At 55.2% G+C, this 55,418-nt stretch carries 61 protein-coding genes and 1 pseudogene (1 of these 62 running past the window's edge); 11 read left to right on the plus strand and 51 right to left on the minus strand.

All coding sequences use genetic code 11. The features are described 5' to 3' along the window. Window positions 1–411: 411 nt before the first annotated feature. From F591_RS0108655 to F591_RS0108710, 12 genes are all read right to left on the minus strand, one after another. Window positions 412–1,107 carry an N-acetylmuramoyl-L-alanine amidase gene (locus F591_RS0108655; protein WP_019534200.1) on the minus strand — a complete coding sequence of 232 codons (696 nt, stop codon included), beginning with the start codon at window positions 1,105–1,107 and terminating at the stop codon, window positions 412–414. Continuing rightward, the gene (locus F591_RS0108660; protein WP_019534201.1) at window positions 1,104–1,508 is read right to left on the minus strand and encodes a phage holin family protein; all 405 of its coding nucleotides are present in this window, start codon (window positions 1,506–1,508) and stop codon (window positions 1,104–1,106) included. The genes F591_RS0108655 and F591_RS0108660 overlap by 4 nt, the downstream gene beginning before the upstream one ends. 60 nt (window positions 1,509–1,568) lie before the next feature. Beyond that, complete coding sequence (locus F591_RS0108665) at window positions 1,569–2,030, minus strand: hypothetical protein (protein WP_019534202.1); 462 nt, start codon at window positions 2,028–2,030, stop codon at window positions 1,569–1,571. A 13-nt stretch (window positions 2,031–2,043) separates the two neighbouring features. After that, the gene (locus tag F591_RS0108670) at window positions 2,044–2,943 is read right to left on the minus strand and encodes a hypothetical protein (protein WP_211217567.1); all 900 of its coding nucleotides are present in this window, start codon (window positions 2,941–2,943) and stop codon (window positions 2,044–2,046) included. A gap of 146 nt (window positions 2,944–3,089) precedes the next feature. After that, on the minus strand, window positions 3,090–3,503 hold the full coding sequence (locus tag F591_RS0108675; RefSeq protein WP_019534204.1) for a hypothetical protein: 414 nt from the start codon (window positions 3,501–3,503) through the stop codon (window positions 3,090–3,092). After that, window positions 3,503–5,062, minus strand: a complete 1,560-nt coding sequence (locus F591_RS0108680; protein ID WP_019534205.1) for a hypothetical protein — start codon at window positions 5,060–5,062, stop codon at window positions 3,503–3,505. The genes F591_RS0108675 and F591_RS0108680 overlap by 1 nt, the downstream gene beginning before the upstream one ends. 12 nt (window positions 5,063–5,074) lie before the next feature. Beyond that, window positions 5,075–5,419, minus strand: coding sequence for a DUF6711 family protein (locus tag F591_RS0108685; RefSeq protein ID WP_019534206.1), 345 nt, complete (start codon window positions 5,417–5,419; stop codon window positions 5,075–5,077). Between the two features lie 12 nt (window positions 5,420–5,431). Beyond that, window positions 5,432–7,654: a hypothetical protein gene (locus F591_RS0108690; RefSeq protein WP_020700410.1), complete on the minus strand. Its 2,223-nt coding sequence runs from the start codon at window positions 7,652–7,654 to the stop codon at window positions 5,432–5,434. A gap of 280 nt (window positions 7,655–7,934) precedes the next feature. Further along, window positions 7,935–8,666 carry a GIY-YIG nuclease family protein gene (locus F591_RS29500; RefSeq protein ID WP_019534207.1) on the minus strand — a complete coding sequence of 244 codons (732 nt, stop codon included), beginning with the start codon at window positions 8,664–8,666 and terminating at the stop codon, window positions 7,935–7,937. A 175-nt stretch (window positions 8,667–8,841) separates the two neighbouring features. Continuing rightward, window positions 8,842–9,570, minus strand: a complete 729-nt coding sequence (locus F591_RS29505) for a hypothetical protein (RefSeq protein ID WP_156829493.1) — start codon at window positions 9,568–9,570, stop codon at window positions 8,842–8,844. Continuing rightward, window positions 9,530–9,838 carry a hypothetical protein gene (locus F591_RS30175; RefSeq protein ID WP_019534208.1) on the minus strand — a complete coding sequence of 103 codons (309 nt, stop codon included), beginning with the start codon at window positions 9,836–9,838 and terminating at the stop codon, window positions 9,530–9,532. Before F591_RS30175 ends, F591_RS29505 begins: the two co-directional genes overlap by 41 nt. 20 nt (window positions 9,839–9,858) lie before the next feature. Then, window positions 9,859–10,248 carry a hypothetical protein gene (locus F591_RS0108710; protein WP_019534209.1) on the minus strand — a complete coding sequence of 130 codons (390 nt, stop codon included), beginning with the start codon at window positions 10,246–10,248 and terminating at the stop codon, window positions 9,859–9,861. 69 nt (window positions 10,249–10,317) lie between these two features. On the opposite strand from F591_RS0108710, the gene F591_RS0108715 reads away from it, so the two are divergent. After that, a complete protein-coding gene (locus F591_RS0108715; protein ID WP_245581004.1) occupies window positions 10,318–10,530 on the plus strand; it encodes a hypothetical protein in 213 nt (70 codons plus the stop codon). A gap of 39 nt (window positions 10,531–10,569) precedes the next feature. Here the strand turns inward: F591_RS0108715 and F591_RS0108720 are convergent, their stop codons facing one another. The 17 genes from F591_RS0108720 to F591_RS0108800 form a co-directional block, all read right to left on the minus strand. Beyond that, window positions 10,570–10,992 (minus strand): phage tail tube protein, encoded by a 423-nt coding sequence (locus F591_RS0108720; RefSeq protein ID WP_019534211.1) that lies wholly within the window; start codon window positions 10,990–10,992, stop codon window positions 10,570–10,572. Continuing rightward, on the minus strand, window positions 10,989–11,402 hold the full coding sequence (locus F591_RS0108725) for a DUF3168 domain-containing protein (RefSeq protein WP_019534212.1): 414 nt from the start codon (window positions 11,400–11,402) through the stop codon (window positions 10,989–10,991). Before F591_RS0108725 ends, F591_RS0108720 begins: the two co-directional genes overlap by 4 nt. Before the next feature lie 2 nt (window positions 11,403–11,404). After that, window positions 11,405–11,830, minus strand: coding sequence for an HK97 gp10 family phage protein (locus F591_RS0108730; RefSeq protein ID WP_019534213.1), 426 nt, complete (start codon window positions 11,828–11,830; stop codon window positions 11,405–11,407). A 28-nt stretch (window positions 11,831–11,858) separates the two neighbouring features. Next, the gene (locus tag F591_RS0108735) at window positions 11,859–12,065 is read right to left on the minus strand and encodes a hypothetical protein (RefSeq protein ID WP_019534214.1); all 207 of its coding nucleotides are present in this window, start codon (window positions 12,063–12,065) and stop codon (window positions 11,859–11,861) included. 2 nt (window positions 12,066–12,067) lie between these two features. Continuing rightward, a complete protein-coding gene (locus F591_RS0108740; RefSeq protein WP_019534215.1) occupies window positions 12,068–12,403 on the minus strand; it encodes a phage head closure protein in 336 nt (111 codons plus the stop codon). A gap of 8 nt (window positions 12,404–12,411) precedes the next feature. After that, window positions 12,412–13,578 (minus strand): SGNH/GDSL hydrolase family protein, encoded by a 1,167-nt coding sequence (locus F591_RS0108745; protein ID WP_019534216.1) that lies wholly within the window; start codon window positions 13,576–13,578, stop codon window positions 12,412–12,414. A 4-nt stretch (window positions 13,579–13,582) separates the two neighbouring features. Further along, window positions 13,583–13,867, minus strand: coding sequence for a head-tail connector protein (locus F591_RS0108750; protein ID WP_019534217.1), 285 nt, complete (start codon window positions 13,865–13,867; stop codon window positions 13,583–13,585). Next, window positions 13,851–14,054: a hypothetical protein gene (locus F591_RS0108755; protein WP_040741346.1), complete on the minus strand. Its 204-nt coding sequence runs from the start codon at window positions 14,052–14,054 to the stop codon at window positions 13,851–13,853. Before F591_RS0108755 ends, F591_RS0108750 begins: the two co-directional genes overlap by 17 nt. Before the next feature lie 41 nt (window positions 14,055–14,095). Continuing rightward, a complete protein-coding gene (locus F591_RS0108760) occupies window positions 14,096–15,289 on the minus strand; it encodes a phage major capsid protein (protein WP_019534219.1) in 1,194 nt (397 codons plus the stop codon). Window positions 15,290–15,330: 41 nt separating this feature from the next. Next, the gene (locus tag F591_RS0108765) at window positions 15,331–15,960 is read right to left on the minus strand and encodes an HK97 family phage prohead protease (RefSeq protein WP_019534220.1); all 630 of its coding nucleotides are present in this window, start codon (window positions 15,958–15,960) and stop codon (window positions 15,331–15,333) included. Then, on the minus strand, window positions 15,896–17,224 hold the full coding sequence (locus F591_RS0108770; RefSeq protein WP_026326473.1) for a phage portal protein: 1,329 nt from the start codon (window positions 17,222–17,224) through the stop codon (window positions 15,896–15,898). Before F591_RS0108770 ends, F591_RS0108765 begins: the two co-directional genes overlap by 65 nt. A 46-nt stretch (window positions 17,225–17,270) precedes the next feature. Next, window positions 17,271–17,606, minus strand: coding sequence for a hypothetical protein (locus F591_RS0108775; RefSeq protein ID WP_026326474.1), 336 nt, complete (start codon window positions 17,604–17,606; stop codon window positions 17,271–17,273). Between the two features lie 5 nt (window positions 17,607–17,611). Then, the gene (locus F591_RS0108780) at window positions 17,612–19,180 is read right to left on the minus strand and encodes a terminase large subunit (protein WP_019534223.1); all 1,569 of its coding nucleotides are present in this window, start codon (window positions 19,178–19,180) and stop codon (window positions 17,612–17,614) included. Then, complete coding sequence (locus tag F591_RS0108785; protein WP_019534224.1) at window positions 19,170–19,676, minus strand: phage terminase small subunit P27 family; 507 nt, start codon at window positions 19,674–19,676, stop codon at window positions 19,170–19,172. Before F591_RS0108785 ends, F591_RS0108780 begins: the two co-directional genes overlap by 11 nt. 10 nt (window positions 19,677–19,686) lie before the next feature. Continuing rightward, the gene (locus tag F591_RS0108790; RefSeq protein WP_019534225.1) at window positions 19,687–20,985 is read right to left on the minus strand and encodes a DNA modification methylase; all 1,299 of its coding nucleotides are present in this window, start codon (window positions 20,983–20,985) and stop codon (window positions 19,687–19,689) included. 164 nt (window positions 20,986–21,149) lie between these two features. Continuing rightward, a complete protein-coding gene (locus tag F591_RS30180; protein ID WP_019534226.1) occupies window positions 21,150–21,527 on the minus strand; it encodes an HNH endonuclease in 378 nt (125 codons plus the stop codon). A gap of 502 nt (window positions 21,528–22,029) precedes the next feature. Then, window positions 22,030–22,251 carry a hypothetical protein gene (locus tag F591_RS0108800; RefSeq protein WP_019534228.1) on the minus strand — a complete coding sequence of 74 codons (222 nt, stop codon included), beginning with the start codon at window positions 22,249–22,251 and terminating at the stop codon, window positions 22,030–22,032. 390 nt (window positions 22,252–22,641) lie between these two features. Between F591_RS0108800 and F591_RS0108805 the strand changes: the two genes are divergently transcribed. Continuing rightward, window positions 22,642–24,279, plus strand: a complete 1,638-nt coding sequence (locus F591_RS0108805; protein WP_019534229.1) for a recombinase family protein — start codon at window positions 22,642–22,644, stop codon at window positions 24,277–24,279. A gap of 12 nt (window positions 24,280–24,291) precedes the next feature. On the opposite strand, the pseudogene F591_RS27665 reads toward F591_RS0108805, so the two are convergent. Both F591_RS27665 and F591_RS0108815 read right to left on the minus strand, forming a co-directional pair. Beyond that, window positions 24,292–25,155, minus strand: a pseudogene (locus tag F591_RS27665) (protein prkA); the annotation flags it as partial. A 944-nt stretch (window positions 25,156–26,099) separates the two neighbouring features. Beyond that, complete coding sequence (locus tag F591_RS0108815; protein ID WP_156829494.1) at window positions 26,100–27,449, minus strand: sn-glycerol-1-phosphate dehydrogenase; 1,350 nt, start codon at window positions 27,447–27,449, stop codon at window positions 26,100–26,102. A 339-nt stretch (window positions 27,450–27,788) separates the two neighbouring features. Between F591_RS0108815 and F591_RS0108820 the strand changes: the two genes are divergently transcribed. After that, the gene (locus tag F591_RS0108820; RefSeq protein WP_019534232.1) at window positions 27,789–28,568 is read left to right on the plus strand and encodes a DUF2161 domain-containing phosphodiesterase; all 780 of its coding nucleotides are present in this window, start codon (window positions 27,789–27,791) and stop codon (window positions 28,566–28,568) included. 258 nt (window positions 28,569–28,826) lie between these two features. On the opposite strand, the gene F591_RS32680 is transcribed toward F591_RS0108820, so the two are convergent. The 3 genes from F591_RS32680 to F591_RS0108835 all read right to left on the minus strand — a co-directional run bounded on the left by F591_RS32680 (window position 28,827) and on the right by F591_RS0108835 (window position 32,766). After that, window positions 28,827–29,912 (minus strand): NAD(P)/FAD-dependent oxidoreductase, encoded by a 1,086-nt coding sequence (locus F591_RS32680; RefSeq protein ID WP_051109158.1) that lies wholly within the window; start codon window positions 29,910–29,912, stop codon window positions 28,827–28,829. Window positions 29,913–29,997: 85 nt separating this feature from the next. Beyond that, complete coding sequence (locus tag F591_RS0108830) at window positions 29,998–31,281, minus strand: MFS transporter (protein ID WP_019534234.1); 1,284 nt, start codon at window positions 31,279–31,281, stop codon at window positions 29,998–30,000. Window positions 31,282–31,467: 186 nt separating this feature from the next. Continuing rightward, window positions 31,468–32,766 (minus strand): ABC transporter substrate-binding protein, encoded by a 1,299-nt coding sequence (locus F591_RS0108835; protein WP_019534235.1) that lies wholly within the window; start codon window positions 32,764–32,766, stop codon window positions 31,468–31,470. A gap of 491 nt (window positions 32,767–33,257) precedes the next feature. Between F591_RS0108835 and F591_RS0108840 the strand changes: the two genes are divergently transcribed. Continuing rightward, window positions 33,258–33,923 carry an IclR family transcriptional regulator gene (locus F591_RS0108840; RefSeq protein ID WP_026326475.1) on the plus strand — a complete coding sequence of 222 codons (666 nt, stop codon included), beginning with the start codon at window positions 33,258–33,260 and terminating at the stop codon, window positions 33,921–33,923. 680 nt (window positions 33,924–34,603) lie between these two features. On the opposite strand, the gene F591_RS0108845 is transcribed toward F591_RS0108840, so the two are convergent. Together F591_RS0108845 and F591_RS0108850 are read right to left on the minus strand one after the other, a co-directional pair. After that, on the minus strand, window positions 34,604–35,440 hold the full coding sequence (locus F591_RS0108845; protein ID WP_019534237.1) for a carbohydrate ABC transporter permease: 837 nt from the start codon (window positions 35,438–35,440) through the stop codon (window positions 34,604–34,606). Further along, a complete protein-coding gene (locus F591_RS0108850) occupies window positions 35,440–36,321 on the minus strand; it encodes a carbohydrate ABC transporter permease (RefSeq protein WP_019534238.1) in 882 nt (293 codons plus the stop codon). The genes F591_RS0108845 and F591_RS0108850 overlap by 1 nt, the downstream gene beginning before the upstream one ends. Window positions 36,322–36,567: 246 nt before the next feature. Here F591_RS0108850 and F591_RS0108855 point away from each other — a divergent pair, with 246 nt between their 5' ends. The 4 genes from F591_RS0108855 to F591_RS0108870 are packed head-to-tail and all read left to right on the plus strand — an operon-like array spanning window position 36,568 to window position 41,545. After that, window positions 36,568–38,388, plus strand: coding sequence for a cache domain-containing sensor histidine kinase (locus tag F591_RS0108855; protein WP_019534239.1), 1,821 nt, complete (start codon window positions 36,568–36,570; stop codon window positions 38,386–38,388). After that, window positions 38,389–40,023, plus strand: coding sequence for a response regulator (locus F591_RS0108860; protein WP_019534240.1), 1,635 nt, complete (start codon window positions 38,389–38,391; stop codon window positions 40,021–40,023). Beyond that, window positions 40,020–40,457 carry a hypothetical protein gene (locus F591_RS0108865; protein ID WP_019534241.1) on the plus strand — a complete coding sequence of 146 codons (438 nt, stop codon included), beginning with the start codon at window positions 40,020–40,022 and terminating at the stop codon, window positions 40,455–40,457. The genes F591_RS0108860 and F591_RS0108865 overlap by 4 nt, the downstream gene beginning before the upstream one ends. Window positions 40,458–40,474: 17 nt before the next feature. Beyond that, window positions 40,475–41,545 (plus strand): phosphodiester glycosidase family protein, encoded by a 1,071-nt coding sequence (locus tag F591_RS0108870; protein WP_019534242.1) that lies wholly within the window; start codon window positions 40,475–40,477, stop codon window positions 41,543–41,545. 211 nt (window positions 41,546–41,756) lie between these two features. On the opposite strand, the gene F591_RS27675 is transcribed toward F591_RS0108870, so the two are convergent. Continuing rightward, on the minus strand, window positions 41,757–42,749 hold the full coding sequence (locus tag F591_RS27675) for an NAD-dependent epimerase/dehydratase family protein (RefSeq protein WP_019534244.1): 993 nt from the start codon (window positions 42,747–42,749) through the stop codon (window positions 41,757–41,759). 208 nt (window positions 42,750–42,957) lie between these two features. After that, window positions 42,958–43,137, minus strand: coding sequence for a hypothetical protein (locus tag F591_RS0108885; protein WP_019534245.1), 180 nt, complete (start codon window positions 43,135–43,137; stop codon window positions 42,958–42,960). A gap of 366 nt (window positions 43,138–43,503) precedes the next feature. Between F591_RS0108885 and F591_RS0108890 the strand changes: the two genes are divergently transcribed. Further along, the gene (locus tag F591_RS0108890) at window positions 43,504–45,006 is read left to right on the plus strand and encodes an alpha/beta hydrolase (RefSeq protein ID WP_245581005.1); all 1,503 of its coding nucleotides are present in this window, start codon (window positions 43,504–43,506) and stop codon (window positions 45,004–45,006) included. A gap of 73 nt (window positions 45,007–45,079) precedes the next feature. On the opposite strand, the gene F591_RS0108895 is transcribed toward F591_RS0108890, so the two are convergent. Continuing rightward, the gene (locus F591_RS0108895; protein ID WP_026326478.1) at window positions 45,080–45,331 is read right to left on the minus strand and encodes an AbrB/MazE/SpoVT family DNA-binding domain-containing protein; all 252 of its coding nucleotides are present in this window, start codon (window positions 45,329–45,331) and stop codon (window positions 45,080–45,082) included. A 156-nt stretch (window positions 45,332–45,487) separates the two neighbouring features. Next, window positions 45,488–45,952, minus strand: a complete 465-nt coding sequence (gene trmL, locus F591_RS0108900; protein ID WP_019534248.1) for a tRNA (uridine(34)/cytosine(34)/5-carboxymethylaminomethyluridine(34)-2'-O)-methyltransferase TrmL — start codon at window positions 45,950–45,952, stop codon at window positions 45,488–45,490. A gap of 168 nt (window positions 45,953–46,120) precedes the next feature. Between trmL and F591_RS0108905 the strand changes: the two genes are divergently transcribed. Next, window positions 46,121–46,837, plus strand: coding sequence for a response regulator transcription factor (locus F591_RS0108905; RefSeq protein ID WP_019534249.1), 717 nt, complete (start codon window positions 46,121–46,123; stop codon window positions 46,835–46,837). A gap of 301 nt (window positions 46,838–47,138) precedes the next feature. Here the strand turns inward: F591_RS0108905 and serC are convergent, their stop codons facing one another. Then, window positions 47,139–48,227 (minus strand): 3-phosphoserine/phosphohydroxythreonine transaminase, encoded by a 1,089-nt coding sequence (serC, locus tag F591_RS0108915; protein WP_019534251.1) that lies wholly within the window; start codon window positions 48,225–48,227, stop codon window positions 47,139–47,141. A gap of 344 nt (window positions 48,228–48,571) precedes the next feature. Between serC and F591_RS0108920 the strand changes: the two genes are divergently transcribed. Further along, entirely contained in the window at window positions 48,572–49,111 is a 540-nt protein-coding gene (locus F591_RS0108920) for a hypothetical protein (protein ID WP_156829495.1), read from the plus strand. A 52-nt stretch (window positions 49,112–49,163) separates the two neighbouring features. Here F591_RS0108920 and F591_RS33230 read toward each other — a convergent pair whose 3' ends face one another. From F591_RS33230 to F591_RS0108975, 10 genes are all read right to left on the minus strand, one after another. Beyond that, entirely contained in the window at window positions 49,164–49,298 is a 135-nt protein-coding gene (locus F591_RS33230) for a hypothetical protein (RefSeq protein WP_019534253.1), read from the minus strand. A 162-nt stretch (window positions 49,299–49,460) separates the two neighbouring features. Beyond that, window positions 49,461–49,769, minus strand: a complete 309-nt coding sequence (locus tag F591_RS0108930; protein WP_019534254.1) for a helix-turn-helix domain-containing protein — start codon at window positions 49,767–49,769, stop codon at window positions 49,461–49,463. Between the two features lie 32 nt (window positions 49,770–49,801). Beyond that, the gene (locus F591_RS0108935; protein WP_019534255.1) at window positions 49,802–50,626 is read right to left on the minus strand and encodes a hypothetical protein; all 825 of its coding nucleotides are present in this window, start codon (window positions 50,624–50,626) and stop codon (window positions 49,802–49,804) included. Continuing rightward, complete coding sequence (locus tag F591_RS0108940) at window positions 50,623–50,814, minus strand: VanZ family protein (protein ID WP_019534256.1); 192 nt, start codon at window positions 50,812–50,814, stop codon at window positions 50,623–50,625. Before F591_RS0108940 ends, F591_RS0108935 begins: the two co-directional genes overlap by 4 nt. 3 nt (window positions 50,815–50,817) lie before the next feature. Further along, window positions 50,818–51,519, minus strand: a complete 702-nt coding sequence (locus F591_RS0108945) for a hypothetical protein (RefSeq protein WP_019534257.1) — start codon at window positions 51,517–51,519, stop codon at window positions 50,818–50,820. A 3-nt stretch (window positions 51,520–51,522) separates the two neighbouring features. Then, complete coding sequence (locus F591_RS31940; protein WP_019534258.1) at window positions 51,523–51,693, minus strand: hypothetical protein; 171 nt, start codon at window positions 51,691–51,693, stop codon at window positions 51,523–51,525. Window positions 51,694–51,869: 176 nt separating this feature from the next. Continuing rightward, complete coding sequence (gene galU / locus F591_RS0108960) at window positions 51,870–52,763, minus strand: UTP--glucose-1-phosphate uridylyltransferase GalU (protein WP_019534260.1); 894 nt, start codon at window positions 52,761–52,763, stop codon at window positions 51,870–51,872. Window positions 52,764–52,797: 34 nt separating this feature from the next. Next, the gene (wecB, locus tag F591_RS0108965) at window positions 52,798–53,961 is read right to left on the minus strand and encodes a non-hydrolyzing UDP-N-acetylglucosamine 2-epimerase (RefSeq protein WP_019534261.1); all 1,164 of its coding nucleotides are present in this window, start codon (window positions 53,959–53,961) and stop codon (window positions 52,798–52,800) included. A gap of 41 nt (window positions 53,962–54,002) precedes the next feature. Next, window positions 54,003–55,292, minus strand: a complete 1,290-nt coding sequence (locus F591_RS0108970) for a nucleotide sugar dehydrogenase (protein ID WP_019534262.1) — start codon at window positions 55,290–55,292, stop codon at window positions 54,003–54,005. Window positions 55,293–55,401: 109 nt separating this feature from the next. Continuing rightward, window positions 55,402–55,418: the end of a lipopolysaccharide biosynthesis protein gene (locus tag F591_RS0108975; RefSeq protein ID WP_019534263.1), read on the minus strand. It continues 1,270 nt past the right edge of the window; 17 of the gene's 1,287 nt are visible here — the last part of the coding sequence; the start codon falls outside the window, past its right edge; it ends in the stop codon at window positions 55,402–55,404.

Raw genomic sequence — 55,418 nt, forward strand, 5'->3', positions numbered from 1 at the left:
TGTTGTCGAATGTGACCGGTCTCAACTTCTTCATGATCTGCTTGATTCGGCGACGCTCCGCAAGAATTTCAATTCGGCGTTCGCGGCGTGATTTTCGTTCTGGCGCATGGTTCGTTGCTTGTGGTACCATGTTGCTAGGGACACTTCCTCTCGTTGGTTATTCGTGGTGGTTTAACCTTTGACAAGAGGCTTGCAGTGTCCTGTTTATTTTGCAAAAAATTGGCAACTTTTTATGACGAAAATGCCTTGTCACAACGTGAATCTCTCAGATTTTGGCTAGGCTACATTCCGAATTCATGTTAAAGGTAAATATTATCGCCGTGTTGCAAATGCAAAACCAGTCGCACGAGATGACGACCCTGTATAAGTTGTCAATCCCCGCCCAGCCACAACGGCCAAGCGGGGGTTTGTTTATTTTCCGCCGTTCATCCGCCACAGCATCGTCCAAACCTCTTCCCGGGTTACGCCGTCCCGCGGCCGGGTGCCGTCGGTAATGCCTGCCGACACGGCCCAATCACGGGCTGCACGCGCCCACTCGGACACAGTATCGACCGGGGCAGGTACAACCGCAGCGGGCAGCCCGAAAGCCTCAGCGACGCCGTCAGCGGTGGCCGTGGCGATCTGCTCCAAGAATGCCTCCGTTTTGAGCAGGGCGGCATCCTTGGCCGTGTCGATAAAGCCGTATTCGAGCAGCGCCGCGGGCATGTTCGTCTCCCGCAGCACCGCCAGGTTGGCCTGCTTGCGGCCGCGGTCAGGCAGACCGGAGGCGACGAACGCCGCTGCTACCTTGCGATGGATGACGTTCCGGAGAGCGGCCGTAGCGCCGCTGGTGCCAGTATACGTAAACGACTCAAAGCCCGTACCTCCGCCGGCATTAATATGGATGCTGAGGAAATAGTCGACCTTGGCGGTGTTTGCGGCTCGAGCCCGGTCGCTCAGCTCTACAAACGTATCGTCCGTCCGGGTGTACCGCACGTCCGCACCGCGAGCGGCCAGCAGTTGCCCGATCCGAAGGGCAAGCTTGAGCGTCAGATCCTTTTCGCGCAGCCCGTTGCCGATTGCACCCGGGTCCTTCCCGCCGTGTCCTGCATCGATCATGATTTTCATTTCGGCTCACCTCTCCCTCTCAGCACTTCAACGGCCTGCTTCACGATCGGCGGGATCGGCGCTCCGAGCTTGCCGCCATTTTCGATGATGGACAATAGCTCATTGGCGATGTAAAAATACGCGATCGCATCCCGAAACAGATGCGCGTCGCCCAGCACGCGATCCACCAGGTGCCCTGCCGCCACCATCGCGAAAATGAACACCTTGCGGGCAATGCCGATTAGTCCCTTAGTGCTTCGCAGCTCCCCGGCCGCTCCCGCCGCCGCCATGCCGGTAAAATAGTCAATGACGACGAAAATAAGCAGCGCATTTAAAATGGCCGACCAACCCCCGAAAAAGTATGTCGTAGCACTCGAAAAGGCCGCCACTCCCCATTTAACAAGCAAATACCATCTTTCCATGGCACCAATCCCTTTCCGCCCTTTCGGGCAATAAAATAGCTACGCACACTGCGGAGCTGATTATTCTTCCGATGCTGTATCCGTTTCTTCTGGTTGTGATTCTTCCGGCACTTCCGTCGCCTCCACGGCCACCGCTCCGTAAGCCGTAAAATCCGGCCCGGTGCAGCGGATTGTGTACGTGCCAGCCTTGTCCGCCGTAAAGGTGTATGTCGCGCTGCCGTCAACAGCGTGCACGGTCAGCTTTTTACCGGCGACATCCAGCTCGACATCACCGCTGTACATGGACGGCTGATCATCCCACGTCTTGATCATAATCGCCACCGTCGCCTCGTCGGCTCCGTCCGCTACGATCTCCGTCTTGTCGACGGTCAGGATCGTCTTGTAGCCGACAAACTCGCCGTCGATGTATTTGCAGCCGAGTAGTCGCGTGTCTTGTGTGTTGATCGGTACCATGATGGATACGAGCTGCGACACGGATACGACGCGTCCGCTTTGGATTTCTGCGTAATAATAATAGCTCATGTTTAGTCCTCCCTTAGTAAGATTCAATGACTTCCCAGGATATAGGTCTCAAATCATCGCCACCAGGTGTGCGGTTCACTGGCAGCGTCCACTCGACGCGAATTGTTGTAGCGCTAATTAATCTAATTGACACGTTATGCAAATCAATCGTTGGGTTGCCGACCACCCCTACGTAAGATGCGCTCGTTAGCAAGTTTAGCTGCGCCTTAGCCGGATTGACCGCGCTGATTGAGATGTCGTGATATCTGCTGGCGTTATTAGTGCCGAAGTTTACTGACGTATACCCACGTTGTACACCTTTAATCCCTCCCACGGGTGTCCACACCCCCCCATTGTTGTATTCGAGCACGCCGTTGTTGACGCGCAGCATTGAGGCGTCCCAGACTCGATTTCCGTCAGCAGTTAACGGGCCGCCAACGTTAACGCCATTTGCAAAATCCCGATTAAAATTGATGCTTAAATAGTTACCGTCTGCCGTGTTGAAGGCAACCAACGCTCTCTTCCCGTGCGCTGCAAAGTCACGTCCGTTTGTTTGCCAAATGCCTCGGCTAAGGACAAAATCCACAGAATGAAGCCCGTCGAGCGTATCCGCATCGAGGCCGCTACCGGAGCCGTCATTGATCGCATTCCAGACTCGGGCCCCTTTAAAAAACATATCGTCAGGCCTGATACGTACACGATTTTCCCAATTCTGCATTATGCGTAGTTCATCGTTATAAACGTCAATAATCCAAAGCGGATTCCCATTCGATCCGTCCATTTGGATTTGACCGCCTTCGCCGGTATCGTTTTCCTTTCGGATAGTCAGCGTTGATGGAACAGACAGCGGTCCAGTCATCGTGCCGCCAGTTTTCGGCACAGCCGCATCTGCTGTAGCTTGTGCAGTCGCTATCCCCTGCTCGATCTTGTTCATGTTCCCCGCGCTAACCGGAGTACCCGGTTCATACACCGTCCCCGGCGCAGGGATAAGCGTCACCGTGCCGTCAGGGTTTTGCTGCAGGTTGTACGTCCTCGGCCGCTCAACGGCACGATCTTTCCAATCTGTCTTTACGTAAGGCATTAGTAAATATCACCGTCCTCTCCAGCGCTGAATGTGCCGCAGTACCTCAGATTGTTGATTGTCTTAAGGAGCAGATCGTACAGGAGCGCCAGGTTTCGCTCCAGCCGGATCGCGTCCCGGTAGTCAAAAACCTGACCGGACCGCCAATTAAGTTTTGGCGTCTCCCAGCCGACGGGAGCATAAAAGTTATCGGCCAGGTACTTGATGTTACCCTCGATCCGATTGAGCGAGTCAAAAAACTCAATCTGGCGCATATCGCGATTAGTCACGGTCGTGATGGTGATCGGTCGCCCGGCATACTCGGCCAGGATCTCTGCAATGACGCCGGAGTTATTTTCGACGCGGTTGAGGTCGCCGAAATTATAATAATCCTCGTCATCCCAATCCGTTTTTGGGTTAATCCATGTTGCCATCAGATCGACCCCTTGCTCTTTGTTTTACCGGCCAGATAGCCTCTGTACTCATATTCTTGATAAGTGATCCGGCTTTGCTTATTGACTCCGTATGCGTCCTCAATGGTGACGATATCATTGCACTCCAAGGCCGGATTCTGCCTCCAATTGACGTCATACAGGGCCCGCTTGTTGGCCTCAGCCATGATCCAGTTAGCGACGGCCTGGGCATGAGCCTGGGTGTTGATCAACGTGTTTTCGATCTTAAGAGTTGCCCCGTCCGGTTCCGCGCCGGTCAGGACAACCGTGCCGGCGACCGTATCGACGCTGCTGTAGTAGTTTACCTCGACACGACTAACGAGCTTTTCGAGCTTAATCTGCGGCTCCTGATAGATATTGTCAAAGTCGATCGTATCCACGGGCGATCCGGTCGACAGCCGTACGATATTAATAAAGTCGTCCCTGCTCCCAAACATGGCGCATTGGCCGGCGACGGCGATATTTTGGAGTAGCTGCCTGTAGGACTGCTTTCGGTACATGCCCTGCGTCGTGATGGACGCAAGCGCCGGGTCAAGCCGATAGTTTTCGATGTCCGCTAGGTCCAGCACATATAGCGCCAAGTCTCGCAGGTTTGTGCTTTGAGGGGACAGGCTCTCAATCTCGATGGCCGGAATAAAGTCGATCCGGTTGCGCGCCGTAAAAGTCGTCGTTAGCGCCCCCTCGTCGCTCTGCCACTCGTACAGATAGTACGTACCGACGTTGACCCACTCATAAGTGCTTGGCGCTACCATAACGGCCAGCTCAGCGACCATAGCCTGGCGGCGTTGGAGGTAGCGATAAAACCCATCTGGATTCAGGATGTTAAACTCGCGGCTGCTGTTATCGACGATGAATTTAAACTCGCTCGACGGTACCGTGGCCGATGTCGTGTCCAGCTGCTCGACCAGGCTCAGGCTGATAAGCTCGTCATCCCCGTATTCCCTCACCACTCCAAAACTGACTTCCGTCACTTTGGCACGCCGGTTTGGCTTGCACCACCGCAGCAGCGTGACCGTAATGCGCCGGTAGTCGGCCAGCTGCTCCCGGTCGATGACGTAGCGACTTAAATCGTTGTCGCGGACGTTAAACGTCTTAATGATGCCGCCGCTGCCGTCGTACACTACGATGTCAAAATCAGTCGCGTATTCGCCGGCCGGCGTATCAAAAGTCAGTGTGAGGCCGATGGACGAGTGAGGCTCCGTAAACGAAAAATCAAGTACCTGGGCCGGCGAAAACGCCCCGTCAGCGCCGGAAAAAGTGTTGGAATACCAACCGACCTCAAATCCCGGCTCCGATGTCCTGGGCGGCAGCACAAACGACCCATCCAGCCGCCAATAGTCGGGCTCAAACGTAGCGTAAGCCGGACGGTCGCGCGTCTGGTTGGTAAGCTGCGCCTTGCGACTGATCTCGGCCTCGCTGGTAACGGTCACGCTGGCATCGTCGGCCGCTGTAACGTCGCTGATATCAAAGGTGACGCGGCCAGATGTCCGCCGCGACGGTGCATACACTGCTGCCTTAAATGCTGGACTGGTTTGGATCATCTGCCTCGCCTCCTATCGCTCGATAATGTTGCACTTGATGTCGACCCAGCGGGGCACGCCATTAATGTAATCGAGAGCCCCGACGGATCGGTCACCAGCGTAAAAAGTACCGGTGCGCGTTCGGTTGTCGTGAGGGTCGATAAACTCGACGTCGAAAAAATTATTGGACAAGGCTTGGAGCAGCCGCTGTAGCTCATCGTTGGGGAGATATTTCCACGCCATCTCAAGCTTGCGCTTTGTGGCAATTATCTCCTTGATAAGCGTGCCGCGGGCATTACGCTCGGCTTTGGATAGGTCCATCTCGCCCCATTTGTACTCCGATGGTGTCGGCATCTGCGACCCGTTGATTTTAAGCATGTCCGACCCTCCTTAAACCTCTCGTATAACGGTCGGCCCCTGGCGCTGCTGCTCCCGCTGCGTGTACGGCAGCAGGACCCTAGCCAGAGTCGCCCCGTCCAGGTTGACGACGATGTCCCCGCCGGTGCCGGCTGCCTGGTTGCCTGCGCCGGCCATCTGCATCGCTGTGACGACGGCAGTCCCGACCGCGCTGCCGATCGCATCCACAAAAGACGTATCCTCCAGCGGCACAACGGCCTCCGTCCCTGCTTCGCCGATCATTGCGAGCGTTGGGCTGGACACAATGCCGCCTTTAGCCATCTGCGGCACAGCGCCTAGGCCTTTGACGGAGTTAATCAAGTCGTCAAGCCACTTAGATATAGCGCTGGCTGCCTTGCTCGCACCTGCAACGCCGAGTCGGCCTGCATTGGCTGCTCCCGCGCCGGGGATCAGGACTTGCTCCGAGATAGGTTTGAGCGGCTCCGAGATGTTTTCGGATATCCACTGCGCCGCAGCCACATACCCCTCGAAAAGCCCCTTTAAGGCATCGACAGCCGGCGTGTCAAGCGTGTCATTAACCCGCTGCCGGAACGACGGCTCCGGTGCTGGCGCCGGTGCCGTCACTGGAGCGCTGACGTAGTCGTAGGTGTTAGCTCTCGACCTAGACCGGGAGCCGGACAGTTCTGATTGCAGAGACGCCCAGGCGCTGATGATCTCGTTGATCTCACGAATGATCGACCGGGCGGTCTGCTGGACTTTGGACAACATGCCCTCCAGAGCATCGGCCCAAGCCGACTTTATTGTCGCAAGTGCTGGAGCTACACCTAGGACAGCCATACCGATCATACCCCAGCCTGCCTCCAGATATGGCCTGTAAGCGTTGAGCTTAGACTGCATGTCATTGAGCGTATCGTGCCATAGCGTCCTGATGCTCGCTAGCGGCGTGGCGGTTTGCTGGATAATGTTTTGGATCAACTGCCACCCGTACTCAAGGTACGGTCGGAAGGCGTTAAGCTGTGTCTGCATGTACAGTAGCGTCATCTGCCAAGCCGTGCGAATGTTTGATAACGGCACCTCGGTCTGCTGTACGACAGTCTGCATCGACCGCCAGTCCGCCTCAATGGTTGGCCGGTGTAGGTTGAGCTGCGACCGCATATAGTCCAACGTCATCTGCCAAGCGTTACGCACAATGCCTAGCGGCACCTCAGTCTGCTGTACGACAGTCTGCATCGACCACCAGCCGAGCTCAATCTGCGGTCGGTAGGCGTTAAGTTGAGACAGCATGTAATCCAGTGTAAATTGCCAATTTGCCCGCAGGTTGGCGAGAGGGTTAGCTAGCTGCTGGATCGCTTTTTGTAGCGATGACCAGTCCGGTACCATGGCAGACACGTAGCCTCTCAAAGTGGATTGCATACCCGCCAAGGACTCAGACCACAGCGCGCGGACAGACGCCAAAGGCACCTCAGTCTGCTGGATAATTTGTTGGATTGCTTGCCACTCTGGAGTGATTGCCGACCTAAAAGCTGCTGTCTGCGTGACAACCCCTTGCCACATGCTATCCCACATCCGCTTAACTTTAGCTGTCATCTCCGTTACGGTTGACACAACAGCCGTAGCCACCGCACCGATGCCTGCATCCGGCGGCACTGGCGGATCGAACTCGAGCCTTAGCCTGGGCAGCTCTGGTAACTTGGGCACCTCAAAACCGTCACGGCCGGAGCCTCCGCTGCCACCACCGGACCCGCCTAGCCCACCGGAGCCTCCGCTGCCGCCCGAACCTCCGCCGCTACCGTAGTCGCCGATCTGGTTAATCTCGTCAAACGCTGCGAGCTGATTGCGAGCTTTAGCAGCCGATTTAGCCAAATCGTCGTAAGATTTACTTTGATCGTTGACGGCATCAGTCTGTTTGTCCGTGCCTTTGGTCATTTCGTCATAATCCCAACCGCGGAGCCAATACGCAAAACGGGCGAGTTGCTCGGTAAGGTACGCCACTCCCTCAGCCATCCGGGTCAGCGCCGGTAGGACGGCATCCCAGATCGGCAGAAACGCTTGGGATAGGTTAAGCTTGATGTCCTTAAGCTGGCCGATAAGATTGCCTTGACGAGTCATGACGTTTTGCTGGAGCTGATTGCCGTAGCGTGCATACGCCTGCTCCAGTATGGCCGCAAGCCTGATCTGCTGCTGCACTTGGAAATTGAGCTGATCCCAAGACTTGCCGTTCGCAAACTTTTTAAAGGCATTGGTCGACTCGATCATCGAGACATTTACGAAGATTCCGAGGTCTTCTCATTATGTTATCGCAGAAGCTTTTTATCTTCTGCTTCCGGGGGTTTCCCCCATCGTCATTAGGCTACTGCTGGTCGATTCCAGCCCGGTTCAGCGTACATTTTCACCCTCGACTTTACGTTAGGGGTCGGAGACTCTTGGCAGGATTATTGCTCCCTTAGCGCTCACCTGCTACGCGTTACGGTGCCGGGTGGTGTTCCCGGTTACCTCGGTATTAGCATGTCAGGGAAATAAAAAGAATCCTGTGCGGTCAGGATTCGTTGAAAATATAACCTTTATATGATTTCCACTTTCCATTCAAAACGGCACAAATTCCTGTTCGGTTGAAACCGTGTTGCTCAGCCTCTTTTCTACTGCTGAACCGAAGCACCTCACCAGTTTCAACGTGGGTTGCCGTCAAAGGTTTGGGAGGGCGTCTTGTCATCCCTTTAAACCTATCGCTTAGCATCTTCTTATGCTCTTCAGAATGTTTTCGTCCGAAAAAGGAATTCGCCTCTCCTGTCCTTCGCGAAGCAATTTCGCTCATTTTTCTTCTAAAGTCAGAATCTCGACGTTTTCCTGTGTTGGACTTACTTCTTTTAGCGATAGCTTCGGGAGAATTGACAAAAAACTTCACTTTCCTGTGGTAATGAACCTTGTTTAAGCGTCCGATTTTCTGCCTGGTCTCATCAGATAGTTTCTTATGACGATTCCCGCCGTTTTCGAGATTAAACCCCTTCATCTTATTGGTGGAATCATAGAAGTCTATCCAGTGCCTTTCTCTTTCGTCGGCGGCTTCCTGCGAACACTGTTCGACGACCGTGAATTTGAAGTTCGCTTCTCCAAATTTTCTCCATGCTCGTTGTAAGTGCGTGGAATGGTGTATCCCTCGACGCAATTCGTACTTATGCTCATCCCATCGCTTACGCCTATTTTTAGTTTGGCCGATATAAACCTTTCCATTAGCCAAACATTCGATTTTGTAAATCGTGATTTTGGGCATAACAAATACACCGCCTATCGTGTAATTTGCCTATTATGAATTGCAAGGGAAAGCGTCTTAGGCTGGACGCCTTTCAGTTCGGGTAGCTAATCCGAACCTATCCCTTACCCGCATTATACCATAAATCCCCTGATTTAGCCTCTACCGATTTTCCCCGATTTCTTGCAACGTATTTCTACGCTGCGGCGACAGAAATGTTTATCGCCTCTGTATTACCAAGCAGACCGGAGCGCATGCGCTCCAACGTATCCTCTATGGATCGGCCCGTCGCCGACGCCACGACACGGGTTGCTTGCGTGAGCTGCTGCACCTCTTGCTGCAAGGTTTTAGTGTCCTTGATAAAGGATGACAGCAGGACGCTGTACGTCGCCCCCATCTCTGCAGCCTCTGTTTTGGCGAGGCCCTGAGCCCTGGCCCAGTCCATAAAATCCCGCGATCCGCCTTTAAGCTGCATGTTGAGGCGCCCTATGGTCGCCTCAAACTTTACAGCCTCCTGAGCAGCCACTCCAATCGCACCGACCATTGCGCCAAGTGCTGCGGTGACGACGCCTATCGCTAGACCCATCGGGCCGAGAGCGGCAGCGGCGCCGCCTGCAGCCGTACCGAGCCCGGCAAGACTCGCCGTAGCTGCACCGACCGCAGGGCGCAGCGCAGACAACCCGGACACGATGCCGCCGAGCCCTTTAGCACCTCGTAGCTCAGATACAGCCGAGGTTACGGAGGAGCTGGCAGTTTTAAAGCTGTCTCGCATACCGCCGAGCCCGCGCTTGCCGCTGACTGCGCTAACGGTGCGCTCCGTGTCCCGGCGAAACCGAGATAGCTCCCGAGTCGCACCATCCATGGATTTTTTAGCGGAGCTGTAGTCAGCCCCTATCCGTATCATTAGGTTGCGTACAACCGCCATTTTTGCCTCTCCTCTCCGTCAGCGCTCGGTGTATCATCTTGGTGATCGCAAGCATCTGCTCCGGCGTCTGCACCTTAGCCGCAGCACGCGGGCGGCTGTCCTCCAGCACCTTTTTAAGCTTGGGCAACTTACGTGTCCGCTGCCATGCTGCAGTCAGATAGGCCTGCGTGAGCATCTGCTCGCGCTCCTGCTGACGTCGATCATTGTAAGCCTCGACGGCGAGCATAAGCTCGTGTGGCGTTATCTCGTTGTACTCTGCAACGGACATGCCGCAGCGGAGCGCCACCTTTAAGCTTTCGGCGAAGTCGAATCTTTTTCGCTGGCCCGCGGCTGCTGCGCCGGTTGCTGCTGGTTTCCCGCTTGATCCTGACCCGGCTCCGCCCCAAAAGCCGCAAGAAAAGCCTTGGTGACAGCATCAATGACATGCTTGTAGCTAGGTGCCATGTCGATCAAATCCTCGATCTGCTCCAGCTTGAGCGTCTCGGCGTTGTCCCGCGCATCTTTAAGCAGGCCGCAGTAAATGAGCTTTTCCACAAGCTCGAAATTGCCGAGCCCTTCCTGCTCGATCTCCTCCAGTGATTTGCCCGTCAGTGCGACCAACGTTTTGAGCGCTTTGTACCCGTAACGGAGCTCGCGCGGGCGATCCAACTGGACAAATACAACGTCGCTACTATTCATGTTACGTCCCCTCTCGTATGGTAAATTAATCCGGCGTATGGTAATATTGAGGTAAAACCTTTGCCGGAGGTGCTGCTGGTGAAATGGTACTTTTTAACTAAAATTTTGATTTTCATTACTTTCTTGGTTATGTGGGGAGCCGACGCTAAAACGGACGCCTTCCTTGGCATCGCGATCTTGCTGGACTTTACGATAGTTCCCATAATTTTCCTGATCATCTTCCGCAAACGCAGACTTGCGCCAGGTGAGTACCGGGTCAAACCGGAAGGAAGAAGACTCTAAAGAGCCCGGATAGATATATCTCCGGGCTCTTTCATTTTTTTAGTTACCCCCACCGCTACTAGGAAGTGTCAGCGTCGGCTGGCCGGTTACACGGATCGTCACCTCGAAGCCGATGGCCTCCTCAAGCTCGGTGGTAACTGTAAAATTTTTAACGAAACCCTCAAAAGCCCAGGATGCGCCCATCGGGTACTCGATCTCACACTCCTGTATCTCCCCGGACTCCAGCGCGGCATAGGCAGCCGCCTGACCGGCATCAGTCGGCACGAAATATCCCGACAGGGTAACCTCCCCGGCATCCTTAAAGCCGGAAATGTACTCCCGGTACGCCCCAACGCTGTCGAGCGTCGTAACGTCAATTTCCTCCGTGTCGACGTTGGGCGACCCGATTGCAGTCAAGTCGCCGATAGGAGTCGTCCCAAGCTTAAATGTTGTGCCGATCGATCTTGTTGCTCTTTTGGTCATGTCTCATCCTCCTCATTAAAATAAACCGTAAACTCGATCATGCAGCGATAAAGCCCCGGCTGGTTTTCATAGATTTCAACAGGGTCTTGTCGATATGTCAGTTCCTCGATAAACGGGCCGTCAGTGCCGATAACCCGGCCCTCCATACCGATAAGTAAGGCGCTCACCTGTCTCGCGATCGCCTTCATGTCGCCGTATCGGGCGGCTACGATATTAACCTCAGCGTGGACGGCCTTGCTCTGCATGTACCCGTCCAGCGCCTTATCCCGCAGCCCCTCGCTGCTGGCATAGATCAAATATGGCACTCCCTGCCCGGCGGTCGCCTCAGGCGCTGTCAGCGGATATACGCGGTTTTCGAGGGCGACAATGTTGGTTTTCAGCTCATGAGTCAATGCTGCTTCAAAATCCATGATTAACCTCTCTTTTGCAGGGCTTTGTCGACTTCTCTCCCTGTCACTTCAAGGATTTTTCGTTCAACGGCCTTCTTGTTATCGTCGGCCGCACGGCGGAGATATCGATATCCCGGGATGTAACGGCCGTCGACAGTCAAATAGCCGTATTCTTGCGACGCCGGGTAATATGACCGCTTGCCGCCTTTACTCTCTTTGACGAAGACGCTATTCATGGCTCGGTCAAACGTCACCTCGTATACGGCTTTGCCCTTGGTCCGGCTACGCTCCCGCTTCATGACGATTCCGCGCTTAAGATCTCCCGTATCCACTGGAGCGTTGCGCTTGGCGGCTCTCAGGGCAATTGTACCACCGGCGCGCGCCGACTTGGTGGCGACCGTCTGCGGGACTCGTCCGAGCGCTCGAAACGACTGCTCCAACTCGCGCATACCTTTGATATCCCTATGACGTGCCATGTCATTGCCGCCACAATGTCACCTGGAAGCCGGTGACCCTCTGCCATTCCTTCTTTCCTATCCGCCACTTGAAGGAGTGCTTAAGAATAGCATTGACCATTCGTTCGGCAGTTTTGAGCGGAATAATGCGGCAAACCGCGATGAAATAGACCGATTTTATCGCTGGTTTCCACCACCATGCGGACTTAAAACAAACCTTAATATCCATAGTCACTGTCGCTCCTTACACATAAGCTGCAGTTCCTTCTTGCCGAGCTCCGGATGAATGATATGGAGGATCTCAAACTCCGTTTCCCCATGCTTCACTCGCATCGTGCGATCGATCCCCTCACGGTACCGGATCCGGATTCGCGTCGTCACTTCGGCATGCTCACTCATGGCCGAGAAATACTCCCGGCCTCTAAGCGGTTCGATAGCAGCCCAAACCGTTGCGACCGGTATAGGCTCATCCAGCGGCTGGCCGTACTCGTCCACATCATCCGGACCCGGCGGACGCAGAATTGTAACGCGCTTGTTGAGGCGGTTGACGAGTAGCTTGTTTGTCATAAGCGCACCTAGCTTTTGAGCTGCCGCAGATAACCGGCGACGCGCCTAGCCATCAGATCGTGACCCGCATCGTTTGGGTGCACTCCATCGGGGATAAGGGCCGTCTTTTGCGCTGGGATCGCAGGACAGATAGCAAGCTCCCTATAATTGTCCAGCGTCGGTATGCCGTAAAATCCGCAAACCTCTTTGATGATATCGACATAATCCTGCAGGGTGAGGCCGTTGCCGTTTTTGGCATCCGGCGCGTCCAGCGGCGGGTAACTCCGCTTGATTGGCGTTAAAAAGAGCAGCTGCTTACCCGTGTACTTGTCGAGGAGCCCAAGACATAGGTTATGGAGCGCCCCGTAAAAGTCGTTGTTGCTGCGGCTTGCCATCGTACCAACCGGCGTATGCGTGTAAAACCAGTCGTTCGTGCCGCCGGCTACAACCACTAAATCGGCGGTCGCTGACATACTGGCATACCGCGTAACCATCGGATTGCGATCCGCAGGGGCTGACTCTTTAACAGCGATTGTGCTGCCGCTAATCCCGTAATTATTTTCGACCAGGCCAAGTAGGGTGGACGCCCGGGACGAGTACCGGTATGCGGACGAGGACGCGCCGACTCCCTGTGTAATGCTGTCGCCTAAAAAGTTTGCCTCTTTTCCCGGCCAATAACTACCGATATTCGCCACCTGGGCGCCACCGACGTAAATAACGCGCAAGCTACCGGTAGTGCGGCCGGAGGTGTTTGTCCGCAAGCTGATGTGCGTCCACGCGCCGTTAAGGGCTGGAAAATTGGATGCGTCGATAGTGAGATCAGCGCCCGCAGCCAGGCTAGGAAAATCGGCTTGAGCCCTGTGGAGTTCTGTGCCTGCCTCATCTCGTAAAAAACCGTAGGCGCGAATGTGTGTAACAGGAACGTCCGTTCCATTTTTAATGATGATCTGAATCCCGCGCTTATCCCCTACTGCGAAGCCCAAATTGCTTGCACTGCTATTGATCTCGTCACCCCAAAACAAAAAGTTGGCTACCTCAGACGTTGCGTCTCGCAGCACCTCGACAGGGCCGCTACCGCCCCCAGCTATTGGCTGCCCATTTTTAAGGATCGCACCGGTGCCGACAAGCTCAATCTCGCCGCCAATAACCCACTTGTCGCCGCGCATCCTGTAATTTTTAGCCGTCGATCCCGACATACCATCACTCCTCCTCCGTATATGCGTGTTGTAGTTGAGCCATGATGGACTGGACCGTAAAACGCACTTTATCCGACGGCTGTTGACCGATCAGATCGCGGTTTTCGTACCAGTCCGCGCAAAGTACAAGGCAGAAGAGTTTTGCAAGCTGATTTGTGCTGTCAAACTCAACCTCAGTCGCATTATGCAGATACGTCTCCGCAGCGCCGATCAACATCTCGATCAGACTGTCTTCGTCTTCCCCGTCGATGCGTAACCAGGTTTTTGCTTCCTCAAGCGTCAGAATCATCGGCATCAGCGCCTTTCTTACCGCGCTTCGGTTTCTCGGCGGGCTTCGGTTTCTCGGGCTCGACCAGATACCCCGTTTTCACAAGATATGTCACGCGCTTCTTGTCGTCATCCGGGTAATCGTCGCCGACGCTATACCGCTTCATGTCGTGGTAACGCTCACGAAAAGCTTTGATCACTTTTGCCACGCTATCACCTCCAAAAAGAGGCGGGATAGCCCCGCCCCTCATTACGGCGTATCCGAAATGTCGAGTTGGCCGAATACGGCAGCCGCGCCATCCCACTTGACATAGTCATCGCGCATGATGGTACGCAGCTCCGTGGTGTCGCGTCTCCATGCGTCGCCGCCCTCGCGGGTGCTGGCGAGCTCGAAGAAACGGCGGTTGAACAGCACCATGAACTGCTTGAGATTGCCGATGATAAGCGGCGCAAGCGCGTTATCTGTATCGGTAGGAAGGTTTCGGTTGCTAACCACGACAATCTGACGACCCTTGTACAGCTTACGTCCAGGCTGGGTAAAGTCATCTTGCAGGATCGGGCGACCATTGCCGTCAACTTGGTTATCGAGCCAGTTCCAGCCGTCTTGGTTGGTCAGGATGATCGACGTGCGGCTGATTGCCGGATCGAGCGTGACGTTAAGCACCTTGTTGATTGCCGTGAGATCAGCCAACGTTTGCGGCGTCAAGGTATTGAGCAAGTTGATGATCTGCGTGTTGCGCGTATGCGCTGCTTTGCGTGCGATCCAGTTGGTGACGTACCCGAGCAGGTTTGCGTCATTGTCGGCCAATAGCTCGTTCGTGAGCGGCAAGTATCCAGCACGCTTTTTGACCTTGTACGTAACCGTCGTAAATTTCGGGTTGTCCGTCGGCTGAATCTCGCCGTACTCATCAACGACCGCAAAAGGCGTCATGTCTGCATCAGTCTCCAGTACACGGGAGCCGGATAAAGTCGAGACGTTCTCAACTGTCACGTACTGCGACAAGTCGTTCCATTCGCGCATCAGTGTATTGATCTGCGTCTGGATGTCCTGCGGCACAACGATACCGACATCACCATCCGGAATGGCCGGGTTGGTGTTGCCTTCATTCATAACGGCGCGGCGCTCGTATTCAGCGATGATGGAGCGCTGTTCTGCCGTGATCGGGCGGCGGCGGATGCCCTGCAGAAAGATTCCGCGATATTCAGCTTCGAGTTCCTTCATATCGCGTTCTTCGACGTTCCCGTTTTCGTTCAGTTCAGTTCCACCTAGCGCGCGGGCTTCGGTTTCTTCGAGTTCGCGTTGCAAGTCAACTTTAGCTTGCAAAGAGCGTACTTCTTCCATCTTGTCTTTCGCTTCTTGTACCTTGTCCTCAGCCAGCAGGCTACGGACTTCTTGCTTTGCCGTGTCCAGTTTGGACAGCAGTGCTCTCAGTTCTTTGGTCACTTTTCGTTCACCTCGAAATAGATTTTTGTCAAACAAAAAGCTCAACCGTAAAGGTCGAGCTCAAGAGATAGCTTTTCTTTTTCGTACTGATCGGCGGCTCGTTGTTCAGACTTCTTAAACTCCTCCAAGCCGCGAGCACTGACTTCGTTCGCCGGGTATGCCGGAAATGCGACTGGACTGATTTCGTAAAGCTCTGCGTCAAGTATCGTTCGGCGGTATATTTTCCCGTCGTCTCGATCTTCTGTTGACCACTTATCCTTGGTCACGCGCATACCAAAGCTTACACCGTCAACATCTCCGCGCTGGATCAGTTCCCATGCATCATTCCCGACGCTTGTGTTGGGGATGTCGAGCTCGAATCGTAATTCTTTTTGTCCGTCAAACACTCGCAATGTCCCGGATTTCGTGTTACCGAGTACTTGGCTTGTGTCATGGCTCCACAAACCGACAACATCCCGGACTTTCAGACTCTCAGAAAATGCGCCTGTCGCAATTTGCTCCACGATGATGTCGTCCCACCAATCACGCATTTCCGCGCTATCTGTTTCATACTTAATCGATCCGGTGATGGTACGCTTACCGTCCTCACCTTCGGCGGCCCGAATCTCAATCGTCGTTGGTAGTGCTCGGATTTCCTTCTCCGGCACCTTCTTCTCCTTGTCCAGCTCCATCACCTCCCTTCCGGTATGCTGCGCCGACCTCCGTCAGTTTCACCATATTGCCGTTGACGATCAATACATCGCCGCCTTCCATGGGCGGGTCCTCTTCGAGCGCCCGAACTTCATTCGGCGTCTTAAATCCAGACTGGATCGCCGTCTTGTACGCCTCATACCGAGACTTGATGTCCGCTCGAAGTATAGCATCAGCGTTTGCGCGAATAAAAAAGCCGTCCTCGATCTCTTCGTCGAGAAACAGCTTATATGTCGACTCCTGCTCGTATCCGGTGAGGATTGGCTGGAGTGTGTCGGTATAAAACTCCTTCTGTTGCTCAGTCGTGTTGTTGTACGTCGCTCTGGACAAGTCATTGAGCTGGTGCATCTTGATGCCAAATGCCGCGGCGATCTGCCGGATAGTCAGCTGTGCGTTTTCGATAAATTGAGCGTCTTCAAGAGTGATTGCAATCGGCTCAAACTTGTACCCGATCGGCATGAGCGCAATTCGATGCGCGTTGTTCAGGCCACTGGACATCGACTCGAATTTCTCACGGAAGTTGCGTTTAGCCTTTTCATCCAAATCCCCGACATACTGTATGAGCCCTTTAACCTGCAAACCTTGCTTGTAAAACCGGTTGATAAACTCGTTAGCCTGTCCCTGATTTTCAATCGACGCTCGAAGTTGGTCAATCGGCGACAATCCAACAATCCCGTTAAGCGTCAATCCGCCGCGAAAGTGCAGCATCTCATCAGCCGGCACCTTACGCTGCTCATAGCCGAGATCAACCACGTACCACAGCCTAGAGCGCGGTTGCATGATGTTTGACAATCCGGTGTCGTCATCGACGTAGATCGTGACTTTGTTGTAGTCGATCGGCCAGAGGGCGACTGGCTTACCTGTACGTGGGTCGAACTCGATGTTGACAAACGAGTTGCCGTAAATACAATTCTGCGTCTCCGTGACTTTCCAAAAGTCGTATGCCGACATAAATGGGTTCGGCCGGAGGCGTAAGAGTTTCGCAACGTGATGTTTACTATGCTTGCGCACCCCGTAGTCGTCTTCCTGGTACACCTTAAAAGGAAGTTTTGCCACCGACTCAGAGCGAATCCGGACGCAGGCATATACGGTATCGATCTTAAGAGCACCTTTTCCTTTGACGCTAATTTCGTCTAGATCAATTCCCAGTACTTCGGCAAGTCGCCGATCGTCCACATTCAGTTCCAACGATTCTCGTTTCTCTTCAATTCCGAGCCATCGCCGGGCAAGGTCTTTGATTGCCAGTTTTCTCACCGCCTTTCAGACAAAATAAAAAGCCGCTTATAGCGGCTTAAATCTCTTGAATGATAAATGAAGCATAGTTTGCGGACATTGTCGCTGAAGAAGCACCTGTATTTCTTACCGCAAAACTATCATTGTCATCATCCCAATCGATGTCTGGCAGTTCGCCAGGATCGATCTTACCGCCGCCGATGCCCCTCAATAGCTCAACTAAGTCATAGACCTTCCCATCCGACCCTGTAACGAGCGCGGTTTGCGGTGTGTATTTTCGGGCACTCACTTCGTCAGACAGCGGAGTGCCACCGCCGAGCAAATCCACGATGTTATGGACCGTGCCATCACTTGCCACAATGTCCCCCGATTTTGGTGTGTATCGTTTAGTCAACTTAGTCACCCCCAAAGTTTGTTCAGGAAATCCTCGTTCGCAAACTCGGAAACATCCAAGCTGATTTCCTCAAACAGCATCGCCGTCGCCATCGCGTCAATCAACGCAACGGTAAGGTCGATGCGGTCCGCAGACTTGTTTTTCATCGGCTTAATGTTTTCGTTCCCGTCCACGGCTACAACGACATTCCCCCAACACCAGCGGGCAACCGGGTTTTCTTCGTGCGTGATCAGTCCACGCTTCATGAGTTGCTCGATTAGTTTCATGGCCGGGCTCATGCTCGCCATGTTCTGCGGGATCTCCACCGTATCAACGCCCTGCCTGATAAGCCGTTGCGTGAGCATTCGGCTATTCCACGGGTCAGCGCCGACGGTGTGCAGGTCATATTGCTTGCTCGCAGCGACCAGGCGTGCCTCGACAAAGTCGTAATCGACGACGTTCCCTGGTGTGGCGTGAAGATATTTCGCATTAACCCAGCGATCATACGGCACTTTGTCCCGAAGTACACGCTCACGCATGTTTTCCTCCGGAATCCATGCGTCGTGGATGAACCGCCAATCCGGGATACCTTCCTGCGGCGGGAACAAGTAAACCGCCCCGGTGAGATCGATCGTGCTGGACAAATCCAACCCGACATAGCAACGCTTGCCTACCAACTCCGACAGCGACCATTCGCCTTTCGTTTGGTCCCACAGCGTCAGCGGCATCCAACCGGTACGCTTGAGCGACACCCACTGGTTAAGACGAAGCCAACGAAAAAGACGCTCTGCAGCTTCGCTATTGCGGGCTGCAAGCGCCTCTTGTCTAACACTCTCTATGCTGATCGTATGTCCCAGACTTGGGTTGGCCTGGTACCACGTTTTTTCATCGAAAATATCTGCATCCTCGGGAGCGCTGTATATTTTGACGTACCAGTATGGATCGTCAAGTTCCCCGGCGGCGATCTTAGTTGCCTGCTCGTGTATTTCCCAGCCGATAGACTTCCGGTCTGGGTCGTCGCCAGCCGTCGTAATAACCCACCAAATCGGCTCTTTCCGGGCAGCTCCGGCGCCGAATGTCATCACATCCCACAGGTCGCGGTTTGGCTGCGCGTGCAGCTCGTCGAAGATGACGACCGTCGGGTTAATGCCGTGCTTGGTGTATGCTTCAGCCGACAGGACTTTCAGTGTCGTGCCAGTCAGCTTGTTTTTAATCTCCTTGCGACTATCCAGCACTTTCAGTACGCCATCGAATTCCGGCTCTTGCTCGATCATTCCGATCGCAGCCTTATAAACAAGCTCGGCCTGTCCACGGTCGGCCGCACAACAGTAAATTTGCCCGCCGGGACCATCACATACCAGGTGATAGAGTGCAATGGCAGCGATCAGGGACGTTTTCCCGTTTTTCTTTGGGATTTCGAGGTATGCATATCTATATTGTCGGTACCCATCGTCCTTTACTGTGCCATAGACATCCCAGAGGATCTCATGCTGCCAATCGAGCAGCACGAACGGCTGACCGTAAAAATCGTCGACAGCATGGAGCATCTGCACGAATTCGATAACTTCGAGCGCGCGCTGCTTGTCATGAGCCATGAGCACCACGCCTGTTCAGGAACTGCGCCATCGGGGATTTCTTCTCGTTATCAGATTTCACCATGCCTGCTCGAGCGCGGGAAACCGGATCGAGTAAAAGCACCTCCCCATATTTTTTCATCTGCACCGCGGCTTCATTGGCGACAGTCAACCATGGATTCTTTCTTACGCGGTTATCACTTCTGCTCACATACACTTCCGAAGTCTCTCTAACCTTCTCCATTGCCTTTCTGTATGTTACCAGCGCTTCGCAGTATATCTCAAGTGCGTTGACGTCCAGATCGGTTACAATCGGTTTGTCCAGTTCGCGATAGAGCTTTACAATCCTGCGCCACTCCTTCTTGGCTTCTGGACTGAGATGAGCGGGACATCGCAACTTTGCCGAGTCGATATTCGGCTCATTCTTCCTTCTGCTTTCGATATCCTTTTTTGTCAGGCGATTATTGTCATTTGTCAAAACCATCAGCTCTACAGGATATGCCTTCCGACCAGCCATCTTCACCACCTCAAATCAGTTTGACTGCTTTTTGTCCCGTGAACTGTTCCCACCTTTTCACGATAACATCGCAATACCGCTCGTCCAGCTCCATCGCAAAGCATTTGCGCCCCAGCTGCTCGGCGGCGATCAGCGTCGAACCGCTACCGCCGAATGGATCTAGGACGATATCTCCTTCGCGCGAAGAGTTACTGATCGCCCGCGCACATAGCTTGATCGGTTTCATCGTAGGATGTTCGCCGTTCCGTATTGGTTTTTCAATCCGCCAAGTCGTAGTTATCTCGTCTGACAACGCTTCAAGTACGGTATATTCTGGGACCTTCAAAACAACCTTCTTCGTCCCGTTATTGAAGGTAATCTGGAAATTGCCGTCCACCTTGTTCACGAACACACCGTCTTCACTTTGTATGATTGTTGATTGTTTTCTCCCGCCATACCACGCATGCTTCGCACCTGGTTTCCAACCATAAAGAATCGGCTCATGCTGCCAGTGATGGTCTTGCCGCCCCATGACGATAGTATTCTTCACCCATATGATCGTCTGTTTCAGAAGCCATCCGGAATCTTTCAAAGCTTTCCGAAAGTTCAGACCCTCGCTATCGGCATGGCAAACATAAATCGCAGCTCCCGGCTTCGCTACCTGAAACATTGATGTGAATGCGTCATATAAAAAGGCGTAAAATTTCTCATCAGCCATTTTGTCATTTTTGATTTTCAGCTCGTCCTTCGTCTTACCTACGTAGTTTACATTGTATGGCGGGTCCGTGAACACCATATCCGCCTGACTACCATCCATCAGCACACTCATATCTTTTTCGAGCGTTGCGTCGCCGCACATGAGTCGATGCTGACCAAGCTGATAGATGTTTCCGGGCTTTGTTTCTGCGACCTCAGGCAAAGCTTCGTCGACATCGAAGTCATCCTCCTCCGGCTCCGGTTTCGGAGGTTCAAAACCGAAGGGCTGCATGTCGAAGTCGGCATTATAGAGGTCCTCAAGCTCTTGCCCGAGCAGATCAGCATTCCATTCCGCAAACTCCGCAGTCTTGTTATCCGCCAAACGGTAAGCTTTCACTTGCTCAGGTGTCAGGTCTGTCGCGTATACAACCGGCACCTCGGTCAAACCTAACTTTCTGGCTGCCTTCCAACGCGTGTGTCCTGCAATGATAACGCCATGCGCGTCAACAACGATCGGCTGTTTGAAGCCAAACTCCTTGATGCTGTTTGCAACCTTATCAACTGCCGCATCATTTATCCTCGGATTGCGCTCATACGGTTTGATGTTATCGATCGAAATGTTCTGCACCTTCATAGTTGCCCATCACCGCCCCAAAAATCGTTTCAAAAATCGAAAAAAATTTGCGTGTGGGTGGGGGCGCGGCCTTCCGCGCGGCCTTTCAAACATTTTACCCTCCCCCTCGGGTTTTAAATGACGTGAGCCCAGTACCTTCGATGACAAATATCCTTAACTTGCACTCACCCCAACTTGCTATGATCAATCTTCGCATGACATCTATCACATAACGAAACTAGGTTGTCTAACCGAAGTCTCAAGTCCCAATTAACTTTAACTGGTACTTTATGGTGTACCATGTCCGCTGGTGTAATCCTCTGCTCAAACAGGCACGCCTGACATAGTCCTGCATCACGCATCAGCGCTTGCTCTCGTACTCGACGCCATGGCAGCGACTTGTAAAACGCAGCTGCCTGCTTATCCCTCTGCTGCTCGTCATATCGCTTATGTCGTTCCTTGCGCTGCTGTTCAGCTAAGTACACATGCTCGGCGCAATACCGCTCGGCTGTAAGGTTTCGGCAGCCTGGTTTGTTGCATGGGCGCATTGGTTTACTTGGCATGGTCCAACCTCAACCGGTCATTGTGTCGTTCCGCCCAGCTTAACGCTGCCGGCAGGTCCATGTTTACGAATGGCAGATTCCAACCGTATGACCAATGAATGTGATGTACGCGGTGAATGCCTGTTGTGCGTTGCAAGAACCGATAGATTTTCTTTTTCACTTCAATCCCTCCAGTTTTATAAAATAAAAAACCACCCTCGCGACCCTGGGGAGCGAGAATGATTTTGATGCACAAATGTGAGATGTTCACAGGTATATATTTCTTTATAGTTTTCTTTATAGTTTTCTTTAGGCATCGCGCTCTAATGAAGGAAAAATTTCAACTGTACTCTAATTAGCGGACAGTAGTGTACTCTATTTAGAGGACAGTCTGTACTCTATTTAGAGGACACCTGCAACTGTACTCTAAAACGAGGACGCTTTGCCGAAATTCCTTGATACATAAGGCTTTTTACGCTTAGGTGTACTCTAATTAGCGGACACCCGAAAAAGTGTACTCTATTTAGCGGACAGTTCGAGGGCGAAGAAGTATCTCCGCATCGGCAACACCAAACAATTCCGGGCGCTCGTTATCCTTGTTCCTGCCGCCGCATTCCGGGCAGACGATCCGCATCGGCTTCACGCCTCGCTGGACGAAGAAGTATGTGTCACATGGGTAACAGACGAACGCCAGCACTTCGTAACGGACCGGCTTCGGTAGCTGTACGACGTTCTTCGGCTTCATCGCTCGTTCGTCACCTCTTCGAAGTGGTAGTGAAGCGCTAGTATTATGCTCTGGCGCATATTCCGCCACCACGCATGATATAGATGCGGCCATTATTGACGCTGGCCGCTGGCGTTCCCGATCCGCACCTTACCGCCTGGGATCAACGGGAAAGGAGGTTGCAGCACGCTTTTGACCTTTGCCCCGGTCACGCGGGTGCTAAAGCTGCATTTGGGGAGGTGCGGAGTAAATACAAAAAGCGCCCTTTCGGACGCTTCTGCTGATGATATAATCATAACGCATAAAAATAATCATATCTTATGCGTTTTATCTATAATTCGTCGATGATTTTTCTTTGCCTGCGTTTTTGGTTTGGAGTATAATCTAGTCAAAAACCAAAGGAGGATATACATGCTTAAAGCGGATTATCTCTCATCCCTCGGCATTGAGAGCATCATCAATTACTTGCGCAAGTCCCGCGCTGACGAGGAGCACGAACGGAAAACCGGCGAGGACGTGCTGCGGGCGCAAAAAGAGCTCATGGATAGGTTTCTTGATCCGCTCGGCATCCCTTTTGAGCAACGGCTTGAGGTTGGCAGCGGTGACAAAATTGCGACACGCCCTGTTTTCCAGTCTGTGCTTCAGGAATTGCAGGCCGGAAAATACCAAGCGATCGCCGTCAAAGAAATCTCCCGCATGGGCCGTGGATCATATACCGATATGGGCATCATCTATGATCTGCTCGTCGAAAAGCGCATTTTCGTGATCACACCCTACAAACTGTACGACCCGGCGAATTCGGCTGACCTGCGGCAAATTCGGTTTGAGCTTTTCATGAGCCGCGAAGAATTTGAAACGACGCGAGAGCGCCTCTTTGGCGGCCGCGTGAACAATGCGATGGAAGGCCGCTGGGTAGCTGGCGCAGCTCCGTTCGGATTCGTGTACAACAAAACGACCAAGAAGCTCGAAATTAACGAAGATGAAGCCGCTGTCGTTCGGCAGATATTCGATTACTACGTAAACGGCGTACCAGATAAAAACGGGAAAAAGCGTGATGTCAGTTTCCGCGCCCTGGCCACCTACCTGAAACGCTACACGCCGATCCGCACGCCCCGCGGGTATCGGGAATGGCGACCTATTCAATTGCGGCAACTTATCACCAACGAACGCTATATCGGAACGATGCGCTTCCGCACTACAAAGCGTGTCGGCGGAAAACAAGTGCCGCGCCCGGAAGAGGAGCATATCATTGTGCCGGATGCCGTGCCAGCGATCATCGACCGCGAAACGTGGGAGCGGGCGCAGGCTAAGGTGGCAGATTCTGCACATAAGCCGCGCACGCGCATGGATTTTTCGCCGTGCGAGTTGGCCGGACTTTGCATCTGTATGCGCTGCGGTCGCCGCATGGTGAGACAGTACAGCGTACAGCACTATCGCAAACAAAACGGCGAGGTCAACGTCTATCACAAGGAATTTTTATGGTGCACGACGGCCGGGTGCACATTTGTAAAATACCGGTCCATCGAGGAAGACTTGCTGGAATTGCTCCGCCACTTTCGCGATCTGGACGCCGACCGCTTGGAAGAACAAATATCGGCCATTCTGGCGGCCGAGAAGGCCCCGCAGAGCCACGATGATATGACGGAATACATTGACCAACGGGAACGCGAATTGAAGGCCAGAATGCGGTTTATTTACGAGAAATACGAAACGGGGATTTATACCGACGAAATGTTTATAGAGAGAAAGACAGAGATCGATGTGGAGCTGAAACAACTAGAGGAAATGAAAGCGCGGGCGGAAACGGCTGCGAACGAGGAGCAAAAGGCGGAGATCGACACCCAAGCAGTCAAGAAGAACTTAACGAGCATCCTAGATGCCTACAATGCAGCCGATGACAAAAGCGACCGAAACAGGATTTTGCGCGCGGTATTTGACCACATACACGTCGAACTGATCGAGCGTGGACGCGGCAGAATCCCGGCGAAATACGTGCTTTATCCAGTTCTAAAAAAAGACTTGACTCGCTCGGGATTTTTGGTATTATGAAGACATAACCTATTCGTCTGCGGAGATGAGCGCGAATCTGCCCGCTTTGAAATTGCCTTCCTGGGTCAGCGAAAGCAAATTCCACAAAAATTTCTCGTCGCACTTGAGCATCTCCTGGAATTCCATGAGGCCGCGGTTGGCCTTGTTCAGCTCGCCGTCGAACCGGTACGCCCGCGGGTCCGATTCAGAGCCGTATTCGGTGATCGTGGAAAAATCGATGCTGCCCGTCAAGTCGGCAATATCCTGCGACTTCGGGTCGGACGGGCTGAAGGTGCCGATGCCGATCCGGTTTTCCTCCGAAATGAGCACGCGCTCCACAAGCACTTCTTCGATGCGGCCGTTATACTGGTCCCGCAGCCGCTGCTGGCATGAAGGGCACAGATTCCCCTCGATCTTGACGCCGAGCTCCTGCTCCACCTCCGGACGGAGCTCGTTTGGAATCAGATGAAGCGGCTCCTCGTGCATCGGGCAGCCCTTGATCGCGTAGACCGCCCCTTCGTCCGTGCGCGAGAACTGCTCCAAGCCCCGCTTCAGCATCGTCACGATCGTCGATTTGCCGCCGCTCACCGGCCCCATCAGCAGCAAAATCCGCTTGCGAACGTCCAGCCGCCGCGCCGCCGAATGAAAGTATTCCTCGACCAGCTTCTCGATGGCGCGATCGAGCCCGAAAATTTCCTTGTCGAAAAAATGATATTTTCTCCGCCCGTTCTCCTCCGTGATGCCTTGGGAGGCGATCATTTCGTACACCCTGGCATGCGCGGTCATCGCCAGCCGCGGATTTTCGCGAATCTTGCGAATATAGTCGGCGAACGTTCCGGTCCAGGCCAATCTTTCGGTTTCTGTTCGGTGTTCGGCGATTTTTTTGAAAATATCCATGGGTTGGGTCAACCTCCTCAAGGCTTTGTCAAAGGAAAAGCTTCCGATCCCCGGGAGCCTTCCGGGTACAAGCGCGCCGCCGCGCCCGCCGCCATTCTCCTGCGATATAGAACCGATGAACCTCTGTTCACCCGCGAGCCTTCTATATCGGAAACGAAGCCCGCCCGCCTCCGATGCTGCCTGCGCCGGACGAGGACAGCGGCCTTGCAAGACGCGAACGCGTCCCAGGCTCCGCTAGCCGGCACCCCGGCGCCGCCCGCCGCGTCCAGGAACAGGGATGAACGCCGCCGGCGGTTCGAGCTCTTGTCTTTCAAAAACGAAGTGTATTAAATACCTATGCAGGTGCCGATTCGAAGTTTCCGATATTTTAGACAAAACGGTAAGAAAAAGTCTATCGACACCCCTTTCGAGGAAGCGCGACCGCGGTTTAGCGGGGGGCTTGGTACTCCCAGCGCCCGGTTTGCTGCATGGCGGCGGTCAACCACATGTCTAACGCAAGTGACAAACGCTATTTTGCTGAAACGCCGCCTTTTTAAAATGTAACGCAAGTGGATAGCGCTATTTTGTCTAGAACGCTGAATTGGGTAGCCCAAAATGCCGAATAAGGCTGCTTGCTTGCGTTACAATTTCAAATCGATCGTTCCCGAGTGAAATAAGCACTCTGGCTAGCGTTAGCTTAAGGTCTGCCCGGCAAAACGTGAGCCCACGGCATGCCAAACGAGGCTTGCAGCGTGAGGCAAGCAAAGCGAGCAAGCCATTCCCGGCAGCACGGGTCCGCCGATCGCAAGTGCTTCGTGCTTGGCCGCAATCCGCTTCTAATTACCTTGATGCTTCAAGGCCGATTCGTTTCACCGAGGCCGGGAAGCCTTATGGCCCGTTATTTTTTTAAAAAAGACGGGCTGCGCGCCCGTCTCGTCTGTCCGTTTCGTTATTTGGCTAAAGCTTCATTGCAGCCACTGCATCAAACGCATGACCGTATACCGGTTGCGCACATACAGCGCGTATTTGGCGCTCTCCTCCTGCAGCTCCGCCGGCACGCCGAGCTCGCCAGCCGTCACCGGTCCGCCGACCTCCGCCAGCATGGCGGTCAACCGTTCGGGAGCGGGAACGGAGCGCGCGATCTGCCGCACATCGTCCCACCGCTCGGCAATTCGGGCGGCCAGCTGCTCGAGCTGCGCGGCGTGCTTATCCGGATTCAGCGATTCCGCATTCTCGGCCAGCACCGCTTCGGCGATCGCTCCGTAGGCCTCGCGGATCTCCGCCTCCATGCGTTCCACCGACAGCCGGCCCGGCTCGGCCAGCCGCCGAAGGACAAGAGCCTGCGCTTCCTCTGCATCGATTTGCGCGATGCCGGCGTACAGACGGCTCATCGTGACCGTGGCGGCTCCCACCTTCGCGCCGTGCAGCAGCGCCGGTCTGCCCTGCTGCAAATATTTCATTTCCCAATAATGGGACAAATGATGCTCTCCCCCGGAGGCAGGACGGGAGTGGCCTGCGATCAGCATCGATATGCCCGACAGCAAGAGCCCTTCCATAAGCCGCCTCAGCCCCGCTTCCGTCCCTCGCGCGATTTCGCCTGTATGGCTTATGCAGAGCTCCAGCGCGCGGAAGGTCATCAAGGCGGCCAGTTCGCACTTCTCCTCGCCCAGCAGGCATGCGCCGAGCGACCAGTCGGCCAGCGACGTATATTTGCCGAGCATGTCGCCGAAGCCGGCGGCAATCATCGGCCGCGGCGCTTGCGCAAGCAGCGCGAGGTCTGCGAAGATGGCCTCGGGCGCGCAGCAGGCGACCGTCTGCTTGAAGCCGCCGATCACGAGCGGAGCGCCGACGGAGGCGAAGCCGTCCACGGACGGCGCCGTCGGCACGCTGAGAAACGCGCGGCCGGCGCGATGGGCGACGAAGCGCACGATATCGTGAATCGTGCCGGAGCCGACGGCAACAAGCGCCTGAACCGATTCGTTCAGCTGCAGCATAAGTTGCACGATGGCCCGTTCATCGGCGGCAAGCTCCCCGTTGTGATCGTCCTCCAGCAGGCATATGGGCGCCTCGACTCCGGCCTCGCGGCAGCGCTCTGCCAGCTCCCGCCCGGCCTTCTCCTCCGTCCGCCGGTCGCAGACGACGAGCAGCTGCCGGTAACCGCGCTCCGCCGCATAGGACGGCAGCGCGGCCAGCGCCCCCGCCTCGATCGAGATATGCCGGATCGGGACGCTGTGCTCTTTTCCGCATACGCAGGTGAACGTCCGCCCGAGCCACGGCTCGATGCGGCCCGCTTGCTCCAGTAAGTTCATATCCATTCTCCCCTCTTGAAAATTTGACGGTTATCTGCCGGCGAATTTTCAATAACCGCAGGCGACGACCGATGGCGATTGATTCGCTCGTCATAGGCGTCCTCTTGAAAATTTGGCGGTTATCTGCCGGCGAATTTTCAATAACCCAAGGCGACGACCGATGGCGATTGATTCGCCTCTCTATAGATACTATAAATTCCAGACTTGTTATCTATCGTACCAAACCCTGTGGTATAATGACAGCATCCGAATTGATGTTCTCATCCTGCGGCGCTTTTCGCGGCGCAACGTGCGTTATTGGGGGACGATATAGATGAACGACGATGGAAGGAGTTAGGAGAATCGATGGCGGTACGAACGGAAACCGAGCTGTACGCTCCCGTCAAAGCTTACCTTGAGGAGCTCGGTTACGAAGTAAAGGGGGAGGTGCGGCACTGCGATCTGGTGGCCATGCGGGGAGACGAGCCGCCGCTGATTGTGGAGCTCAAGCGCAGCTTCTCCATCCCCCTTCTGCTGCAGGGCATCGATCGGCTGCGCATCAGCCGGAGCGTATACGTCGCTTTCGAGCTGCCGAACAAAGGCCGCGCCCCGCATGGCGCCACCTGGCCGGAGCTGCGCAAGCTGTGCGCGATGCTCGGCCTCGGCATGCTCACGGTGCGATTCTACAAGACGCGAAAGCCGCGCGTCGAGGTGCAGTGTCATCCGCCGGGCGACGATTCCCTGCTCCTGTCGCCGCCGCGGCTGAGCAAGCCGGCCGCCGGCCGCCTCATTCACGAGTTCCGCGAGCGCGGAGCGGACTACAACGTCGGCGGCAGCACGCAGCGCAAGCTGGTCACCGCCTACCGCGAGAAGGCGCTGCATCTGGCTCTGCTGCTTCGCGAATACGGCCCGTGCAGCCCGCGGCAGCTGCGCGATTTGACCGGCAACGTGAAAGCGGCCGGCATGCTGCAAAATAACGTATACCGCTGGTATCAGCGGGTGGAGCGGGGCGTTTACCGGCTGACCCCGCTCGGCGAGGAGGCGCTGACCGTCTTCGCCCATGTCGTCGCCGCGCTTCCCGTACCGACTCAGGAGGAAGTACAGGCGGCTGCCGGCCGCAAAAGAGCGAAGGCGGTGAAAACCTGACCCGCTTGTACCCAGGCAGCGAGCCGGAGCGAGGAAGGCTTGACCCGCTTGTACCCGGGCAGCGAGCCGGAGCGAGGAAGGCTTGACCCGCTTGTACCCGGACAACGAGCCGGAGCGAGGAAGGCTTGACCCGCTTGTACCCGGGCAGCGAGCCGGGGCAAGGGGGGCCTGACCCGCTTGTACCCAGGCAGCGAGCCGGGGCAAGGGGGGCCTGACCCGCTTGTACCCAGGCAGCGGGCAGGGCGGAGAAGGCCTGCCTCAGCGGAGGAGCGCTTCGCCGGAGGCGGCAGAGCGCCCAGGCCGCAGCTTCAGCAGCTCCTTATGAATCCAGATGGCGGCCTGGGCCCCCTCGCCCATAGCGATCGTCGCCTGCTGGGAGTGCACGGCGATGTCCCCTGCAGCCCAAATGCCGCGGACGCTGGTCATTTTGCTGCGCGGATCGACGACGATATGGCCGTTTTCCATCCGCTCGACGCCGAGATGGGCAAGCAGCCCGGAATGGACGGCATTGCCGCCGAAGGCAATAAAGCCGATATCGGCAGGAATGACCCTCCCGCTCGTCAGCCGCACTCCGCTAAGCCGGCCGCCGACCGCCGCGGCGGAAGCCGCTGCGCCTGCGGGCGCTTGCCACGCGGATGGCGATGCCGCGGCGGAAGCGACAGCGCCCGCGGACGCTTGTCCCGCAAACGGCGATGCCGCGGCTGCCGGCCCGATCCTTTCCGCTTCTTCCGGCCCGGTCAGCACTTCCGCGATTTCCTCTTCGATATATTCGATGCCGAGCTCCTTCAGCCGGCTTAATCGTTCGCTGCCCAGCGCCTGGCGCTCATGGTTCACGTAGACGATCCGGTCGCACCAGTACGTAAGCGCCGTTGCCATGCCGTACCCGGCAACGCCGGAGCCAAGGACGACGGTGCGCCTGCCGGCCGATTCATAGCCGTCGCAATCGGAGCAGACGAAGATCGTCCGCCCGAGGCAGCCTTCGAGGCCCGGCAGGTCGGGATAACGGTCGCTCACGCCTGTGGCGATGAGCAGCGTCGCCCCGCTGACAGCCCCCTGCCCCGCGTCCAGCATCACCTGGAAATGGCCGTCCGCGATCCGGGCGACCGCCGTCGCCTCCGCCTCGCGGAATTCGATGCCGAGCCGCTCGGCATGCAGCCGGCCAAGCCGGCGCAGCTCGGGGCCCGATACGCCGTCCGGCCAGCCCAACATGTTGCGGTACCCCTGGCATAACGTCGAACGCCCGCGCCCTTTGTCCACGACAAGCACTTTATGCCGGTATCGGCCCAGCTGAATGGAGGCCTGAAGTCCGGCAATGCCTCCGCCAATAATGATGCAATCGTACATCATGCAGAACGAAACCGCCTTTCCGCAAGCAGCCTGTTTAGGTATAGGTTGCCCCGATTGGCGGCTTTTTCATTCCTGGTTGCGGTTATCGGGATGCGGCTTTGCGGCCCAAGGCCGGTTTGCTCCGCGAGGGCCTCCCGCCGGAGACGCTCGTCTCTCCGCGGCTAAGCAGCCATACGAGGCTCAGCTGCAGCACGGAGGCGACGGCCAGCACCCATGGCAGCAGGCCGCTGCCGCCGTAGCGGACGAGCACGATCAGCGCGATAATCGAGATGACGCGCCCGGCGTTCAGGAACGTCTCGCGCATGATGACCGATTCGACGCGGAGCTGTCCTTTGAGCGGCAGCGTGCCAATCATCCTGTAATAATAGGAAGTAAGCGTATTGCCCTGCAGGGGAGCGCAGATCGAATAAAGCACCATGAAGGCAACGACCGTCGCCAGGGACATTTTCCACATTATAAACAGAGTGCCGGCCACAAAGCCGGCCGCGGCGACCAGCACGAACCGCCTTTCTTTCGCTTCGCTGCCGTACCTTGAGATGAACATGCCCGTGGCGATGCTGAGACTGGCATAGACGACGCCCAAATAGCCGACCAGATCTTCCCTGCCGACGATCTGAAACAGCAAAATATTCGGCAAAAACAGCATGATGCCCTGGAACAATCCCATCGCCGTAAAGGCAAACAACGAGCGGCCCCAGTCCGGGCTGCGCTTCATCAGCAAGCCGACAAGCCTCAAATAGTACGCTTTGTGATGGGACTCCTGCGAACGGATGCGCAGGCTGCCGAGCGTCGCCAATAGAAACATGACGAAAGCGATTCCGAACACGATCGTATAGCCCTGCAGCCCGTCGTTCCGCGCGATGATCGCCCCGGCCAAAGCCGGGCCGATCAGCCCGCCCAAGGTGAACACAATCGTATTGATAGCAAGAAAACGAATCCGGTTCTGCTCGGTCGAGACATCGTACATCAGCGTCAAATATCCCGCCCAATAAAAAGCGCCGGCTGCGCCCGCAAACAAAGCGAACAGCACGTAATAATCGACGACCCGCTCCTGCGCGATGACGACGGCAAGATAAAACAACGCCGTCAGCGCGATCCCGATCCGATACGTCACCATCCGGTCCTTGCGCTTGATAATCAGCCCGCCGAGAGCGAAGGCGAACGGAGCTGCCGCATAGTTGATCACGTTGTACATGCCGTTAATCCACAAGCTTTCCGTAAGCCTCCACAAGTACAGAGTAAGAAACACGCCCGACATGGAGGCGCCGAACTGAAAGAAAAAATGAATGTAAAGCGCTGTCACCGCTTCCGGAGACAGCCGTTTGTCCGGCGGCACGAGACCCCGCCTCGCCTCAAGCCAATCCATCCACCGATTTCTCCACGCCCCGGTCCGCATACCGCACCTCTTCTTGTTTTATGCTGTTGTCATTTTTTTCGGTATCGTTATAAGCTCAAGCTTCTCTCATTGTAGCAAGGTGCGGAAGCAGTGCAAACGTCAAAGGCCCCAGCTAAACGCGCTGAGGCCAAGCCTGAAGCCGATAAGGCGGGATTCCTATTTGCTCTTGAGGTTATCCCACGTTTTTTGGAAGTCTGCCAGCATTTGCTCCTTCGTGCTCTTGCCGGCGATATACGCCTGCATCGAGGCGCCGAATTCCTGCACCGCGCCGTCCGGGTATTTGAACCAGTTCCAGCTCAGCACTTTGTTTTCGCTCGTGTACTTCATAATGTCGACGGCGATATCGCCCACATCGCTTTCGCTTGCCGTAATGTTCGTGAACGCCGGGATGAATTTGAACTCCTTGGTCATGTACTGCTTGCCGATGTCGGATGTGACAAGCCAGTTCAGGAATTCCTTCGCCTCGGCCTTCACCTTGGAGTTCTTATTGATGACCCAGTTGTTCGGCACGCCGACGAACAGCTTGTCGTTCGCCTCGGCGTCTTCGTTGATCGGCATCGGCAGGACGCCGACCTTGATGTCCGGGTTGATCTGGTTGATCTGCACCTGCGTCCAGTTCCCCTGCTGCATCATCGCGGCTTTGCCGGTCGCGAAATTCGTTACCTGCGTGTTGTAATCCGTCGTCAGCGGGTTCGGCTGCCCATACTTCAAGGTCAAGTCAACGAGCCGCGTCCAGTCGTCAAATATGGGGCCGCCGAACTTTTGCGACCCGTCGTTCAGACCGGCGATGAATTGGTTCGGATCCGGCTGCCGGGCGACGGCCACGTTAAACGTATGGTTGCCGAGAATCCACCACTCCTGATAGCCGTTGGAAAACGGCGTGACGCCGATGGCCTGCAGCTTCTTGGCCGCTTCTTCCAGCTGGCTGAGCGTCTTGGGCAGCTCGGTGATTCCCGCTTTTTGGAACAGCTCTTTATTGTACAGGAAGCCATAGCCTTCGATGTTCATCGGCTGGCCGTAAATTTTGCCGTCCTTGCTCATCGGTTCTTTCGCGACCGGGGCGATATCCTTCACCCACGGCTGGTCGGACAAGTCCTCCAAATGCTCCATCCAGGTCTCCATCTCGCGAAAGCCGCCGTTATTAAAAATATCGGGCGCATCGTTAGAGGCAAATTTCGTCTTCAGCGCCGCTCCGTAATCCGCCCCGCCGCCGACCGTCTCGATCTGCAGCTTCACGTTCGGATGCGTTTTTTCGTATTCGTCCTTCAAACGGTTCAAGGCTTCGTTAATTTCCACTTTAAATTGGAAAATTTTCAGTGTGACCTGATTACCCTCCGCCCCGCCTCCGGCATTGTTCCCATCCTGCGCCTGATTGCCGCCGCAGCCTGCCGCCAGGCCGGCCAGCAGCGCCGCGCTCATCGTCAGGGCAGCCGTTTTTTTGAATCCTTGCTTCATATGCCGATTACCTCCCCTTTTTCACAAGCTTGGAAGCATGTTGCTTATATATTGTTTTCACTGTCTCTATTTTAAATTCAGTTTGAAAGCGCCGACACCGAGGATATTGAACATTTAGGTGGAAGGTGTTGATGTATAAAAAGATACCAGTTGAACGAGAGAAACCATCAGCGCGGCTTGGCCATAGTGTGACGTGTTCTGAAGAAGCGAGCGTTCGCCTTTGTTCCCGGATTTCTACCTCTACGATTGGAATTAGGAATCTGGGAACAACAGTGATCGGAAGAACATGACACACGACGACCCCGGCTGAAAACATTCGTTCAACTTTTATAGATAGTACGGATTTGTTAGCTGTTTACGCTTGAGGGCTTCTTATGCTAAAATATGGACACGGTCTGTGAAGCACACGCCGCTTCGTTCTTTGGCAGTCATCCGCTGCACAGGAATGGGGCGGCTGTTTTCATTTTACAGCTTTTGAGGGGGAATTGGCGTTGAATTTCGAGCAAGCTTATGAAGCGTTCCTTGACGATCATGCAGGTAGACGAGCGGGAGAAAGACGGAGAAGATTGCAGGAAGGACATGCCCATGCGGAAAAATGTTTTTTGCAGGAGGTATGGTGGCCGGTATTCAAAAGCTTTGACTATTTGCATCCCGAATACGAAATCGCCGATTTCAAGGACGGGTTTCGGTATTTGGACTTCGCGTTTATCCGGGGACAGCTGCGGCTGGCGCTGGAGATTGACGGCTACGGACCCCACTGGCGAAACATTAGCCGTGCGCAGTTTTCCGATCATTTGATGAGGCAAAACCATCTGCTGATGGACGGCTGGAAATTGCTGCGCTTCTCGTACGACGACCTGACGGAGCGTCCGCGTTATTGCCAGCAGCTGGTGCAGCAGTTCATGGGCATTTGGCTGAACGGGATGCCGCATGCCGGCGAGGGACTTAACGCGGAACAACGCGAGATTATACGGTTTGCATCGGGTACAGCAAAACCCATTGAACCTAATGATGTATGCCGTCTGCTGGGCGTTCAAAAAGCGAAAGCGCGAAAACTGCTTCATTCGCTTGTCGAGCTGGATTGGTTGGCCCCGGACGGAGGCGGTACGGTGCGGATTCGGCGTTATAAGCTGAATCGGGTGCGGGAGTTTGCTTAAAGGGTAAGCGGCCGGGAGAGTTATGATAGAAAGCACGCTAGGGAAGGAGGTAAAGAGTTAGTATACGGGAGAAGGTAGGCAGGGAGTTGGTAAGATGGTATGTTTGCTTGGTTAGGAAGTATGAGGCTTATGGGGAGTTTTGGAGTTTGCGTGTATAGGAACTATAAGGCGTGTGTGTATAGAAACTGTAAGGCGTATGCAGAGTTTGCGGGGTTAGGAAGTGTAATGAACATGGAATAAGATTGTTTTTTGCGCTTAGTTTGGTGTAATTTAGTTAATTTGTCTGAATAAGAACGTTTTTCATTCTTAATGTTTATGTTTTTATTAAATTAGGGCTGTTTGGAAGAAATTAAGATAAAAAAACAACCTTATTTCTCCGAAAAATGAAATTTCCGGAGAAATAAGGTTGTTTTTCGTTCTTACTGCCAGAGTGGTGCTTTACTCAACGCGGGAAACCAAGGGTTCGGGCGGGGCGCCCTAATCTTGCACCTCGTGGGCTCGGCGCCTCGATCGAGCTCGCGCGCTGCGCCACCACGCCCGGCTTCGGGGCAGGCGCCTGCGCTCGCCGCCGGCCTTGCGGCGCCTCGGGTCGGCGGCCTCTCCATCGGCACGAAGCCGCGCCATCTCGGACGCCCTCGCCTCGGCCCCCTCTCGTGTGCCCTAGCCCCGCTCCGCGCAGCTTACCCCTTGACCGAGCCTGCGGTGATGCCTTCAATGATATGGCGCTGCATCGCCAGGAAGAAGATGACGATTGGCGTGATGCCGAGCACCAGTGCGGCCAGCGCCAGATCCCACTGCTTCGTGTACTGGCCGAAGAAGGAGTTCGTCGCCAGCGGGATTGTCCGCAGATCCGGGCTCTGCAGGATGAGGAACGGCAGCAGGAAGTCGTTCCAAATCCACAGGCTGTTCAGCAGGATGACGGTGACGGCGATCGGCTTCAGCAGCGGGAGCACGATGCGGAAGAACGTGCCGTAGGCGCTCGCTCCGTCCACGGAAGCCGATTCCTCGATTTCGTGCGGGATCGATTTGACGAAGCCGTGGAACAGGAACACCGACAGCGGCGCGCCGAATCCCATGTAGCAGACGATCAGCCCCGGGATGCTGTCGAACAGGCCGACGGTGCGAGCGACCCGGACCAGCGGGATCATGATCGACTGGAACGGGATGACCATCGCCGCGACCAGCAGCGAGAAAAACAGCCGGTTGAAGCGGGTTTTGTGCCGCACCATCCGGTAAGCCGCCATCGCGCTGATGAGGGCGATTGCCAGATTGGCCAGCACAGTGATCACCAGCGAGTTGGTCAGTACGGTCGGAAACTTCATGATGCGCCAAGCGTTGCTGAAGTTGCTCCACTGCAGCGCCGTCGGCAGGCTGGTCGGGTCTGTCAGCAGCTCGGCGAACGTTTTCAACGAGTTGACGATGACGAAGTAAAAGGGCACCAGGAACAGCAGGCCGAGCAGCACGGCGACGATTTCGACAACCAAGGTGCACGCCGTATATCTTTGCCGCGCTTCCATCACGCTTCGACCTCCCTGCTCTTCGTAATCCTCACCTGAATCGTCGTTATGATCGCCACGACGACAAAGAAAATAAGCGCCTTGGCGGTCCCGAGCCCGAACCGGTTATTTTGGAACGCCTCCGTATAAATGTTCAGCGCCAGCGATTCCGTCGATTTGAACGGCCCGCCTTTGGTCAGCGACAAGTTCAGGTCGAACATCTTGAACGTGTTCGAGATCGCCAGGAACAGGCATACCGTCACTGCCGGCATGATGAGCGGGACGATAATCCGGAACAACACCTGGGCCGGAGATGCGCCGTCGATCTGGGCCGCTTCCAGCACATCCTTCGGCACATTGATCAGCGACGCGATATAGATCACCATAAAGTAACCGGCCGACTGCCAGACGAAGACGATGACGATGCCCCAAAACCCGGTCGTTTCGTCGCCCAGCCACGGCAGGTTGAAGAACGGAATGTTCGTCAGCTGCCCGATGGCGGGAAAGCCTTTGACGAAAATAAACTGCCAGATGAACCCGAGCAGCAGCCCGCCGATCACGTTCGGCAAAAAGAACACGGTGCGAAGCGGGTTGCGCAGCTTGAGCGGGCGCGTCAGCAGCAGGGCGAGAATGAAGGCCAGCACATTCGTCAGGATGACCGCCGCGATCGAGAAACGGGTCGTGAACCAGAACGAGCGCATAAAGTCCGGATCGTTAAACAAAATTTGCTTGAAATTGCCGAGGCCGATGAAGGTCACCGTCCCCGAAACGCCGTTCCAATCGGTAAAGGAATAATACATCCCCAGCAAAAAGGGAATCATCACGATCAAGGTAAACGAAATGAACGCCGGCCCGATAAATACGAGCTGTTCCAGCCAAGCCGACAGTGGGCGTCGTTTCATCATCTATTCCTCCTCCACATGCTTTGGCGATTGCCGCTATTGCGCCGTCAATTCCGGTTGTAGTACGCTGTATGAGTTCTCTTTAGAAGCCGCAATCGGATGGAGCGGGCATTGGGCCATCGACGGATTCGGCTATCCTTTTCGTATATCCCATTATAAATACGGGCATAACGCACCGAAACGGAAGATGATGAACCGATAGGTGCAAAATATTGACCATTCCCGACAAGGAGGCACCCGAAGGTTATGGGCCGCAGCAGTTTCCGCTTTCGTCTGATTCTTGTGCTGCTCATTGCAACCATTGTCCCGATCAGCGCGTCGATGGTAGTAACGAACGTGTACACGAAACAGTCCGTCCGGCAGAACGCCATCCGCGAGAGCACCCGTCTGCTCGAGCAAGGGCGGCTGAATCTGATCAACTATATGGATTCGCTGAATCAGCTGTCCTTCTCCATTTACAGCGATTCGTCCTTCATCCGGCTGACTACTCTCGGCTTTACCGGCTACCAGAGCGAGCCGGAAATTTATCGCCTGATGCAGACGATATCGCTGAACAGGGACGTATCCCAGGTTTATATGAACATTTTCGAACGGGGTCCGGGCGAGGCGCGTTCGTTCCTGGTCCGCAACATGAGGCGATATCCGTATTCAGATATCAGCTACCAGCTGAAACCTCCTTATTTGCCCGAATCCTTTGATGCGAAGGTCGAGCCGGCTCATATGAGCCATACATACGGCATTCCCATGTCTTTCTACTATGCCCCCGAGCCGGTAATCAGTATTCACCGCGCCATCTTCCGCATTCCGTCCATGAAGCGGATCGGCACCTTCTCGATCGATGTTCGGCTGACAGGCCTAGCGGAGATGATGGACCGGCTCCGTACCGAGCAGGAGGACGTTTATTTGCTGGATGCGGGCGGAACGGTGATCTACAGCTCGGAGGCGGGCTGGACGCCGGGCGAAAGCCGGCAAGGGGAGGAATGGGTCGGCCGCATGCTGGCGCAGCCGGAAGCGTCGGGCCACCTGGAAGCGGGGCAGAGCATGCATATATACGAGAAGGTGGAGACGCCTTATTTGACATGGTATATGGTCAAGCGCATTCCCTACGACCAGCTGTATCAAGGGGCCCGGGAGCTGCTGCGGATTCAGTTCGTTATTTTGGCGGTGCTGATGGCGGTGGTCGCGCTGCTCACCTTATGGATCAGCGTTCGCTTTACCCGGCCGATCAAGGAGCTGATCGGCTACATGAACCGGATTCGCTCAGGCCAGCTCGATGTGGACATCCAGGTGAGCTCGCAGGACGAAATCGGCATCCTGGCCCGCCATTTTCGCGATATGATGGGGACGATCAATCATCTTATTACTCAGGAGTACAAGCTCAAGCTGGCGAACCGGACGAACCAGCTCAAGGCGCTGCAGGCGCAAATTCATCCGCATTTTCTGTACAACTCCCTGCAGTCGATCGGCACGCTCGCGCTGCAAAGCGGCGTGCCTAAGGTGTACAAGCTGCTCTCGGCGCTGGCCAAAATGATGCGCTACAGCATGAGTACGGGCGAAACCGTCGTCCCGCTGCGGCGGGAGCTGGAGCATGTGAAGGCGTATTTGCAGCTGCAGACGCAGCGTTTTGAGAATGAGCTGAACGTGCGGTATGATATGGATGAGGCTTCTGTCGACATTTTACTACCGAAAATGACATTGCAGCCCCTCGTGGAAAATTATTTCAAGCACGGCTTCGACCCGCGGCATCAGACCGGCGAGCTTACGCTGTCCAGCCGCATCGATGCCGAGGCTTCCCCTCCTCTCTTGACGCTGGTCATAGAGGATAACGGCCGGGGAATGCCGGCGGAGGAGATCGACAGGCTGAACCGTCTGCTCTCCGAGTCGTCCGCCTCGGCCGCAGGGGAAGCGGGCGCGAAAGACGAATCCATCGGTCTGCTCAACGTCAAGACGAGGCTGGAGCTGTTCATCAGCGAACGGGCATCGCTTCGGCTCGAGCCCCGTCAGCCGGCGGGGCTGCGCGTCGTCATCGTCATCCCTGCGGAATCGCCGCAGCGAGAGGAGGCGTAAATGATGAGAGCGATTATTGTCGACGACGAAAAGCATGTCCGGGATGCCGTCATGCTCCTCGTGCCCTGGGAGGAGCTCGGGATCGCCGAGGTGCTCGAGGCGCAGGACGGCCTGGATGCGATCCGGCTCGTGACCGAGCATAAGCCGCAAATCGTCATTACCGACATGATGATGCCGCTCGGCAGCGGCAAGGAGCTGCTGGAATGGCTGAGCGAGCATTATCCGCAAGGCAAAACGATCGTCATCAGCGGCCACGACGATTTCGATCTGGTTCGCCACGCCGTCAAATACGGGGGCGTCGATTATATTTTGAAGCCTGTCGACGGGAAGCAGCTGCGGGCCGCGATGGAGCGGGCCATCCGCAGCTGGGAGGCTGAGGAAGCGGAGCGTCGCAAGGAGCGCGAGCGGAGCATGGAGATGAATCGGATTCGCCCGGTGTTCTGGGACAAAATTTTGTCCTGCCTCATCTCCGAGCCCGCTTCCTACGAGCAGCACGCCGCGGCGCTGGACAAGGAGTTCGGGCTCGGCCGCCAGATCCGCGAATGCCGGGTCGCTATTGTCAGTCTGGATACGATGTCGCCCAGGCTGAGAGCCAAGTTCGAGCCGGACCTGGACCTGCTGTTCTTCTCGCTGACGAACGTATGCAACGAGGTGCTGCGCGACGGTACGGCCCGCAGCGGCGTCGCCTACCGCTACTGGAACAGCGAGAGCGAGATTATTTTGCTCCTGTACGGCCGGCAAGGTGAAGCGGCGCCGCTGCTGGAGAAGCTGGAGCGGGCGCTCGTCGCCACGTTCCGCAGCAGCCTGGACATCGGCGCAAGCCGCGTGCGGGCATTTCCCGCGGAACTGCCTGCCGCCTACCAGGAAGCGAGGCAGGCGCTGAACCTGCGCAATTTGCTGCAAAGCGAAAAGAAGGTGCACCTGTACGAACCGGGAGCTTCCGCTCCGCTGGGCGATTTGGCCTTCGGCGATTACGCCGAGTCGATCCGGCTTGCCGTTCGCAGCGGCAGTCCCGAGCAGATCCGCAGAGCCGTCGCCGGGTGGATGCAGAGGGTGAGCCTGCTGGAGAGGATTACCGCCGAGCAGCTCGAGCTCTGGTGGCATGAATTCCATGTCGCGAAGAACAAATGGCAGGCCGAATGGTTCGGCAGCGAAGCGCCGGCGCAAGCGGCCGCCGAAGCCTCCTTCGGAAGCATGCCGCTGTCCGCGCTGCTCGGCGAGGATGGCTCTCTCTCCCTGCAGCTCTGGGAGAAACGGCTGATCGACAGCCTGACCGGCCTGTCCCGGGCGATGCTCGGCCATCAGCGGCAGGAAAACAGCGTCATTCACGACATCGCCAAATATATACAGCAGCACTATCGGGAAGAAATGACGCTGCAAAGCATCTCCGGTCAATTCTTTTTGAGCAGGGAGTACATATCCCGGAAATTCAAGCAAGTGTTCGGGCTCAATCTGTCCGACTATCTGAGCGGCATCCGGATGGAGCATGCGAAGGTGCTCTTGCTTAATCCTCACCTGAGGATTGCCCAGGTGGCGCAAATGGTCGGATACGACGACGAAAAATATTTCAGCAAGGTGTTCAAAAAGCTTGTAGGGCAAACGCCCAACGAATACAGGAAGGTGAATTCGACGTGAATACTTCAGTAGAGCCGGCTGCCGCGCAGCCGGCCAACCGCGCGCAGGCGAAGCCGCGCGGCGGAGCGACAGCCAAAACTTATGTGCTGCTGCTTCTCGTCTGGGCCGCTCTCGTGGCCAGCGGGATGTGGGGCGCCAAGCTGTATACGGACCATCTCCGCGCCCAGATCGCGGCGGATATCGCAAGGCAGACCGAAGCGCAGCTGGCGGCGGTAAAGGCGCAATATGAAGCGGAGCTCGCTCAGCTGAAGGAGTCGATCGGAGCGGATATGACGCAAATGCAGACGAAGATCGACTCGGTCGGCGAGCTGCTTGCTTTTACCAAGGACAGCGCCAACGAAAAGACGGATAACAGCAATCAGCTGTACACGCAGCTGGCGGAAGTGAAAAAACAACTGGACGAGCTGAAGAAAGATTTGGACGCCCTTCAGTAAGGAAAGGAAGAGCCTGAATGAATCCGATCCCGCTGATCAACCGAACGATGCTGCTGGCGGGAGCGCCTTTTCTCGGCATTATTGTCTTTCTGATGATTTTCCCGCTCGCCGTCCAGCTGCCGGAGCGCGCCGAAACGGCGTTCTCCCGCATCGATCTCTCTCCCGCGCTGGAGGAGACGCTGGCCAAGCTGGACAAGACGCAGTCCGACGCCGCGCAAACGCGGGCGACGGTCGAACGGTTTTACGAGCTGTATGCGAAAAGCAACGAAGCGATGTCGTCGATGCTGAAGACGGCCGAAGCAGCATCGCAGCGGCCGACCGCCATCTTCGAGGAACGGGTCGCCCGGCACCTGGGGGGCAAGGTATCCCGCTCCACCTCGACGGACAATATCGATTTGAAGCTGTATTATTTCAGCGAAGCGAAGTATAACGGCTATGGACTCAAGGTCGATCTGAAGTCCGATAAAGCGATGCAGATGGTGCTCGGCAACGATCAGGTCGGCGGCAGCGAGACGACGCTGAGCGCGGCGAAACGGTACGGCGCGGTGGCCGGGGTGAACGCGGGCGGCTATGCGGACGACCCGAAAACCGGCAAGCGGTATCCGCTCAGCACGACGATGTACAACGGCAAATATGTCTACGGCTTCGAGCCGACGTTCGACGATCTGGCCTTCGTCGGCATGTCCAAGGACCGCAAGCTGATCGGGGGCAAATTCTCCCGGCAGGCCGACCTGGACAAGCTGAATCCGGACTTCGGCGCCACGTTCGTGCCGGTGCTGCTGCAAAACGGCAAGAAGCAGCCGCTTCCGGCCGCCTGGCAGTCGACGCGCGCGCCGCGCACGGTCGTCGGCAGCTTCAAGAACGATCAGCTGCTGTTCCTCGTCGTGGACGGCTATGACGAGAACGGAAGCTCCGGCGCGACGCTTGCCGAGCTGCAGGACAAGCTGGTCGCGCTTGGCGTGAAGGATGCCTACAATCTCGACGGCGGAGGCTCCAGCAGCCTCGTTTACGAGGGACAGGTCATCAACAAGCCGTCGGACAAAGGCAGGCTGCGGCAGCTCCCGACCCATTTCCTGTTTTTTAAATAACCATTGCGCGCCGTTCACATTTTATACGTTTTCTTTTGGGCGGCGGTTGGTTATAATAGGCTAGGGAGGTGTCTCCGATGTCAGCTACATTCTGGTTAGTCATCACCGTGTTCCTCATGTTTATCGTCGCCATGCTAACGGCAGCTTATAACGAGGACAAAACGAAAGGTCTGTAATATTGCAGACCTTTCGTTTTTGTATATGCAGGCCGTTACAGCGAGCTGGTGCGGCGCGCCCATTTTTTCCGCTGCACGGGCCTTAGGCTCTTCGTATACGGCGCTTCGCGAAGCTTCTCCATAAACAGGCGGTGCACATGCTCGCCCATCGTCATCACCAGCCCTTCTTCGAGCGAAATGCGCGGCTGCCAGTTCCATTCGCGCCGCACTTTATCGATATTCAGGCGCATCTGCTGCTTATCCTCCGCACGTCCCGCCTTGTACACCGGACGAACGAAGACATTGAACAAATCTTGCAGGATGAGCAGCAGCTCCTCAATGCCCACGATTCGTCCCGAGCCGATATTGTAGGTCTGCCCGCTCCCCCGGGAAATCGCAAGCAGATTCGCTTCGGCGGCGTCGGAGACGTGAAGAAAGTCCCAGTACCGCGTATGCTTCCCGTAAATCGGCGGCCGCGAGCCGTCCATGACGCTATTAATGATCCTCGAAAGGATGAAATCGTCGCGATCGCTGCGGCTTCCGTAAATGGAAGAATACCGCAATATCGTATAATCCAGACCGAATAAATTGGCGAACGCTTTGATATACTCCTCCGGAGCCAGCTTGGAAAATCCGAGGGCCGACTTGGGGGCGCACGGATAAGTCTCGTCGACAGGCTCCGGTTCCTTCGAGCCGTACACTTCGGCGGACGAGCCGTAGACCAGTTTTTTCACATTAAACTCCCGGCACAAGTCCAGCAAATAGATCAAACCGCGCATATCGGGGTTCATCGCTCCGAGAGGCTTGCCCTGGGACGGAATCGGCGCTTCCGCCAAGTGAATGCACACATCGGGAAGCTCCTTCTCCATAATGCCGCGCATTTCGGGCCCGGCGATATCCGCATGATAAAACTGCGACTTCGGATGGATATTCTCGCTCCTTCCCGTAGTCATATTATCGACGACAACAACCTGCATCCCTTCCAGAATCAGCCTATCTACCGTGTGCGAACCGATGAATCCGGCTCCGCCCGTCACCAAGATCTTCATTCGTGATACACCCCTTATCAACGTATCAAGACAACCTGATACGAATTGTATCATATTTTATCGAATAATAGGACTATTTCAAGTAAAAAACATTCATTTTTAAATGAAATTTTATAAAAATGGGATACTTTTTGTATCATAAATGAAGTTGCTGGAGCTAGTAGGGAGGATTGTCGGACTCGGAGGGCTGAATTTGCGTTCCAAGCGATTATTTTGCGACAGATCCGGCTCTTTTGGCGCACATTTGATCGCGGTTCATCGTTTTAACCAGAGACGGTTCATTCCAGAACGTTCGTTCCGACGCAAACGCTTCATATTTGTCCAACCGCAAACCGAGCTGACGTACAATCACATTGATATCTACATTTATATGCTTCAGTTTATTCATCAATATTTCTCTCCATCCATGTTATAGTCAACTATATAAATATGCTGTTAGTCGTATAAAAAAACGATATTCTTTACGGCATGGTATGCTTTATATTTTAATTTAATACAATTGATATACATGAATCATCCCTATATTACCAAAAGCAGCGTTACAACATAGTTACAGTTGCGCCTTTTCCTGCGTTTCTAAAAATTTTTTTAACTTTGGATTTTACTAATACCAGTTATTTGCTATAATCGAACCGGAAACCAAAAATAGTCCAAAATGACTATTTCCTTTCCGCGAGGAATTCGGAGGTCTTACATCATGCCGTTTATGCCCATAGACTCCATACAGACCTATTACGAATATTATCCATGCGACATGGCCGGTACCCGAACTCTCGTCTTGATTCACGATGCGGGTCTGGACTCATCATACTGGCACTCCATTATATCTCTATTGCAAGACCGATATTCCATTCTTCTCTACGACTTGAGGGGACATGGCCAAAGCGAAAGCGGTTCCGCCCCGGTTTCCTGGGATCTCTTATGCAAGGATTTGCACGAGCTGATCAGAAAACTGGGGCTTGCTTCTGTTATTTTAATCGGACACGGGCTGGGCGCCAATCTGTCGGCCCGGTTCGCCACCAGCTATCCGACGATCATTGAAAAAGTAGTGTACATTTCTCCGCCGATTTCGGGCCCCGCCGACTTCCTCACCCAAGAGTTCCAATACCGCTGTCACCTTGCCGCTGGAAGCGATCTGGACATTCTCGGCAGAACGATGGCCAGGCGCATCGTGATCGATCCGGAGCGCTCCGAGCTCATGGACCGCATCGCGCAATCCTACAGGCGCGTAAACCGCAACCGATACTTCGAGCTGCTGGCCTTGCCGGCTCTATCGAATCAGGTTGAAGAGCTGGCGTATACGGGAAAGCCGGCGCTGATTTTGACGGGAGAGCTCGATCCGATCTTCGGCCCGGCCGTGTGCGGCATTTCCTACGCTTATTTGTCGCGCGCCACCTTGTTTATCGTTCCTGCTGCCGCGAATATGCCGTTTATCGACCAGCCGCGCTATACGGCCGACTGGATCGATTATTTTATCCGGAAGCCAACGCATTCGCTGCCGGGCGAAGCGCTTTCAGCCAGGATGGTTCCGAGCGCCGGCCCGCCCCGATGGCTCCATCGACAAGCGAGAGGTACGGATTCGGCCAATCCTATACTGACCGTCAAATGCTTGCATACGTTTGAGGTGACTTTGAACGGAAAGCTGCTGAAGGATGGCTGGAATACCCGATACGCCAAAAACCTGCTGCTCTATCTTGTTTTTCATCCGATAGCGACTCGTGAACAAATCTGCGATGCGCTGTTCCCGGAGATGGATGTCAAGAAGGCGCTTGGCAATTTACGGGTTTATTTGAATCATTTTGCCAAGCTGCTGGAGACCAGGGAGCGGGAAAATTCATGCGTTCACGTCGGCAGAGACACCGTACGGCTCATGGGCGTCGTCGAATGCGATCTGGAGGAGCTGCAATCGTTAATAAGGGGAGCCCAGCAGGAGAGGGACCCCGAGATGAAATATACGATCTGCCGTCAGCTGCTCGGCCAAATAACGGCAAGGGTGCTGCCCGGCTTCTACGATCCGTTCGCTTTGGCGCTCAAGGAGGAAACGGAGCATCAGTGGGTCCAGCTCGCCTTGTGGGCCGCTGACTACTGCTGCAACCGCCTTCAACACGAACAAGCGATCCCGTTTCTCACGCGCTGTCTGGAGCTGTTTCCGGAGGAGGAAAGCATATACGACCGAATTATCGAGCTGTATGCTCATCTCGGTCAGGAGCGCGAGCAGCGCCATTGGATGCGCAAAAAGCAGGCTCTTCAGCCGTAGAAGAAAACGGCATCCTGCGGGCGCCTTAAGCGCTCTGGCCGCAGGATGCTGTGGCAATGGGACGATGCAAGGGCTACTGCTCCTTAATGACCTGCATCTCTCCAAGGCATTCGCCGCAGATGTGCCTCTCCTTGAATTCGCTGACTTGCTCCATGGAACCGCAGAAGACGCAGCGCGGACGATACCGTTCAAGGATGATATGGTCTCCGCTTACCAGAATCTCCACAGGGTCTCCTTCATTCATTTGATATCGCTTGCGCAGCGATTTGGGCAGCACAATTCTTCCCAGCTGATCGACTTTTCTGACGACGCCTGCCGGTTTCATCATCAATTCACCAACTTTCCTGAAATCTACGGGTAATCCCTCTAGATTATTCGACGCTTATGAATAAATTCCTTCCCTCTTTGCCCATTTTTGCCATAAACCTCGCGGCCGAGCATTCGATCGGCGGCTTGGCCGGCGGGCAGACCGGCCCAGGCTTCACTGAAGGCCGGGAAAGCCGGTTTGCCGCAGCGCTTCGTACAGGATAATCGCGGCCGAATTGGACAGATTGAGCGATCTGACGTCGGATGTCATCGGCAATCGCATCAGCTGTCCGGGATGAGCCGCGAGAATGTCCGGAGCGAGCCCCCTGGTTTCCTTGCCGAACACAAGGAAATCGCCGTCCCGGAACGAAATATCCGTATACCGCTTATCCGCTTTCGTCGTAGCCAGAAAAAAACGGCCCTCCGGATATTTCTCCTTCACCTCGGAGAATGAATCGTGATATTCCAGCTTGACGGCATGCCAGTAATCGAGCCCCGCCCGCTTCAGCGTCCGATCGTCCGTGCGGAAGCCGAGCGGACGCACCAGATGCAGCCAGGTGCCCGTCGCCGCGCAGGTTCGCGATATATTGCCGGTATTGGCCGGAATTTCGGGCTCCACCAGTACGATATGAAATGCCATAGTTGTCGATATCACCTCGCTTGCCGGACCGCTCTTCAATTATACTACACTTTCGCCTGCTTTCTCCGGGAAATTTAACATTCGTTTTACTTGTTCTTAATATGCGGATGATGTTGCTGCCGGATAATGAAAGCATAGCGCGTACACTGACCAAAGGAGACCTCGGGCATGCTGAAGAAAAAAATTCTTGTGGTGGACGACGAGCCTTCCATTTCCATGCTGATCGAGTTCAATCTGAAGTTAGTCGGCTTCGAAGTCCAATGCGTCGAGGACGGCGAAGCCGTATTCCAAGCTATCCAGCAGTTCCGGCCTGACCTGATCGTGCTCGACCTGATGCTGCCGAAGATGGACGGCATTCAGGTGTGCCGCAAACTGCGCTCGCAGAGCAACCTGGTGCCGATCATTATGCTTACAGCGATGCAGGATTTATCGGATAAAATCGCCGGTCTCGATAACGGCGCCGACGATTATATGACCAAGCCGTTCAGCCCGCAGGAGCTGATCTCGCGCATTCAAGCTATCCTCCGGCGCATTCAGACGCTGCCTTCCGCTGAGGAAAGCGCGCCGATCACCATCGGCCACATCACCATTCTGCCCGATCAGCGCGAAGTGACTCTGAAGGGGCGGACCATTGAGCTGACGCCGAAGGAATTCGACCTGCTGCTGTTTTTATGCCGGCACCGCGGCAAAGTGCTGAGCCGCCAGCAGCTGCTGCATGGCGTGTGGGATTATCATTTTCTCGGGGACACCCGCATCGTCGACGTCCATATCAGCCATCTGCGCGACAAGATCGAGACGAATGCCCGCACTCCCGAATATATCGTAACCATTCGCAACGTCGGCTACAAGCTTACCGGGCCTGCATCGAAGGAATCGCTCGCTTGACGAACCCGGGCTGCTCCCCTGCAGCGCCCGCATTTCATGAAACGAAGAAGCCTCCGGCCGCACATGCACGCGAGCCGAAGGCTCCTTCCTTCGCTTTCATCCATACAACCGCTTGTCATGATAGACGGCTTTATTCCAGTACTTCTGCTTCATTCGCTCGTCGAGGCAGCTATCGTGCAGTTCAAAATAGTAGTTTCGCCAGAATCTATGCCAGGCGTATCTCATCGTTGAAAGGATCGACTTCATACAACCTCCCACGGATTCCTGCCGGTCAGGCCGCCTCTAGTCGGAAGCCTTACCCTCAGCTGTTCCGCCTGCGGAAATCGTCCATGAAATCGGCGAGCGCCTTGCAAGCCTCGTAAGGCACCGCGTTATACGTCGAAGCGCGAAGGCCGCCGACGCTGCGATGGCCCTTGAGGCCGACGAAGCCTTGCTGCTCGGATTCCTTCACAAACTTCTTCTCCAGTTCCTCGTCCTGCATGCGGAACGTAACGTTCATGATGGAGCGGCTGTCCGGTTCCACAACGCCGCGGTAGAAGCCGCCGCTCTTATCGATGGCGTCGTACAGGAGCGCCGTCTTCTCCTTATTGCGCTTCTCCATCGCTTCCGCCCCGCCGTTCTCCTTGATCCAATGGAGCACAAGGTTGACCATATACACCGAGTAGGCCGGCGGAGTGTTATACAGCGAATTGTTCTTCGCGTGCGTGCTGTAGCTTAGCATGGTCGGGATGTTCTTCGGAATGTCTGCCAGCATGTCTTCGCGAATAATGACGACGGTCACGCCGGACGGCCCGAGATTTTTCTGCGCTCCCGCATAAATCATGGCAAACCGGGAAACGTCGATCGGCCGGCACAAAATATCGCTCGACAAGTCGCCGATCAGCGGCACGCTGCCGGTATTCGGGTACTGGCGATATTGCGCCCCTCCGATCGTCTCGTTCGACGTAATATGCACATATGCGCTGTTGGCCGGCAGCTGCATGTCCGACAAATCGGGGATGCGGGTAAACTTGTCCGCCTCGGAACTGGCCGCGATCGCCGTCTCTCCGAACAGCTTCGCTTCCTTGATCGCCTTCTCCGCCCAAGATCCCGTATGCACGTATTGGGCGACCGTTCCCGGCTTCAGGAAGTTCATCGGGATCATGGCGAATTGCGTGCTCGCCCCGCCCTGCAGGAACAGGACTTTGTAGCCGTCCGGAATGCCCATCAGCTCTTTCATCAGCGCCTGGGTTTCTTCATTCAACTGCTCGTACTGCGAGCTTCGGTGGGAAATTTCCATAATGGACATCCCGATTCCGCGATAATCGACGAATTCCTCCTGGGCCTTCTGCAGCACTTCCAAGGGCAAGGCTGCCGGACCCGCGTTAAAGTTGTATGCGCGCTTCGTCACGTGATTTCCACCTTCGCTTTTGGTTATGATATGGCTATGATAGCAAGTTTGACGCTACTCCACAAGTAGCCCTTATGAACATTTACGCACAAGCCTGTGATTCGTTTTTTTCCATTCCCTTCTAGCTGACAATACGTGTTATAATACGATGGGAAGAAAAGATAAGCGCCGATGACTGGCGATTCCTTCGCCTTCGCCCGTCGCCTTCGGTTAAAGGGGTTTATATGCACTATTCGGTCTGGGAAGCGGCAAAGTTCGGATTTTTGGGTCTCCTTGAATTTTTTTCTACCTTTGCGCTGATGATTTGGGCGTTTCGGTTTCGGTTGCGCGATTTTTGGGGGCAAATGATATGTATCGGGGTGCTAATGGCCAGCATCTCCTGGATCATCCGGCATATCTGCGATTTTTCGGGGGCGGCGCCTCTCGTGCTGATGGCCAGCATGACCGTCTCGCTGTCGCTTATGACGGGGATTCGCCTTTTCTGGAGCATGTTGATGTGTTCTTTGGCCTGTCTCGGATTTATGGCCATTCAAATCCTGGTCATCTTCGTGCCCGACCTGCTGGGCTGGTACGAGCTAGAGTCGGTCGATCCGTTCGGCTGGACGGCTCATCTGCTGCAGGCGCTCACCGCCGCCATCTATTTTGGCCTTGCCTGTCTGATCAAGCATTATCGGCTCGGAGTAACGTACGTTTCGCGGAATGAACGCGGCTCGGTTGCGATGAAGGGGAACAATCTGTCCATTTTCATATTGATCATCGTTACTTTTATATTGGCCGCACTCATTTATCAGATCAGCCAGTACCCCTTCATCGTGCTGCTCATGATCGTGAATCTGGTTCTGCTCATTTATTTGATTTATATCCAAGAAAAACAATCGCTGTAGCCAGGCAGCGCCGTGCTGGCGGAACGCGGAAAATCTCCACGCGCGAGCCGGGTCAAGGCCGATGCCAAATCCGCTTGCGAGGCAAGCTCCATAACTTGACCCAAAGGCCGCGATCGTCGTCGCGGTACAATCGAATGCCGATCAGCTTTAGCGGCGTCCAAATTTCGCTGAAATGGATATAGGGCATGGGTCCGCATCCTCCTCGAAACGATACGTAATGTATCGTCGCTTCTCGGCTATATTTTATCACGAACCTGCCTATCCATGAACTTAAAAAAAGTTAATACTTGCCCCAGGCGGAAGGAACAGGGCACAGGCGGGGGAGAAGAAGGAGTCCGTTTCGGCCTTGCTATTTGTGCAGCGCGATACAGCTGCGCGCCTCCTCGACGCTGTACCCGGCGTTGCGAACCTCCCGGGCGAATTGAATCCATTCCCGCTCCAGCGCGTCCGTTTCGTCAGAAGCCTCGTCTCTGATGAGCGCCTCAATCTCCACTCCGAGCACCGTCGCTACCTTGATCAGAATCTCGATAGAAGGGTTGCGCTGGATATTTCGTTCGATCGAGCTCAAATACGATTTGGCGACGCCGGCCCGAAAGGCCAGCTCGTTCAGCGATAGCCTTCTTTGCTTGCGATATTGTTGAATGCGCTTACCAATCATGAATTTATCACCTTCACTCCTTTAAAGTCGCATCATGAACCAGGTGCCATGATTTGCTCCAGCCGTGCGAGCGCTTTCGCCTGGGCTTCGTGTCTGGCCTTCTCGTATTGGCTGCGCCACGCGGCGGTCAGCGTATCTTCCAGCCCTGCCTGCTTCAATTCCTCTTGCGCTGCGGCGGCGATCTGCTCCCAGCCGCTGCGGCATTCCGCCTCCGCCTGCGCCAGCCGATCGGCATATTTGTTGTACATGGTCCTGATGTCCTCCGCATCCGAGGAAGCGAGCACCGCCCAGTCCCCGGCAATCTGCTCGGCAAGCTGCGCGGCCTTCGCTTCGCAGCTTGCCTGCAACGCACGCAGCTGCGGCTCATAGTTGGCCTTGACGCGCTGCGTGGTGCCGATAGCTTCCGCATCGGCCGCTTCCGCATCGGCCGCTTCCGCATCGGCCGCTTCCGGGTCGGCCGCCTGCCCCGATTCGCCATCCGCGGGAGGCTCATCGCCCGCTTCTGCCTGCGCTTCCTGCCGCTGCGCCGGCTGCTCATTCCCCGGCTCGGAGGGCGCCTTGCCCTCCGGCCCATGGCCCGGCTTCACCGCCGCTGCCGCACGGTCTTCCGCCAGGAATTGCGCTTTCCCGCTATTCTCTATTTCTTGTTCCGCGAATCCGGCCCCACTATCCTTTTCGACAGCTGGTGCTGGCGTCTTCTCCGGTTCGCCGGAACTGCTTGCGCGAGCAGGCCGCCCGTCCGTTCCGGACATGCTCCATGCCAAGAGCCCGATGGCCAGCAGAGCGAGGATGACGGCTCCTGCAGCCCAGAGGCGGGCTTTCGCCTGCGGCCTGCGCCGCTGCCGGTTCTTGATCATGCCGGAACCCCCCGCTTGCTTCTCCGGCGCGCAATGGCGCTGCAAAGAATAATCCCCGCCGCCGCCCCCGTGGCGTCAAGCAATACATCGAGCGCCAGCGGCGTGCGGCCCGCGGTAAACGATTGGTGAATCTCGTCCAAGCCTGCAGACGATTCGTGTCGCTCCCTTTCCGTGCTTATCCCTTCCATGGCCTACTTCCCTTGCCCGGCTGTGTCCAGCATCTTCAGGCTGTCCTGATACGACTTGCCCTGGCTCAAGCCGTATTTGGCGGCAATCGAGATCATCTGGTTATACTCGTCCTCCGTCAGCTTCTCCAGAAAGATTTTCTTCGCTTCCTTCTTCTCCGCGACGCTCATCCCTCCGCTCGCCATCTTCATGAACAGGCTTACCTCGTCCTTGGTAAATTTCTTCATCAGCGTCGTCATCACGAACATTTTCTCCTGCATGGTGACCTGCTCTTTGACCGCTTCCGCTTTCTCCGGAGTAATGTTCGGGGTATACCCCGTGTCCTTCTCATGCGGCTGATGCCCATCGTCCTGCGGCTTGTCTCCGCCGGCGCCGCCGGATGCCGGGTCCGGCGCCTGACCGCTGCCCTGCTGCGCTCCGGCAGAAGGCTCCGCCGATCCGGCCGTTGAACCGGTCTGAGCGGCTCCGGCCGCCGGGGGCGCTTCGTCCCCCGCCTTCGGAGCGGCAGGTGGAGGCGTCGTCTTGCCGGGCGCAGCGGCCCCGCCTCCCGGCTTCGCCTGATCCGCGCCGCTATCCGCCGCCTCCTTCAATGCCGAGGAAGCCAGCTCTTCAAAAATCCGATTCGTGACCGCGTCCATCGCGAAATAGCCGCCGACGAGCAGAATCGCTATGGAAAGGGCAGCAATGATGGCGATCCGTTTGAACATAGGTTATCCCTTCCTTCCTTGTACTCCCCTTTCGACGGATAGTTCTTTCTTTCTCATCTGAATGATCGTCAATAACAGCGGCTCCATGCCGTTCAATTGCTCCAGCGTCGCTTCCTGCTTAATATATCGGATCGTTTTCTTGAACGATCTGGGATATTCATCGAACTTCTTCATACAGTTTCCCCTCTTGAACGGCCAGGTGCTTCATTAAGATCGTCTTCAACTCCTGAACGTAATCATGCACGGATGCTGCATCGTTCCTATTCTCCGCAGAATCGACAAATTGCTGCAGATCTTGCAAGAGAACCTGTATGTTCATTGTCCGTTGACCACTCCATTTGCGGGAAATATTAACGGCCTTGCACAAGGAGCTCCTTTTCAAACAATCTCTGCAGGTAGTTCATCACATCGCTTCGCAGATCGTCCCGTTGCAGGGCAAAGTCGACCGTCGCTTTAATAAAGCCGAATTTATCTCCTACATCGTAACGCGTACCTTCAAAATTGTAGGAAAGCACCGCCTGAGTTTCGTTCAATTTTTTAATAGCATCGGTCAACTGGATCTCCCCGCCGGCGCCCGGCTCCTGCTTCTCCAACAGCTCGAAGATTTCCGGGCGAAGCACGTATCGCCCCATGATGGCATAGTTGGAAGGCGCCATTGACTGCTCCGGCTTCTCGACGAGCGACTGGACATGAACCAGATTCGGCTCAATCTCCTGTCCTTTAGGCTCGATAATGCCGTACTTGTTCACTTCCGCGTCCGGGACCCATTGAACGCCGACGACAGAGGAATGATATTTATGAAACACATCGAGCAATTGCTTCAAGCAAGGCTTCCCGGATTGTACGATATCGTCTCCTAATAAAACAGCGAACGGCTCATTGCCGACAAACGACCTGGCGCATAAGACGGCATGTCCCAGGCCGCGCGGTTCCTTCTGCCGGATGTAGTGAATGTTCGCCATATCGGAGATGGCCCGAATTTCCTCCAATTCGGCCAGCTTCCCCTTTTTCTCCAATGTTTCCTCAAGCTCGAATGACTTGTCAAAATGATCCTCAATCGCCCGCTTGCCCCGGCCGCTGATGATAATAATATCTTCAATGCCGGAAGCGATCGCCTCCTCAATGATGTATTGAATGGTAGGCTTATCCACGATCGGCAGCATCTCCTTCGGCTGCGCTTTCGTTGCAGGCAAGAAACGGGTGCCTAATCCCGCTGCTGGTATAATCGCTTTTCTGACCTTCAATCCTATCGCCTCCTGCCGCTGCGGATTTGCATCCTCATTGTTGAAAAATAGGCTCTGTCACCGTGAACGGGGCCGGCCTTGCGGCGCGAAATCCGTAAAAGTACAAAATCGCTTCCGCAATGCGCCTCGACGCTTGGCCGTCTCCATACGGATTCGCCGCCTGGGCCATTCGGGCATACACCCGACCATCCGTCAGCAGCTCATCCGCCATGCCGAAGATCGTTTCCTCGTCCGTTCCGGCCAGCTTTAACGTTCCGGCCGTCACTCCCTCGGGCCGCTCGGTCGTATCGCGCAGCACCAGAACCGGCTTCCCCAGCGATGGCGCTTCCTCCTGCACGCCGCCCGAATCGGTCATAATCAGATAAGAGCGAGACATGAAGTTATGGAAATCAACGACATCCAGCGGCTCGATGAGGCGGATGCGGGGATGCTCCCCCAGCACTTCCCGCGCCGCTTCTCTCACCGCGGGGTTCATATGAACAGGGTACACAACGGCTGTGTCCTCGTGCTTCTGCACGAGCCGCAAAATAGCCCTGAACATGCTGCGCATCGGTTCGCCGAGATTTTCCCGCCGATGGGCCGTGAGCAGGATGAGACGATGGCCCGCCAGTTCCTGAAGCACCGGGTGAGAATAATCGCCTCGAATCGTCGTTTTCTGGGAATCAATGACCGTATTGCCCGTGACAAATATACGCTCGCCCGGTTTATTCTCCCGCAGCAAATTGCCGGCCGCCACCTCGGTCGGCGCAAAGTGCAGATCGGCTATGACACCGGTTAGCGACCGGTTCATCTCTTCGGGAAATGGCGAGTATTTGTTGTTCGTGCGCAGCCCGGCCTCGACATGGCCGACGGCAATCTGGTTATACAATGCCGCCAGGCTGGCGACAAAGGTCGTTGTCGTATCGCCATGCACCAGAATCATATCCGGCCTCGCTTCCTTCAGCACACGATCCAGACCTTCCAACGTTCTGGAGGTGATATCCACCAGCGTCTGGCGGTCTTTCATAATATTCAGATCGTACTTTGGCTGAATATCGAAAATACGCAAAACTTGATCCAGCATTTGCCGATGCTGGGCGGTGACGCATACCGTCGTGTCCAATTCGCGATATTTCCTAAGCTCATGAACTAACGGCGCCATCTTGATCGCTTCAGGCCGCGTGCCGAAAATGGTCATTATTTTTTTCCGCTTTGTCATTTCATCACACCTAAACGAGATATTGTTGGCGTACGTGCAGATCACACCTGCGCTGCCGCCACTTCAAAGACCGCTTCTTCGGCAAGCGCCGTGCTGCTGCCGTCGCCCAGCAGAAAATACTCGAACCCGCTTTGCGTCACCGCGTGTTTATCGAACAGGTTTCTGGTGTCGAGAATTTTTTTCGTTTTCATGATTTTGGCCAGCACATCGAAATTAAGATTTTTGAACTGTTTATGGTTGACGCCAAGCACGATCAAATCGGCATCGTTGGAGACCTCGTACACATTGCTGTCGTATTTCTCAATATACGGATCGACCACTTCCACCTGATAGTTTTCCTCCAGCATCTCGATCAATTCCACGACAGGGCTTTCTCTCATGTCGTCTACATCCGGCTTATACGTGCAGCCGAGAACGACAACCTTCGCCCGATCCGGCACGAGGCCGGCAACCTTCTGAGCCACGTAAGCCGGCATCCCGTCGTTCGTCTTTCTGGAAAGCTCGATAATGCGGGCCAATTCCGGCGTCGCTTCAACGATAAACCAAGGATCGACCGCAAGGCAGTGGCCGCCTACGCCAGGTCCCGGCTGATGAAGGTTGACGCGGGGATGCTTGTTGGCGTATTTCACGACATCCCATACATTGACACCGAGCTTGTCGCAAATTTTGGCCAGCTCGTTAGCGAGCGCGATGTTGACATCCCTGTAGGTGTTTTCCATCAGCTTGCACAGCTCGGCGGTTGTGGCGTCCGTCAGATGCATCTCGCCCTGAACGAAGGCGCTGTAGAGTTCCTTCGCTTTGATCGCCGACTCCTCGGTAATGCCGCCAATAATTTTGTTGTTATGCTCCAGCTCGTAAATGATTTTGCCGGGCAGCACGCGTTCGGGGCAGTGCGCCACATAAAAATCGCGGCCTGCCTTCAGCCCGCTTTTTTCCAATACCGGAATCAATACGTCTTCTGTGCATCGCGGAGATACCGTCGACTCCAAAATAACGAGGTTTCCCGGCTTAAGCACGGGATAGATGCTTTCCGCCGCTTTCACCACGTAGGACAAGTCCGCTTTCTTCTCCCGCGTGATCGGCGTAGGAACGGCAATGATGAAATTGTCCGATGGCTCGACGATCGTGCTTGCGCTGAACATGCCGCTTAGGACGGACTGTTTGACGATCTCCTCGAGGTACGGCTCTTCGATATGAATTTTTCCTTCGTTGATGATATCGCAAATCTCCTGGACGACATCCACGCCTTTCACTTTCACGCCATGGGACGCAAACATCGCAGCCGTCGGCAAACCGATATAACCTAATCCGATAATCGATACTTGTTTCATATTTCCAGCCTCCCTAAGTATTGGATGACAAAATGCAAAAAAATGTAGATAAAAAATAGCCCTGTAAAATACAGAGCCATTCCTAAACCGCTGCGCTGGAGCAAGCTGTCTATTCGGTGGTTCGCG

It is taken from the genome of Paenibacillus ginsengihumi DSM 21568 (assembly GCF_000380965.1).
Taxonomy (GTDB): domain Bacteria; phylum Bacillota; class Bacilli; order Paenibacillales; family NBRC-103111; genus Paenibacillus_G; species Paenibacillus_G ginsengihumi.

What these genes read in the sequence shown, in the direction of transcription:
- F591_RS0108740 (WP_019534215.1), bottom strand. Translation starts at nt 12,403, where the DNA reads ATGACAAACAAGCTACTCGTCAACCGCCTCAACAAGCGCGTTACAATT.
- F591_RS0108800 (WP_019534228.1), bottom strand. Translation starts at nt 22,251, where the DNA reads ATGAAGCCGAAGAACGTCGTACAGCTACCGAAGCCGGTCCGTTACGAA.
- F591_RS0108945 (WP_019534257.1), bottom strand. Translation starts at nt 51,519, where the DNA reads ATGTTCAAACGGATCGCCATCATTGCTGCCCTTTCCATAGCGATTCTG.
- F591_RS0108815 (WP_156829494.1), bottom strand. Translation starts at nt 27,449, where the DNA reads ATGGATATGAACTTACTGGAGCAAGCGGGCCGCATCGAGCCGTGGCTC.
- F591_RS0108905 (WP_019534249.1), top strand. Translation starts at nt 46,121, where the DNA reads ATGCTGAAGAAAAAAATTCTTGTGGTGGACGACGAGCCTTCCATTTCC.
- F591_RS0108935 (WP_019534255.1), bottom strand. Translation starts at nt 50,626, where the DNA reads ATGATCAAGAACCGGCAGCGGCGCAGGCCGCAGGCGAAAGCCCGCCTC.
- F591_RS0108680 (WP_019534205.1), bottom strand. Translation starts at nt 5,062, where the DNA reads ATGATCCAAACCAGTCCAGCATTTAAGGCAGCAGTGTATGCACCGTCG.
- F591_RS0108735 (WP_019534214.1), bottom strand. Translation starts at nt 12,065, where the DNA reads ATGGATATTAAGGTTTGTTTTAAGTCCGCATGGTGGTGGAAACCAGCG.
- F591_RS31940 (WP_019534258.1), bottom strand. Translation starts at nt 51,693, where the DNA reads ATGAAGAAGTTCGATGAATATCCCAGATCGTTCAAGAAAACGATCCGA.
- F591_RS0108670 (WP_211217567.1), bottom strand. Translation starts at nt 2,943, where the DNA reads ATGAACAAGATCGAGCAGGGGATAGCGACTGCACAAGCTACAGCAGAT.
- F591_RS0108885 (WP_019534245.1), bottom strand. Translation starts at nt 43,137, where the DNA reads ATGAATAAACTGAAGCATATAAATGTAGATATCAATGTGATTGTACGT.
- F591_RS0108655 (WP_019534200.1), bottom strand. Translation starts at nt 1,107, where the DNA reads ATGAAAATCATGATCGATGCAGGACACGGCGGGAAGGACCCGGGTGCA.
- F591_RS0108690 (WP_020700410.1), bottom strand. Translation starts at nt 7,654, where the DNA reads ATGATCGAGTCGACCAATGCCTTTAAAAAGTTTGCGAACGGCAAGTCT.
- F591_RS0108785 (WP_019534224.1), bottom strand. Translation starts at nt 19,676, where the DNA reads ATGGCTGGTCGGAAGGCATATCCTGTAGAGCTGATGGTTTTGACAAAT.
- F591_RS0108860 (WP_019534240.1), top strand. Translation starts at nt 38,389, where the DNA reads ATGATGAGAGCGATTATTGTCGACGACGAAAAGCATGTCCGGGATGCC.
- F591_RS30175 (WP_019534208.1), bottom strand. Translation starts at nt 9,838, where the DNA reads ATGTCCGTTGCAGAGTACAACGAGATAACGCCACACGAGCTTATGCTC.
- F591_RS0108745 (WP_019534216.1), bottom strand. Translation starts at nt 13,578, where the DNA reads ATGTCGGGATCGACGGCTAAAAATTACAGGATGCGCGGCGACAAGTGG.
- F591_RS0108940 (WP_019534256.1), bottom strand. Translation starts at nt 50,814, where the DNA reads ATGGAAGGGATAAGCACGGAAAGGGAGCGACACGAATCGTCTGCAGGC.
- F591_RS0108685 (WP_019534206.1), bottom strand. Translation starts at nt 5,419, where the DNA reads ATGCTTAAAATCAACGGGTCGCAGATGCCGACACCATCGGAGTACAAA.
- F591_RS32680 (WP_051109158.1), bottom strand. Translation starts at nt 29,912, where the DNA reads ATGTACGATTGCATCATTATTGGCGGAGGCATTGCCGGACTTCAGGCC.
- F591_RS0108930 (WP_019534254.1), bottom strand. Translation starts at nt 49,769, where the DNA reads ATGATTGGTAAGCGCATTCAACAATATCGCAAGCAAAGAAGGCTATCG.
- F591_RS33230 (WP_019534253.1), bottom strand. Translation starts at nt 49,298, where the DNA reads ATGCCCTATATCCATTTCAGCGAAATTTGGACGCCGCTAAAGCTGATC.
- F591_RS0108855 (WP_019534239.1), top strand. Translation starts at nt 36,568, where the DNA reads ATGGGCCGCAGCAGTTTCCGCTTTCGTCTGATTCTTGTGCTGCTCATT.
- F591_RS30180 (WP_019534226.1), bottom strand. Translation starts at nt 21,527, where the DNA reads ATGCCAAGTAAACCAATGCGCCCATGCAACAAACCAGGCTGCCGAAAC.
- F591_RS0108780 (WP_019534223.1), bottom strand. Translation starts at nt 19,180, where the DNA reads ATGGCTCATGACAAGCAGCGCGCGCTCGAAGTTATCGAATTCGTGCAG.
- F591_RS0108835 (WP_019534235.1), bottom strand. Translation starts at nt 32,766, where the DNA reads ATGAAGCAAGGATTCAAAAAAACGGCTGCCCTGACGATGAGCGCGGCG.
- F591_RS0108765 (WP_019534220.1), bottom strand. Translation starts at nt 15,960, where the DNA reads ATGGAGCTGGACAAGGAGAAGAAGGTGCCGGAGAAGGAAATCCGAGCA.
- F591_RS0108850 (WP_019534238.1), bottom strand. Translation starts at nt 36,321, where the DNA reads ATGAAACGACGCCCACTGTCGGCTTGGCTGGAACAGCTCGTATTTATC.
- F591_RS0108970 (WP_019534262.1), bottom strand. Translation starts at nt 55,292, where the DNA reads ATGAAACAAGTATCGATTATCGGATTAGGTTATATCGGTTTGCCGACG.
- F591_RS29505 (WP_156829493.1), bottom strand. Translation starts at nt 9,570, where the DNA reads ATGGCGGTTGTACGCAACCTAATGATACGGATAGGGGCTGACTACAGC.
- wecB (WP_019534261.1), bottom strand. Translation starts at nt 53,961, where the DNA reads ATGACAAAGCGGAAAAAAATAATGACCATTTTCGGCACGCGGCCTGAA.
- F591_RS0108710 (WP_019534209.1), bottom strand. Translation starts at nt 10,248, where the DNA reads ATGAATAGTAGCGACGTTGTATTTGTCCAGTTGGATCGCCCGCGCGAG.
- F591_RS27675 (WP_019534244.1), bottom strand. Translation starts at nt 42,749, where the DNA reads ATGAAGATCTTGGTGACGGGCGGAGCCGGATTCATCGGTTCGCACACG.
- F591_RS0108870 (WP_019534242.1), top strand. Translation starts at nt 40,475, where the DNA reads ATGAATCCGATCCCGCTGATCAACCGAACGATGCTGCTGGCGGGAGCG.
- F591_RS0108720 (WP_019534211.1), bottom strand. Translation starts at nt 10,992, where the DNA reads ATGACCAAAAGAGCAACAAGATCGATCGGCACAACATTTAAGCTTGGG.
- F591_RS0108790 (WP_019534225.1), bottom strand. Translation starts at nt 20,985, where the DNA reads ATGAAGGTGCAGAACATTTCGATCGATAACATCAAACCGTATGAGCGC.
- F591_RS0108725 (WP_019534212.1), bottom strand. Translation starts at nt 11,402, where the DNA reads ATGGATTTTGAAGCAGCATTGACTCATGAGCTGAAAACCAACATTGTC.
- F591_RS0108675 (WP_019534204.1), bottom strand. Translation starts at nt 3,503, where the DNA reads ATGGCAACATGGATTAACCCAAAAACGGATTGGGATGACGAGGATTAT.
- F591_RS0108830 (WP_019534234.1), bottom strand. Translation starts at nt 31,281, where the DNA reads ATGGATTGGCTTGAGGCGAGGCGGGGTCTCGTGCCGCCGGACAAACGG.
- F591_RS29500 (WP_019534207.1), bottom strand. Translation starts at nt 8,666, where the DNA reads ATGCCCAAAATCACGATTTACAAAATCGAATGTTTGGCTAATGGAAAG.
- F591_RS0108820 (WP_019534232.1), top strand. Translation starts at nt 27,789, where the DNA reads ATGGCGGTACGAACGGAAACCGAGCTGTACGCTCCCGTCAAAGCTTAC.
- F591_RS0108890 (WP_245581005.1), top strand. Translation starts at nt 43,504, where the DNA reads ATGGCCGGTACCCGAACTCTCGTCTTGATTCACGATGCGGGTCTGGAC.
- F591_RS0108845 (WP_019534237.1), bottom strand. Translation starts at nt 35,440, where the DNA reads ATGGAAGCGCGGCAAAGATATACGGCGTGCACCTTGGTTGTCGAAATC.
- F591_RS0108750 (WP_019534217.1), bottom strand. Translation starts at nt 13,867, where the DNA reads ATGATTCTGACGCTTGAGGAAGCAAAAACCTGGTTACGCATCGACGGG.
- F591_RS0108665 (WP_019534202.1), bottom strand. Translation starts at nt 2,030, where the DNA reads ATGAGCTATTATTATTACGCAGAAATCCAAAGCGGACGCGTCGTATCC.
- F591_RS0108920 (WP_156829495.1), top strand. Translation starts at nt 48,572, where the DNA reads ATGATATGTATCGGGGTGCTAATGGCCAGCATCTCCTGGATCATCCGG.
- F591_RS0108895 (WP_026326478.1), bottom strand. Translation starts at nt 45,331, where the DNA reads ATGAAACCGGCAGGCGTCGTCAGAAAAGTCGATCAGCTGGGAAGAATT.
- F591_RS0108805 (WP_019534229.1), top strand. Translation starts at nt 22,642, where the DNA reads ATGCTTAAAGCGGATTATCTCTCATCCCTCGGCATTGAGAGCATCATC.
- F591_RS0108660 (WP_019534201.1), bottom strand. Translation starts at nt 1,508, where the DNA reads ATGGAAAGATGGTATTTGCTTGTTAAATGGGGAGTGGCGGCCTTTTCG.
- trmL (WP_019534248.1), bottom strand. Translation starts at nt 45,952, where the DNA reads ATGGCATTTCATATCGTACTGGTGGAGCCCGAAATTCCGGCCAATACC.
- F591_RS0108730 (WP_019534213.1), bottom strand. Translation starts at nt 11,830, where the DNA reads ATGCGCGAGTTGGAGCAGTCGTTTCGAGCGCTCGGACGAGTCCCGCAG.